The organism is Endozoicomonas sp. (assembly GCF_031844845.1).
Classification (GTDB): domain Bacteria; phylum Pseudomonadota; class Gammaproteobacteria; order Pseudomonadales; family Endozoicomonadaceae; genus Endozoicomonas.
Genome location: NZ_JAVRMB020000318.1, coordinates 1 through 42,224, shown reverse-complemented (window position 1 = coordinate 42,224; position 42,224 = coordinate 1). Strand labels below are relative to the sequence as shown.

Annotated in this window: 35 protein-coding genes, 1 other RNA gene and 1 pseudogene; 33 read left to right on the top strand and 4 right to left on the bottom strand. The window is 46.8% G+C overall.

From position 1 onward, the window contains the following. Positions 1-238 precede the first annotated feature (238 nt). The 4 genes from RM811_RS17805 to RM811_RS17790 form a co-directional block, all read right to left on the bottom strand. Positions 239-811, bottom strand: coding sequence for a BON domain-containing protein (locus tag RM811_RS17805; RefSeq protein ID WP_402527009.1), 573 nt, complete (start codon positions 809-811; stop codon positions 239-241). Positions 812-890: 79 nt separating this feature from the next. Beyond that, on the bottom strand, positions 891-1,475 hold the full coding sequence (locus RM811_RS17800) for a phosphoheptose isomerase (protein ID WP_402527007.1): 585 nt from the start codon (positions 1,473-1,475) through the stop codon (positions 891-893). Positions 1,476-1,586: 111 nt separating this feature from the next. After that, positions 1,587-1,961 (bottom strand): YraN family protein, encoded by a 375-nt coding sequence (locus RM811_RS17795; protein ID WP_402527005.1) that lies wholly within the window; start codon positions 1,959-1,961, stop codon positions 1,587-1,589. After that, the gene (locus tag RM811_RS17790; RefSeq protein WP_402527003.1) at positions 1,933-3,915 is read right to left on the bottom strand and encodes a penicillin-binding protein activator; all 1,983 of its coding nucleotides are present in this window, start codon (positions 3,913-3,915) and stop codon (positions 1,933-1,935) included. The genes RM811_RS17795 and RM811_RS17790 overlap by 29 nt, the downstream gene beginning before the upstream one ends. Positions 3,916-4,200: 285 nt before the next feature. On the opposite strand from RM811_RS17790, the gene RM811_RS17785 reads away from it, so the two are divergent. The 33 genes and pseudogenes from RM811_RS17785 to RM811_RS17625 form a co-directional block, all read left to right on the top strand. Continuing rightward, complete coding sequence (locus RM811_RS17785) at positions 4,201-4,998, top strand: hypothetical protein (RefSeq protein WP_402527001.1); 798 nt, start codon at positions 4,201-4,203, stop codon at positions 4,996-4,998. A gap of 568 nt (positions 4,999-5,566) precedes the next feature. Next, positions 5,567-7,879, top strand: a complete 2,313-nt coding sequence (locus RM811_RS17780) for a dynamin family protein (RefSeq protein WP_402526999.1) — start codon at positions 5,567-5,569, stop codon at positions 7,877-7,879. Next, on the top strand, positions 7,857-10,217 hold the full coding sequence (locus RM811_RS17775) for a dynamin family protein (RefSeq protein WP_402526997.1): 2,361 nt from the start codon (positions 7,857-7,859) through the stop codon (positions 10,215-10,217). Before RM811_RS17780 ends, RM811_RS17775 begins: the two co-directional genes overlap by 23 nt. Before the next feature lie 3 nt (positions 10,218-10,220). Continuing rightward, positions 10,221-12,668 carry a dynamin family protein gene (locus RM811_RS17770; protein WP_402526995.1) on the top strand — a complete coding sequence of 816 codons (2,448 nt, stop codon included), beginning with the start codon at positions 10,221-10,223 and terminating at the stop codon, positions 12,666-12,668. Continuing rightward, positions 12,658-13,905: a hypothetical protein gene (locus RM811_RS17765; protein WP_402526993.1), complete on the top strand. Its 1,248-nt coding sequence runs from the start codon at positions 12,658-12,660 to the stop codon at positions 13,903-13,905. Before RM811_RS17770 ends, RM811_RS17765 begins: the two co-directional genes overlap by 11 nt. A 14-nt stretch (positions 13,906-13,919) precedes the next feature. Next, on the top strand, positions 13,920-14,888 hold the full coding sequence (locus RM811_RS17760; protein ID WP_402526991.1) for a hypothetical protein: 969 nt from the start codon (positions 13,920-13,922) through the stop codon (positions 14,886-14,888). 520 nt (positions 14,889-15,408) lie between these two features. Then, positions 15,409-15,861: an IS200/IS605 family transposase gene (tnpA, locus tag RM811_RS17755; protein ID WP_402526989.1), complete on the top strand. Its 453-nt coding sequence runs from the start codon at positions 15,409-15,411 to the stop codon at positions 15,859-15,861. Positions 15,862-15,958: 97 nt separating this feature from the next. Beyond that, on the top strand, positions 15,959-16,267 hold the full coding sequence (gene tnpA, locus RM811_RS17750) for an IS66 family insertion sequence element accessory protein TnpA (protein ID WP_402526987.1): 309 nt from the start codon (positions 15,959-15,961) through the stop codon (positions 16,265-16,267). A gap of 18 nt (positions 16,268-16,285) precedes the next feature. After that, complete coding sequence (gene tnpB / locus RM811_RS17745) at positions 16,286-16,525, top strand: IS66 family insertion sequence element accessory protein TnpB (protein WP_402526985.1); 240 nt, start codon at positions 16,286-16,288, stop codon at positions 16,523-16,525. 154 nt (positions 16,526-16,679) lie between these two features. Next, positions 16,680-16,964: a transcriptional regulator gene (locus tag RM811_RS17740; RefSeq protein WP_402526983.1), complete on the top strand. Its 285-nt coding sequence runs from the start codon at positions 16,680-16,682 to the stop codon at positions 16,962-16,964. Next, positions 16,961-18,265, top strand: coding sequence for a type II toxin-antitoxin system HipA family toxin (locus RM811_RS17735; RefSeq protein WP_402526981.1), 1,305 nt, complete (start codon positions 16,961-16,963; stop codon positions 18,263-18,265). The genes RM811_RS17740 and RM811_RS17735 overlap by 4 nt, the downstream gene beginning before the upstream one ends. Positions 18,266-18,381: 116 nt before the next feature. Then, positions 18,382-19,227, top strand: a complete 846-nt coding sequence (gene rsmI, locus RM811_RS17730) for a 16S rRNA (cytidine(1402)-2'-O)-methyltransferase (protein WP_402526979.1) — start codon at positions 18,382-18,384, stop codon at positions 19,225-19,227. 62 nt (positions 19,228-19,289) lie between these two features. Continuing rightward, positions 19,290-19,699: RNase P RNA component class A (gene rnpB / locus RM811_RS17725), an RNA gene on the top strand. Positions 19,700-20,284: 585 nt separating this feature from the next. Further along, the gene (mraZ, locus tag RM811_RS17720) at positions 20,285-20,740 is read left to right on the top strand and encodes a division/cell wall cluster transcriptional repressor MraZ (protein ID WP_402526978.1); all 456 of its coding nucleotides are present in this window, start codon (positions 20,285-20,287) and stop codon (positions 20,738-20,740) included. A 57-nt stretch (positions 20,741-20,797) separates the two neighbouring features. Further along, positions 20,798-21,790, top strand: a complete 993-nt coding sequence (gene rsmH / locus RM811_RS17715) for a 16S rRNA (cytosine(1402)-N(4))-methyltransferase RsmH (protein WP_402526976.1) — start codon at positions 20,798-20,800, stop codon at positions 21,788-21,790. After that, complete coding sequence (gene ftsL, locus RM811_RS17710) at positions 21,787-22,110, top strand: cell division protein FtsL (RefSeq protein ID WP_402526974.1); 324 nt, start codon at positions 21,787-21,789, stop codon at positions 22,108-22,110. The genes rsmH and ftsL overlap by 4 nt, the downstream gene beginning before the upstream one ends. 17 nt (positions 22,111-22,127) lie before the next feature. Beyond that, the gene (locus tag RM811_RS17705) at positions 22,128-23,960 is read left to right on the top strand and encodes a peptidoglycan D,D-transpeptidase FtsI family protein (protein ID WP_402526972.1); all 1,833 of its coding nucleotides are present in this window, start codon (positions 22,128-22,130) and stop codon (positions 23,958-23,960) included. A gap of 11 nt (positions 23,961-23,971) precedes the next feature. Beyond that, on the top strand, positions 23,972-25,501 hold the full coding sequence (locus RM811_RS17700) for a UDP-N-acetylmuramoyl-L-alanyl-D-glutamate--2,6-diaminopimelate ligase (RefSeq protein ID WP_402526970.1): 1,530 nt from the start codon (positions 23,972-23,974) through the stop codon (positions 25,499-25,501). After that, the gene (murF, locus tag RM811_RS17695; RefSeq protein ID WP_402526968.1) at positions 25,498-26,922 is read left to right on the top strand and encodes a UDP-N-acetylmuramoyl-tripeptide--D-alanyl-D-alanine ligase; all 1,425 of its coding nucleotides are present in this window, start codon (positions 25,498-25,500) and stop codon (positions 26,920-26,922) included. Before RM811_RS17700 ends, murF begins: the two co-directional genes overlap by 4 nt. Beyond that, on the top strand, positions 26,922-28,004 hold the full coding sequence (gene mraY / locus RM811_RS17690; protein WP_402526966.1) for a phospho-N-acetylmuramoyl-pentapeptide-transferase: 1,083 nt from the start codon (positions 26,922-26,924) through the stop codon (positions 28,002-28,004). Before murF ends, mraY begins: the two co-directional genes overlap by 1 nt. Positions 28,005-28,063: 59 nt before the next feature. Then, complete coding sequence (gene murD, locus RM811_RS17685) at positions 28,064-29,455, top strand: UDP-N-acetylmuramoyl-L-alanine--D-glutamate ligase (RefSeq protein WP_402526964.1); 1,392 nt, start codon at positions 28,064-28,066, stop codon at positions 29,453-29,455. Beyond that, positions 29,449-30,735, top strand: coding sequence for a putative lipid II flippase FtsW (gene ftsW, locus RM811_RS17680; protein ID WP_402526962.1), 1,287 nt, complete (start codon positions 29,449-29,451; stop codon positions 30,733-30,735). Before murD ends, ftsW begins: the two co-directional genes overlap by 7 nt. Then, entirely contained in the window at positions 30,728-31,837 is a 1,110-nt protein-coding gene (gene murG, locus RM811_RS17675; protein ID WP_402526961.1) for an undecaprenyldiphospho-muramoylpentapeptide beta-N-acetylglucosaminyltransferase, read from the top strand. The genes ftsW and murG overlap by 8 nt, the downstream gene beginning before the upstream one ends. Then, positions 31,830-33,296 (top strand): UDP-N-acetylmuramate--L-alanine ligase, encoded by a 1,467-nt coding sequence (gene murC / locus RM811_RS17670; RefSeq protein WP_402526959.1) that lies wholly within the window; start codon positions 31,830-31,832, stop codon positions 33,294-33,296. Before murG ends, murC begins: the two co-directional genes overlap by 8 nt. Positions 33,297-33,334: 38 nt before the next feature. Continuing rightward, entirely contained in the window at positions 33,335-34,273 is a 939-nt protein-coding gene (locus RM811_RS17665; protein ID WP_402526957.1) for a D-alanine--D-alanine ligase, read from the top strand. Beyond that, the gene (locus tag RM811_RS17660) at positions 34,263-35,102 is read left to right on the top strand and encodes a cell division protein FtsQ/DivIB (RefSeq protein WP_402526955.1); all 840 of its coding nucleotides are present in this window, start codon (positions 34,263-34,265) and stop codon (positions 35,100-35,102) included. Before RM811_RS17665 ends, RM811_RS17660 begins: the two co-directional genes overlap by 11 nt. Positions 35,103-35,132: 30 nt before the next feature. After that, the gene (gene ftsA, locus RM811_RS17655) at positions 35,133-36,368 is read left to right on the top strand and encodes a cell division protein FtsA (protein ID WP_402526954.1); all 1,236 of its coding nucleotides are present in this window, start codon (positions 35,133-35,135) and stop codon (positions 36,366-36,368) included. 124 nt (positions 36,369-36,492) lie between these two features. Further along, a complete protein-coding gene (gene ftsZ, locus RM811_RS17650; RefSeq protein WP_402526952.1) occupies positions 36,493-37,677 on the top strand; it encodes a cell division protein FtsZ in 1,185 nt (394 codons plus the stop codon). A 102-nt stretch (positions 37,678-37,779) separates the two neighbouring features. Then, complete coding sequence (gene lpxC / locus RM811_RS17645; RefSeq protein ID WP_402526950.1) at positions 37,780-38,694, top strand: UDP-3-O-acyl-N-acetylglucosamine deacetylase; 915 nt, start codon at positions 37,780-37,782, stop codon at positions 38,692-38,694. A gap of 394 nt (positions 38,695-39,088) precedes the next feature. After that, positions 39,089-40,024 (top strand): M23 family metallopeptidase, encoded by a 936-nt coding sequence (locus RM811_RS17640; RefSeq protein ID WP_402526948.1) that lies wholly within the window; start codon positions 39,089-39,091, stop codon positions 40,022-40,024. A gap of 498 nt (positions 40,025-40,522) precedes the next feature. Then, positions 40,523-40,648 (top strand): annotated as a pseudogene (locus tag RM811_RS17635) (hypothetical protein); the annotation flags it as partial. A gap of 251 nt (positions 40,649-40,899) precedes the next feature. Then, positions 40,900-41,580: a hypothetical protein gene (locus RM811_RS17630; protein WP_402526946.1), complete on the top strand. Its 681-nt coding sequence runs from the start codon at positions 40,900-40,902 to the stop codon at positions 41,578-41,580. Between the two features lie 11 nt (positions 41,581-41,591). Next, the coding region (locus RM811_RS17625) for a hypothetical protein (RefSeq protein WP_402526944.1) at positions 41,592-42,224 on the top strand (633 nt) is incomplete at its 3' end.

The window sequence follows — 42,224 nt, the reverse complement described above, 5'->3', positions numbered from 1 at the left end:
GTTCAGGGGGACCCGAGGACTCGAGAGCCTAAAGGCCTAAAAGCCGACAACCGAACCCGCCGAAACCTCTAAACCTTGATAAGTGCGTGGCGATTGGGTCACGAGTTGGCTTCCTTCGGAAACTGACCTGCGTCGAAACATGAGCAGGCCAACGAATACATCCTTAATGTCCACACTAAGCAGGAATTATAGGTTCCTGCTATCAATAGGAGCAGGGATTTCATGGGGGCCTGTCTGTTTATTGTATGTACTCAAAAACCTTAACGACTCTTTGTACTCCATGGGTGTTGGCCGCGATAGATACCGCTTCCTGAGCCATTCTTGGGCTAGCGAGGCCCATTAAATAAACCGTTCCCTGCTCGGTGACTATTTTGATTCTGTCTGCTACTACGGCTTCATTGGTTACCATGGAGGTTTTGATTTTAGTGGTCAGCCAGCTATCGTTGCTTTGTACCAGAACGTCTGCGTTTGGACCGATTTCCAGCTCATTGTAAACCTGGCGGACTTTCTCTACGTTCTGTGCGGTATCCCCAGCCAGATTTTTCAGGCCTTTATCGGGTACCTGGCCGATTAGCAAGACAATGCCGTTGAAGCTGATCACTTTGACCCGGGACTCTCTCAGAGCCGGGTCTGCCTTGTTGATATTGACAGCGGTTATGGTTTCAATAGTCTGATCATCCATCCAGGATCCCCAGGTCCGCTGGCTGTTGTCAATGTTGAGGGGCTCTTCGTTAACGGAGTCAACTAATGCTGCGCAGCCGCTGAGCAGGGTCAGTAAGCCGGTTAGAAGTATAATGCCGATGGGTTTCATGATTCCCCCTTTGGTCATGCGTTATTTATAAAAGTTATGTGACGAAATGATTTGACAAAAATTCATGAGAGATTCCCGTTTATTCGGGGGAAAACAGGAACTCATCAATCAGATCACAAAGGCAGTGAATCACCAGTGTATGGACTTCCTGTACACGCTGAGGGCTGTTATCAGGCACTCTTATCTCGACCTCTTCAGGGTGCAGGAGCCGGGCCATATCACCGCCATCTTTTCCGGTCAGGGCAATCACATGAATGTTTCGGTCATGGGCTGCCTGAATGGCCTGAACCATATTTGCGCAATTGCCGTGAGGGGAAATAGCCAGCAGTATATCGCCTTCCTGGCCCAGTGCCCGTATCTGCTTGGAAAACACTTCGTTATAACTTGAGTCGTTGGCAATAGAGCTCATGGTCAGGCTGTCTGCACAAAGAGACAGGGCTGGCAGAGCCGGGCGTTCACGATCAAAACGATTGAGCATCTCAGAAACAAAGTGCTGGGCATCGCCGGCAGCGCCTCCATTTCCACAGGCCATGATCTTTCCTTCGTTCAGCAAGGATTGAACCATCATCTCTGCAGCTTCGGCAATCAATGGCGGGAGTGTCTCAGCCGAGCGGATCTTGGCGTCGATGCTGTCGGAAAAGTGTTGTGTTATACGTTCGTGCATGCGTGAAACCTGAAACCCTGAAATGAAAACCGTTGGCGGGCTTTCATTAATCTTCTGAATCGGTCTTCTGAATCATGACCAGAAGATTTGCTGTAGCTCCATAAGAACCGCTTAAAAGGCACTTTTAATCCATTCTAAGCTGTTTTGCCCGTTGGCGTCATGATTATCAATGGATATTGCATCAAATCGACAAATTCTGTGGTTGTGCTGACGATGATTTTGCAAATAAACGGCAGCAGTATTTCGAATTTTTTTCTGTTTGTGTCCGTTGATAGAGCTGGCGGCATTGCCGTATTTAGAGCGGTTTCGGAATCGAACTTCAATAAATACCAGGGTGGATTGATCCAGCATGATCAGATCTACTTCACCGGTCTTGCAGGCAAAATTGGTATGCAGAAGTGTTAACCCCTGCTGCTTTAAAAACAGCAGGGCTCTTTTTTCCGCCTGAACTCCTTTTCTATTGCTGAGATTGAGCTTCCAGGGCATAGAGGGCCAGGTTGTCAGTGGATGTTGGTTTTATCGCTCTTTTTCTGGAGAGCTGACCTTCAGGGGTCTTTGGCTTAACAATAGGCAGCGGTTTTAATCGGCCATTTCTGAATATTTGCCAGGATAGTTCCCGATGGACTTTGCCGTTTGGAGTAATGCTCAGTGAGCCGGTCAGCCCCTGTAGCTGGCTTCCCTGAAGGCTTGAAAGCTGCTGAAGTCTTGGGTAGAGCTTATAGGCATCAGCACCCAGGGCATAAAGGCTGCCAAGTTGAGTTCTGGACTGCTGCCACAGGGCGAGTATCTGTTGTTCCAGTTGGCTTGAGGCTCCGGGAATCAGCCAGGGCATAATGGGCACACGTATGCCGTCCATGTCCCGGTCCTGGCTGGTGTTAGTGATACCGGAAAAGGCACTGGATGTGGCGTAAACCGGAATATTACCGGCGTACTGGTAGGCCAGTGCGGGTTTGAGTTGTCTGGCCTCCTGGGTATTGGCGCCAATAAATACCATATCAATATCCTGACGGCGGCGAGCCTGGAACCCAAGTCTCTCACCCAGCAGCCGATTGAGCTGTTTGGCTCTTGCTTCACTTTGATCGGTGTGCAGCAACCAGCCAGTCAGGCTACTGAACTGGGTTTTTGCATCAAATGTAGCGGAGCCGACAATTTCACCGCCCAGTTCCTTCCACCTGGCTTTGAAGGAGGTGTTGATTTTTTTACCCCACTCGGTATCGGGCGTAATGATTATTGCGGTTCTGTGTCCATCAAGCCGTCCTCGCTCGGCCGCCATGACGGCTTCGTCTTCTGCAGACAGGCCGAATTGGAAAAGACCGGTTCGGTCATTAGCTTGCTGTGCTGCTGTTCCGGGAACTGAAAGCTGATCAGTGATGTCATCAAGGTAGTTCAGCGCCAAAACCGGGATACGATGGGTAATGTCACTGTTTAACTCTTTTACCCGGCTTTTATTCAGTGGGCCAATAATGAGCTGTGCGCCATCCTCGATGGCTTTTGACGCCAGATCATTAATCTTGCTGTTCTGGGTGTTGTAAAATTGCAGTTCAGGGAGCAGCTCGCCTTTACTCATGGCCTCATAATGGGAGGCCAGCATACCATCGCGAACCGCTTCCCCAATTTTGGCAAGTCTTCCTGACAGTGGCAGTAGTACGGCGATTTTGTCAGGTCGCTCTGTGGAGCTGCTTTTGAGTGTTTCAAAATTTCCGGGCAGGTATTTGTGCGCCGGATGGTATGCCCAGTCCCGCTTCCACTGCTCAAGTCCGGTAAGCTGCTGATCAAGGCTCTGGCCGGTCTGGTAAATCAATGCCAGGGTCAGCCACCCTTTGAGGCTTTGTGACTTCTCTTGTTGATAAAGGCTGTTCAGTCGCTCGGCAGGAACATGCAGGAGAGTCTGCCAGAAACTGTCGTAATGAGGCTCCCGCTCAGTTTCTGTAAGATAAGGGCCGGCCAGCAGCCACTCATCCAGAGCCGCCTGATATTCACCAAAGCGTGAGTAAGCGAGCGCTTTGAGTATGTGTGCCTGGGCGTTGATTTCGGTGTTGCTGCTGATAATGACCGCTTCACGATCAAGCCACTCGAAGACAGCCCAGTCCTGATGATTGATCTGGGCGATTCGGGCCTGTTGAACCGCCAGTTCAGCCTGAATCCGCTTCGGTAGTTGCTCGTAGGGCAGCTGATCCAGAATTTTCCGGGTGCGAGCTGGATCCTTTTGAAGCAATTTCCTGGTGATTTCCAGGGTAAGGCTGGCCCGTTCCGGATAATTGAGCCTTTGTGCCCCGGCCAGTTGTTGATCAATGTTCTTAATGGAAGAGACCGTTGGTGGCAGGGTCGTCTTTGGCTGTGATGAGCAGGCAGTAATAAAAACAGGAATAAACGCAGCCATGGCGATGGCTGGCAGCTTTTTAGACAGGTTTTTTCGCAGAGCGGTTATATGGGTCATCATCTGAAGTCGTGGGCCAGCTCTTCTGGAGGTACTGTTTATGCGCTATTGGCATCCGTTAATTGCTTCGATTGTACACAGGGCTTGGAATCGACACTATAGGTTATGGCGGTTGTATTTTCGAATGCGGCGCTAATTTACTGTGTACTGGTGTGATTTTCAGCGGGTGAACGGTGGGTTTGCCATGCACGATGGAAGGTTTTGTCCGTACTGCTTGCTGGTTGGTTAGTTTGTTGATTTTCATAACTGTTTAAGATGATGTCCATTCATCTGACAGGAGTGGGGCTTATGAATGATGCCAGTATGGGAGGGGTTAAACTTTCAGGACTTGATGCCTTGTCTTTTTTTTACAATACAAAAAAAGGGGGGGCAAAGTTAACGGGAGCTATTTACTGGTGCTTTCACCGGCAGGTAACGGTTGCTGAAACCGAACTGAATAAACGGGTCTGGTCCATGAGGGACACCATTTTCATAAAGTCATTTCTGCGAAACAGAAAAATAACAAATATATCAACGAACGAGGTGCTTCCCGGCACGGCGCATGAAAACGGTTGTGGTGCTCAATCGTTGAGGCAGGCGGCTGATGAACTGGGTGTGAAGCATCTGCCTAAGCACGGGGTATTTCATGGGGAGTCCATAAAAGACAAGAGTGCAGAGCTGGCCATCCACAAGGCTACCATGGAACCGTTGGCTACTGGGCGAGGAGATACTATAAAGCTGGATATGGGCTATGCCAGTGTTGCTCAGATCCTGGCAGCGGCCAGGGCAATGGGGCTGAAAGGCAGGCTATATTCATCCCGCAGGAACTGGGCAGAAATGCATTTGCTAAGACCTGAGGCTGAGGTATGGCGGAAAATTAATGGTTACTCGTCCATTAAGCTGGGCTCAGTGCCATTTTTATGTGATCAAGAAAGGTTGCTTTTGCACTGCAAGGCCGGAGAAGAAGGACATATTGTTATGCTGCGGCCTGATGGTGGTTGTTATGATCCGGGCACCGGCAAACAGTATTCAACCCGGGCTGAATTCATGGAGCAGACTCAATGGAAGTTTTCAGGGTGGTCAATTTTGATTCACGCGTCTGAATAGCAAGTGTAATAATTTCTAAAGGGTTTTTCGGGAGCCTGCGGAAAAATTACCTCGATTTTTTCGGTTATGTCAGTACGGGGTGGCAGTGGGTTAGGGGGTTACTGTTCAAAAATTTTACGTAAATACAGGAAGCGGCTTTACAACATCTACAGAGTACTAATACCTCTAGCTGCTGATCATGCTTTTTAGTAATGTGAGTTACTTTTTAAAAATTCTCTTTGAGCTATCTGGACCCATGCTCCCCAACGTCAATAAAAGGCGATGGAACAATCCATGGGCGGTAGCGTGCTTTTTGGTTAGCTGGTAACTTTGATTCACATAATGCACAAAGAAAGACCTGACCCGGTTTTCGTTATTGCGATCATTTGAGGCGAATAGCGAGCTATTCAATGAAAAGGATCGTGAAAAAAGGCCAAATCCGGCTTTTTCGCAGTAGGTCAGTAGTAAGTCCGACAAGGTCCTAGAAAGAAGATGAAAGTGACCACCTGCTGTTCGAATTCACTAGGATTTATATTGTTTTTTATACTTCAATTGCTTTTTTACAGAAAAGCCATGGCATCTTGTTTTTATGTACAACGAAAGATTACGAAAAGAAGTCAGTACACTGCTCTTTGATATAGAACGAAACTGTCAAGAAGTTTATGGTTCGTCACCTTTTCAAATACGTCTGGAGAGTATTAAGGCGTTGTTGGCTGCCGATGAATTTCGTATTGCCGTTGTGGGTGAATTTAGTTCTGGTAAGTCAACTTTTATCAATGCTTTGATTGGATATGACATTTTACCTCACGCGAGGTCTGAGACGACGGCCACTATCACTCATGTCCACAATGTGAGTCAAGGCGATGCTCGTTGCGGCAGTGTCGAGATTGAGTTTGTCGATGATGAGCGCGACAACCTGATACTTGATATTGCCTCTAATCCTGATGCATTAAAGAATTATGTCACCACGTTTTCAAAAGCTCACCGAGTTGTGGATGAAATTAAACTTGTCCATATCTATGTACATTTTTTGAATGTTGAAGATCCTGTCGTACTTATCGATACCCCAGGCCTCAATGGTACCGCTGAGGGGCACCGCTCCGTCACCTTGCGTGAAGTGGAGAAGGCTCATGCCAGTATTTTTCTTTTTCATTTGCGGGCATTAACTGAATCAGATCTTGATTTTCTGAAAGATTTAGCACGGCATCAAAGTTCTATTCTCTATGTCATTAATCATATTGATGAGATTAAGGAATCTGAAGGCGAGACGGTAGCGGAAGTACTGCAGGATTTTCATCAACAGATCACCACCCTATTCGCTGATGTACATTTTGAGGGGAAAGCATGCCGGACTTTCGGAATCTCGGCACTGAAAGCCCTGGTGCATAAAGACAACACTATTCCTAAATTATATAGCTCAGATCTGGCTGAACTCACTGAACTGGAGCGGGCTAAGTTATGGGATGAATCTCTATTTGGCATATTTGAACATGCCTTACAAGATTACCTTGTAACAAGCCGGGAGCAGGACTTTAAAAGTACCGTTATCAAAGCAATTGAAAGTGTTATTGCTGAAATTTCTAACAACCTCCAGCAAGAAATAGATTGTATTGAGCTGCAAATTAGTCAAGGCGACAATCATCGTGTTAGTACGTATATTTCTGAGCTTACCAGCCGTCGAGAAAATAGTTGGGGCAAGATCGAAAGCTACTTGAAAAATCGTTCAGCTGTGTTGAAGGCTGATGCAACCGCGCATACTCAAGACAGGCTACTGGAAATCAGCGAAATATTAAAAGCACAGATCAACGAGTCGGATTTGGATACGTTGCAGGCTGCTGTAGAAGGCAATCGATACGGGAAGGAAATTAACCAAGAGGTGAATACGCTGCTTAGAAGTTTACAGCGTTTACTGAAGATTAGTTTTGAAGATATTTATGAAATAGGTATTATTGAAACGGATCGTTTTACCTCTGAGGTCGTAATTAAATATGATAAAAAGCATCAAGTACAGGGGCTGAAATTTCACATCGATGAAAACATCCTGAGCAAAGACAAAGTAAAGCTAGCCGAAGAAAAAGGGAGCCTGTCTGATCTGCGGGTGGATTTACATTCTACAGAAATAAAAAATCAATTAAGCCTAAACCAACGTAAAGAATTTCTAGCTGAATATAACCGGCATGAATCACGTATTGAAATGACGAATACTGCGCATTCAAAAGCTGAACGCGGTTTAGGTAAGCGCCCAGGTGTGAGCTACAAAACAAAAACAAGGTCTGTATCAAGAGACGGTTTGTTTGGCAGTTTTTTAGATGTATTTACAACTAAAACAGAAAGTTATCAAGTCGAAGATTCCAGTCAGAGAAAGGCTTATGACCGAGAGATGGATAATATCAAGCAGCAGTATTCATCACAATTAAATACGCTTTATCTCAAAAAGAGTAGCCTTGAAGAACAATTAGATGCGTTGAAGAGCACTGCACGTATCACGGATGCAAAGCAGCAACAGCTCAAAGATAAAATCCGCCGCCAAGATCAACGTGTTAGTGAAATGGACAATCACTTGCAAAATAAACTCAAAAATCATCGCCTACAAGTAACCAGAGAAAAGCGCGAAGAACTTTGTGGAAAAGTTGAGCACAGTCTCTGCAATCAAGTGTTAAAAGCACTTGATAAATCGCTTGGCGAAAGCATCAAAAATGAATCCATTAAAATAAATGATAAATTAAAACAATATCATCAACGTAAATTCGAACAGTATTTTAAAAAGTTAACAGCACTTAATGGGAGTAGTAAAACAATCGACCTACCATCGTTGAATGCTGCGTTATTAGAGTTCAATAAATTATCCGTAGCAGTAAGAAATTTAAAGGAAAGTGAAAATGCATTACAAAACGCAATATGATGAACGCAAAAACAGTGTATTGACGCTTCTGAACCAAGCGCGCGAATTTTACCAAAGTACAGATAAGATTGAAAATGAACAAGCATTTGAAGCGCTGCATACTCAGGTTGAAAATGGTGAATTTACCATTGTTGTTGTCGGTGAATTCAGTGCCGGTAAATCGACATTTCTCAATGCCTTAATGGGAGATAAATACCTGCCTTCTTTTAGCGGTGAAACAACGGCAACAGTTAATTTTCTGGCACATAAAGATAAAGCGCCAGAAGGTAATGGATTACGTGTTGTTTATAATGACGGGAGCACGAAAAGTTTTGCAGAAGCATCATTTGAAAATGTGGAAAAATTTTCCACCACGAAAGGAGAGGAAGATGTTGCGCAAAACATTTCTCACGTCGATCTATTTTTAGAGTCAGATTTTTTAAAAAATGATGTTATTTTAGTCGATAGTCCAGGCTTAAATGGAGTGCGAGAAGGGCATCGTAAAATAACTGAAGACCAAATAAAAAAATCCCACGCTTGTATCTTTCTTTTTAATGCGCAACAACCAGGAAAAAATTCTGACTTTGATTTTTTAGAGCAGTTAAAAAGTGAGGTAAGTACTGTTCTTTTAGTGCTGAACAAAATTGATACTATCAATCAGGAAGAAGAAAGTATTGATTCGGTGATGGGGGTGCTGGGTAACAGTTATCAGACCAAATTTCCTGAAGTCACAACCATGCCTGAAATTTGGCCGTTAGCTGCATTTAATGCGATGGTTGCGCGAAGTGACAAAACATTAGGTGCCAAAGACTACACCGCAGACGAAAAGAAAGTGTTACTGCAGAACTCTCAGTTTGAGGCGTTTGAACAACGCTTATGGCGTTTTCTAACACAGGGTGAAAAGGCACGGACAGAATTGCTTGAGCCAGTAAATAGGGTTGTCAGCCTTTTAAATCGCAGTTTTAAAGATAATGAACTGTTAATCATCGAGTTGCAGGATAGTAAAAATAAAGCGGAAGTACACGAACAGATCACAGCACTTGAAGCGCAGTTAGAGAAGCTGAATGTAACGGTGCAGGACAAGAAAAGAACCATTAAAAAGAAAGTGAGACAATGTCGTTCGAGTGCCGAAAACACACTGTCTGGTAACCTGGAAAATGTACGAGAGAATTTTTTAGCCAAATTTGACCGTGATTTTATCAAAAATAGTGACCGGTTATTAATGGATGATGCCTTGAATAAAACGCTCGTTCGTTTCTTAAAACGAGTGGATGAGGAAATAAATCGCAATATTTCATCGGTTTCCCGTTCTTTTCAAGCCGAACTTGAGTGCAGTATTCAGTCTGTGATCGATGGCGAAGTTGCAGATTTGAATGAAGAGTTTGCCAAATTGACTAAGCCTATTGAACTGGCTCATAGCTGTGAGTTGGATCAATATAACTTTTCGCTTGATTTCAGCGAATTGGAAAAAAGGCGAGTGGCTCTAGAAGGGGAAATAGCCATAATAGAAGAGCGGCTTTCGGAGGCTGAAAAGGAAGAGATCAACGCAATCAAGCTTGAAGAAAAAATGGCAAGCTTGCAAAGCAGGCTGGTGTCGCTTGAAAATCAAAAAATCAATACCTTGATAGGCAAAGGTACTGCGCCTGGTGTAGAACGCCACACCAGTTATAAAGATGTAAAAGAATCAAGAGATGGGGTATTAGGCTGGGTAGCAGAGAAATTGGTGGGGAAAAAAAGGATTAAGGTAGACGTTATTGTTGAGCATGATCATCGGCAGAAACAGTATGAAAAAGACATAGAGTCGATAAATGCTGACTTTAGTGAGAAAATCTCTGCGGTAGCTAACGAACTTAAACATTGTGATAAACAAGACTCTATTTCATCAGGACAGGATCAAAAACGCCTTTCTAAGCAATTATCTGTACTTGAGGATAACAAAAAGCGAGAGACCGAAGTATTTAACCAAAAGCAACAAAAACATTTCACTAGCCAGCTTTCAAAACTGCAGGAAGAGATTGAAGAGCAGATTGATTTTATTCGTCGTGAAGCAGCCAGTGAAGTCAGTGTAAGGTTGAAAGATCAGGAGAGTGCATTGGTGCCGCTATTGCTGGCTAATCTCGAGGCACACCTGTCTGATAAGTTAATACGCAAGAACGAAGACCTTAAATTTAAAAAAATAGAGTTAGAGAGTTCTGTTTCTGAGCGAGAAGAAAAAGTGGATTATTATCAGCAGCAAAATAGAAAAATTAAGGAGATCTTAATGCAGGCTATAGAACTTGAAGCTGATCTTAACGCGATTGAAGCGGATCAGGTAAAACAGCACAGTATTATACCCTCCCTTGAGTTGGTAGCGAGCTAAACCATGATAATAGATATCCAGCATGCGCTTGAAAATTTAAAAGCCGTTACGCAGAGCCTTGATACTGCAGAGCAAGATTATAAACAGATTGAATTGCTGCAATCTAACATCCGCGATAAACAGTTTTACTTACCTATTGTCGGTCAGTTTTCGGCAGGGAAATCTCATTTTATCAATAATTTGCTTGGGAGGATGATACTGCCGTATAAGACCACGGAAACGACGTCTTTTTTAACGACAATTCGTTACAGTGAGACCGAAAAGTTTGTCGTGAAAAAAATTAACGGAAAATCACTTTCATTGGATGTATCTGCGGCAAGTGCTTTTAATCAACAAAATATAGCAAGTGGTGCTTTGCAAGATGAAATAAGTGGCGTTGCAATCGATGACATTGAAAGTCTTGAAATTCATATTAATCATCAGCTTCTTGCTGATGGGTTAGTGTTAGTTGATACCCCCGGCATTAATACGCTAAACAAAGCCCATGAGGCCTTTACTCATAATTATTTGCCCGCTGCGCAAGCTTTCCTTTATGTGAGTAGTGGTTCACCGTCAGCGTCAGATATTAACTTCTTACAGCAGATATCTGACTATGGTTTGGACATTATTTTTGTCAGAACCAGAATGGATGAAATTAAACAAAGTGAGGAGTCTTATGACATCGCCGTGATTGGCGATAAGATTATCCTTAAAGATGTGCTTGATACTAACAAGTATTATTTCGCTATTTCAAATCTTCTCACTGATGGTGACTGGGCGATGAAATTTGCTGAGGTGCGCAGTTATATTAATGATTATTTTTCGATTGGTGTACAACAGGCACTTGAACGCAGTGTGGCATCCAAAATTAACCGATATACCTGTGCTTATCGAAAAACGCTTGAGGGACAGTTACGACTGCTTGAGCGAAACTTTGAAGTCTGCCCGGAAACTTTTAAAGAAAGCGTCGATGCCATTAATAATGAAATAGATCTACTGACGACAGATCATGCTAATTTGAAGTCAGCCTTAGAAAGTGAATTTACACTGGTTAAAAGGGAAGTGATACGTGAAATTGAGCAGCATAAAACGAACTATTTAAATGCCTACCGTAGCGAGCTTGTCGCTGGTGATTTTGCTAACACGGCTATGCAGGCTCAGCAATTTGGCAATGAGTTTCTGCGCCGGTTTTCTCTAGAGCTTAACCTAAGTATATCCTCGCGTCTCATGCGCTCTATCGAGCTAATCTATAAAAAGCGTAATGAGCAATTTGCTTATCTTGAATCGATTGGTGCTGATATTTTAATTGAAGATTATGTTTGTCAGATGGTGGCCCCAGATTTTAATGAAATGACCAGTAAGAGTAATGAGTTTCTCAGCTCCATTGCGCTTCAATTACAGCAGATCAGTAATGATGTTGAACGCTCAGAAATAGAGATGTCAAAATTATCTCATCAGGCACAAGTGCTAAGTGAAGACGTTAGCATAATTAATGATGATGTTTATGAATCAAAATCAACGTGTCATGAATTAGAATATGTACCACAGTATATCTGTGAATCAGGTGATCAGACTGTATCAAAATTTTTTGGCACTGTAGGAAAAATTGCCGATGTGGCGTTGATGTTCATACCAACGCCAGTAGGGCCAGCAAAGGCTGTGCATAATACCACAAAGGTCGCCAAAGCAGCCAAGAAAACCAAACAAGCGTTAAATATTATTAAATCCACCAAGCAAGTGATCGATGAATATAAACCTAAAATAAAGCAAGCAGCCTATGATTTAAAAGAATTTAAGACATCAGCAAATAACATAGTAGGAGAAATGGCAGGCTCGGATAACGCTAAAGATAACAGTATTGGCGATATGGCCTTTAAATCACTTGAATTGCTGGATGTTGAGTTCTGGATGCGAAAGATGGGTGAACAGTTTGATACCCCGCCATCAACTATGGTGGATGAAGAGCATCGTCGACGTTTTGAAAGAAAACGTACTGAGGCCGAGCAACAGATGTTGCAGAAAGTGCAGCAGCAGCTGCAGAAGATGAACGAGCTTGGCCTTCTTAAAGAAAAAGCGGAATATGAAAAGAAAAATCAAGATCTGTTAGATAAACGCAAGCTTGGATTACAGCAAGAGCTGCAGCTAATTGAAGCGGATTATATGCAGGAGAAACGACAGCTGGAACTGACCAATAAATGTAATTTTTATTGCCAGCGTATGGATGAATCGTTGGCTGATTATGTATCTGGAATTAAGTCTAAAATTGATAATATCATTGAAGACTTCACAATAAAGCTGTTGCTTTCTGTGATGGTGGATGGCGAAGCGCGTCTAAATAGCTTCAAATCTCAGCTTAATACTGTACAGGAAAGCCAGCGTTTATCTGCAGTAGATAAATCATCTAAAGTGAATGAGATTGAGCAGTTGCTTGTTATGTTGGACGGTATATCGGAAGGCATAAATGGCAATTGATCTTAAGCTTGATCTGCAGAACTATCAGAGTGTATTTGTACTTGGTTTGCCAGAGCACCAGAGATATAGCTTGTTTCAAGATCTTTTAGGTGAAAGCTTAAAAGAGTATATGCCGGTGAATTACCTGCATAGCGGCAACAATAAAACCTTCATCTTATTTAACCATCCAGAAGAGATCGGTTTTGTTGATACGGAGCAGGGCTTGGCAGTGCTAGGATCAGAGCTCGGTGCGAATAGTGATGCAGAGGTTTATTATCTTGCCGTTCCTAGCGGTAGCCTTCCGCTAGGCTTTGTGTTTATTGTACCTCCACCATTTCAGACCAAAAACTTTTTGCCAGAGCATAAGAGCAACCCTTTTTTGTTAGATAAAAATGGCTGGGTAGATAACTTATACGGAATTATCTGGTGTGATGCATTTCCTTACGCTGAAATGACCAATAAATACATTTTAGATGGTATCGATGAGTGGTTTACACATAGAGGCAAGGCTGTAAACATTTATTTGAGCTTGTTTGAATCGAACAGGAATGCAGTCACTGACTTAGCAGATGAAGGGAATGATCTTCAGCATGCTTACTCACAGGCTATTTTAGCGAGAAGGTTGGCAGATATTGGCCCGAATACGCAACCTGCTAGCTACTTTAGGCAGTTGCTTGTTCCGCATGATTCTTTCATCAGTGGACAACGAAAAATATTCTTATCTCAAGTTGATAAGTTTAGTTATTTCTTTGCAGACAAAGTGCTGTTTTCAACAAATTATGAGTTTTTTTGTGAAGATTATATCGAAGAATATTTGCAGCCGAATCGATTTGATACGCTGTTTTCCTTTGATGCCTGGCTACGTATTAGTCATCATGACGCTGGAAGAGTTCATTTAATGAATTTTATTTATACCTGCCATGAAAAATTTCTTTGTAGCTTGAGCGAAGATTTTTTTGATAGCGTGAATATGCCTTTTTTGACAGTGATGGAGGACAAAGGTTATCAGCTTCCTTTTGATGAACTATCAAAGGCGATGGCGAAGGAACTGAAGATCACAGCAGATAAGTTGATGAGACAGTTTAAAGTACCTCTTAATAAGGAATTAAAAGCACTTTCACGGTTAGAGTTTACTGAGAAAGTAAAAAACGGAAAAAAAATGTTCACAGAAAATGTGATTAATTTTTATAAAGAACAATGTGCAGCATTAATTTATCGCTTTTTAAAAAAGCAAGTAAATTCCCTTAAATTTAATTGAAGGAAATAGTTAATATGCTCGATATCCTTAAAGCTATATCCGTTGCATCTGTATTGGCTTTTTTACTTATTATCACGCAATTACCAGGTTATTTGGTGTTTGCTTATGTGTTATTAGCATTATGCACTTTGACAGTATATGCACAGGGAATGCTCAATAGAAAAGAAACCTATCAGCGTGAAAAAGCGAACATTGAAAAATTGATGGCTCCTTTCCAGCAACAACATAATGACTCACTCAATCATCACCTGATAATGACGGATGCGATTGAAGAGTTAAAAACTTATACAATCGAAAACAAGCAACACTTTGAAAAAGCTTGTCTTAAGCTTGAAAGTCATACGGCCCAAATAGCCGATACTCTAGAGCAAAAAATGCAGAAGTTTGTTGCTGCGTTGGAAGCAGTGAACGAAAGACAGCTGCAAAAACAAACAGAGAACTTGGCTAAGACAAATGAGAGATTTTTGGTCATGTCACAATCCTTAAGCAATGAATTGGCTCTTCACAGCCAAGCCAGCTGTGACAAACAGGCTAGTCATCTTGAGCAAACGATTGTCCAGTTGCAACCGGTTGTTGAGGCGGTAGAGGCGATGCGTGAACATACAAGAAAAATCACCAAGACGTTTGAAGCGAGTAGTGCTGAACTGCAAACCACGATTGGTCAGCATACCGTGGCATTGGGCGCGATTGTTGATAAAACAATGAAAGAGCTTGTGGAAGTGTCTGATGATAATGCACAAGAAGTTCAGGATAAAATAGCCAGATTGGTTAATGAGCTGCAGGACGTTATGAGAAACTCGCAAAAAGCGCAGAATCGTACGCTTGATTCTCTTCGTGATGATATTCAGACCATGGTTAACAGTCAGCAGCAGACTCAGGAGCAGAGCCATAAAACACTGACTTGCCTAGAAGCGTTTAAAGATGAGCTTACAGCATTAAATCAGAAGGATCTGCATTTGCTAGAGAGCATTCTGCATGGATAACTCAGCGGCACTTCTGCTTAAATGTTTTGAGCAACTTGAACGTCAGGTCAGTGCTGACGGAGCATATATTTATAAAATTATGCGGTCTGAGGATTCACATCTTATCCAATTGATCGAGACATTTGATAGTCTGTTACACAGGGCAAGGCACTATGTTTTTATTGGACTTTTAAGGCAGTCTATAAGATTGCTCATTGCGTTAAATACATTAAGTATGAAAATACTTGAAATACTTAGTAACTGACTTCTTCTTGTAGTTGTCTAATGAACCCGGACACCATTTTAGGTGGTAAAGTTACCACCTTGATTTAGAGGTGTTTGGCTCAGTTCCAGATAAGTGTTGGTGTTTTAGCGTAAGTTGCTGAAACCTGATGTAGGTATGCGTCAGGCAAAACCCGTCTACACAAAATAATTAATCATTAGGTAAACCCCCGGCTATGCCGGGGTGACTCGCATAGGTTTTACCGAGGCTTCGGTAGCTAACCTTGATGATTCCACCAAGAATCAAGAGGTTTAACTTATGCCAGACTATAAAAGTCTGACCCATACTCGTTGGGATTGTAAGTACCATATCGTGTTCATTCCCAAGAAAAGGCAAAAAGTCACCTGCGGAAGTTTGAGAAAATTTCTCGGCTCAATTTTCCATGAGCTTGCCAGGAGAAAGGGGTGCGAAATTGTTGAGAGACACCTGATGAGAGATCATGTCCATATCTGCATAAGCATTCCACCAAGATACTCTGTTTCTAATGTCGTGGGATATATAAAAGGCAAGTGTGCGATTGCTATAGCAAGGCATTTTAAAGGACGGCAAAGGAATTTTAACGGCGAGAATTTCTGGGCAAGAGGGTATTTTGTGAGTACGGTCGGATTGGATGAAGAAACGGTTCGAAGATATATCCGAAATCAAGAAAAGAACGACGAAAACGATCAATTGAAGTTTGGTTTTGACTCGCGCCCATGGGCGCAACGATAGCCCTTTGAGGGCGTCCCAATATAAGCTTCCGGCTATGCCTGAAGTCATTTAACTCATCACCGGGATACTGAGTCTAACCATCATTCCCGGAAGTAACATGTCAAGCAAACGCATGTTCTGGTTTCAGCACATTGAAGCCTGGCACACAAGTGACCTTTCTCAGGCTGAATACGCTCGGCAGCATCAGCTGTCCATCAAATCATTTGGCTATTATCGACGTCGTTATGTTGGTGAACATGAACAGCCACAGTCCAATACGGTTAAAGCTACTTTGCTGTCCGTTCATATTGAACCAGAAGTGTCATCGAAGCCTCAACCATCAGCAACCGGTATTTCCCTGACCTACCCGGAGGTTTTCGCATTGAGCTGGCCCCCGGATTCGACCCGCTGGTTTTACGACAAGTGATCAATATGATGTAGGCCCATGATTGCTGCTTCCTCTTCCCTTAATGTCTACCTGGCACCAGGTGTAACCAATATTCGCAAATCCATTGATGGTCTGTCCCTGATGGTTAGCGAACTGCTGGAACTTGATCCTTTTTCAGAGAGCCTGTTTGTCTTCTGCAACCGAGGGCGCAACAAGCTTAAGATTCTGCACTGGCAAACCAACGGCTTCTGGCTTTACTACCGTCGTCTGGAAAAAGGCTGCTTTAACTGGCCCTGACAGGAGGCAGGGAATCAGGCGATTACATTGACCCGTCGTGAATTGAGCTGGCTTCTGGATGGTTTGCCCATAGAGCAGATAAAAAGACATAATCGTATCTGATGTCGCTTTTATTGTACTAATATAGATACAGGTGTGTCTTTATTGGGGTTTTATGAGCAAATTATCATTACTGTCAGTCACGGAGGTTCAGGAGTCAATGTGTCAATGGCTGATTTCACAAAGGAAGGCCGCTAAACTCTCCAGGGATGCATTAGCTGAACGCAGTACCGTACCCTCATCGACCATTAAAAAATTCGAAACCACGGGGCAGATATCATTCCGGCAATTTCTGCTTTTATGGCAAAGTCTGGATGAGTTGGCACGGTTAAATAACCTGACTAAAGAAACGCTGAATTCCAGACCGCCATTATCTATCAGGCAGGTGCTCAGAGGATGAATGACGAGCAAGTCCATACGCTGGAAGTATGCCGAACACTATCTGATGGTTCTTCTGTCACCGTTGGTAATTTAGCCCAAAACAGGCAGGGCGTATATTTTCAATATCGTGAGGGTTATTTAGACAGGTATAACAATTTATCCCCCTTTAACCTCAGTTTTGACGCATCTTTGCAATTAGCGCCGAAGACACCTCATAACGGATTGCATGGTGCGTTTTCAGATTCTCTTCCTGATGGTTGGGGCTTGTTGCTTATGGATAGAGTGTTTCGTCAGGCCGGGATCATGCCATCACAGATTACCGCGATGGACCGGCTTTCGTTTGTTGGTCGCCGGGGAATGGGGGCTTTGTATTACCAGCCTGCTTCCGGGTTGCTACACAATGAGCAGTCAGAGCAGCTGACGGTTGCAGAATTGGGTTTGCAGGCCCAGGCGGTTTTTGATGGCCAAACGTCTGATATTCTGCAGGCACTGGTTAATGCTGGGAGTTCAGGGGGAGCCAGACCAAAAGCGCAATTGTATTTAAAAGAAGAATCAGTCAGTTTTTGCAGTCCCATTTTTTGCAGTACAAGCCGGGTAAAAGGCAGTGATGCCTATCTTGTGAAATTCACTTCATCTCAACTCCCGCTGGGCCATCAAGAAGGCCTGTGTGAAGCCACCTATTTATCAATGGCAGCACAAGCGGGTATCGAGGTTCCGTGTTGGCAGTTAGTCGATGCGCCTGAACGTTCTGGTGCGAAACAGTGGCTGGCCTTAAAGCGGTTTGATACCGTCAGCAATTCAGATGGTTCTGAAGGTCGGTTACATTTGCACAGTGCCAGTGGTTTACTGGATGCTGACTATCGAATGCCTGGTCTGGATTATGAAACGTTAATCAAAGTGAGCAGTATGCTTTGTAAAAGCCCGGCGGCCGGGCAGGCTATGTTTCGGCGTATGCTGTTCAATCTGTTTGCTTTAAATCAGGATGATCACAGTAAAAACTGGGCCTTTTTACAGCATGACGATGGGCAATGGCAGCTTGCTCCTTTTTATGATGTCACTTTTAGCCCTTCACCCTACGGTGAGCATGCAACCGCTTTTGCCGGGTATGGTAAGCAGCCAGGTTTACAGACCATGCAAAAGCTGGCAGGTCTGGCTAATTTTGCCAGCTGGAAGCAGGCGCAGCAGGTGGTTGCAGAAGTGGTGGCGGCAATACAGTCTTTCGATGACACGGCTCGTGAATTACAGGTTGATCAGGCAACAAGGAAATTGATCAGTAAACAGCTTAATGATGTTTATCTGGAAAATAAGCGATTATTGTAGGCTTTTTCCGTTGTCCGCTGTGAATAAATTTTGGTTTATTGTGTCTGGCTGGTGGTCTGAAACTGGCCATAAAGTGTTAGGATGTGTGCTGAAAATTGCAGCGGTTTCTCCCAGTCATGTCAGACTCTCTTCTTTATATTGTTTCTACGCCTATCGGTAACCTGGGGGATTTGACCCCAAGGGCTATTGAGGTGCTCCGTCAGGTTGACGTTATTGCGGCAGAAGATACCCGGCACAGTAAGCGGTTGATGAACCACTTTGGGATAGATACGCCATTGATTCCCTGCCATGACCATAATGAGCGTCACCAGGCGGAGATGATTGTTCAGCGAATGGGTTCCGGGCAATCGGTGGCTTTGATCAGTGATGCGGGTACGCCTTTGATTTCTGATCCGGGCTTTCATCTGGTCCGAACGGTCAGGGCCGCAGGCTTCAGGGTGGTGCCGGTGCCAGGTGCCTGTGCATTTATTGCGGCGCTGTCGGTCAGTGGTTTGCCCACCGACAGGTTCTACTTTGAGGGGTTCCTGCCGGCCAAAGGGACGGCCCGTCGCAAGCGCATAGATTCTCTGGCGACTTTTCCCAATACCTGGGGTGTTTATGAGTCCCCCCATCGCATTATGGACTTGATGGATGATCTGGTTACTGTGCTTGGCGGCGAAAAATACATTACCCTGGCCCGGGAAATTACCAAAACATTTGAGACGGTCCTGGCAGGCACTGTTGCTGAGGTTCAGGCTATTCTGAAGGCTGATTCCAATCAGCAGCGAGGAGAGTTTGTTGTTCTTGTTGAAGGCTATAAAGAGCCGGAAAATTCTGAGATTAGTCCGGAAGTTGAAAAGATGCTGCAGCGATTAATGGAAGAATTACCCATTAAGAAAGCGGCTTCTGTGGTGGCTGATCTGACCGGATTGAGAAAAAAAGAGCTTTATGATCTGGGTTTGGTGATGAGGTCCGGCGAATAATTTTCCGAATAGTGTTGATTAAGCTTGATTATCAGAAGGTGCACAAGTAGCATTCGCCACCGCGAGCTGGCCGGGCAGTCGCTGTTTGTCCTGATTCTTACCAATTGGGATGGATGGAGGAAAGTCCGGGCTCCAGAGGGTAGGGCGCCAGGTAACGCCTGGGGGGCGAAAGCCTACGGAAAGTGCAGCAGAGAGTAGACCGCCCAAGTTGGTTTTCTTGTTGGTTAAACGACAGGAATTCTGACCGGTAAGGGTGAAAGGGTGCGGTAAGAGCGCACCGCATGGCTGGTAACAGTCCATGGCATGGTAAACCCCGCCTGGAGCAAGACCAAATAGGAATCCTATAGGTGTGACCCACACTGGATTCGGGTAGGTTGCTTGAGGTGTCTGGTGACAGACATCCCAGATGAATGACTGCACAGGCCTGCTTTGGCAGGCTGGACAGAACCCGGCTTATAGGCCGGCTCGCTTCTTTTTTTAAAGCTGCTTTTAAGTAGTACGTTTGCTTTCAGTTTTCTGATACTCCGATTATCTGCCAGTGATCAGGCGCACTTTTTTTCCGTGAAGGAAAAGCGCTGAACCACAAAGGCACAAAAACACAAAGTTTTTAAAAGTGTTTTTTTCATAGCCTGAGAGTGGCGAACTACCGTCGTGAGTGTTTGTGCTTCAGATTATTGCCTCCCCGTTTCATTTCTCTAAATTCATTTTCAGTGAGCTTTCTTTGCGATAAAGCCTGTCTGCCTTGAAGTGCTTATTTTTTAATTCGCCCGTGTATCTGCTTTATTGTTACTGCCCCTGTTTTGAATACAGTCTGTATATATAGCGTTTATTGACTTTGATTTGGCAGCGGTACGTTAATTTCATTTTAAGTGTCAGGCAGATGAGGTAGATCCCCGCTTGACGTGGGTTTTCCAGATTCCTATAGTGTGCTTTAGTGGTGTAAAGTGGGTTGTAGTGGGGTGAAGGTGGAACTGGATGGAGTCAGTTCGCAGAGGGTTGTTATAAGTGACGGGTGCCGTAAGGTTTTCCGGGGTCAGGAAACCAGGGAGAAGGTGACGTGTTTCGCGGTGTAAATGCCATTAATCTGGACGCCAAAGGGCGTCTTGCTATACCTGCCCGTTACCGGCAAGTGTTGCGGGATCGCTGTGACGGTGCCCTGGTGGCCACCATTGATACCGATGAGCGCTGTTTGTTGATCTACCCACTGGATGAGTGGGAACTGATTCAGCAGAAAATTGAAGCACTGCCCAGCTTTCATCCAATGACCCGCCGCATTCAGAGACTGTTGATTGGCCATGCCACCGATCTTGAACTGGACGGCAATGGACGTATTCTTATCCCCCCACTGTTGCGTGATTACGCCGGTCTTGAGAAGCGCAGTATTTTGCTGGGCCAGGGCAAGAAGTTCGAGCTTTGGGATGAAAATTGCTGGAACGAGTGTCGCGACCAATATCTGAAAGAAGCCAGTGAATCGGAAGATATACCGGTGGAGTTGCAGTCGCTTTCTTTATAGGCGGCTTTATAAGTAGCTTTATAAAAAGCTACTTTAAACAGTATTTGTGAAAGTTATATGAAATCGTCAGATTGTATTGATAGCCAGAAAACAGACCCTTTGAAAGAGCAGGCTTTTGATCAGCTCAAGGCTGAGCATGTCCATAAAACAGTGCTGCTTCATGAGGCTGTCGATGCGTTGCTGACGGACCCTGCCGGTGTTTACGTCGATGGTACTTTTGGCCGGGGCGGGCACAGCCGTTTGATATTGAGTCTTCTGGAAGAGCAGGGACAACTGATCGGCATTGATAAGGATCCTGCAGCCATTGCCACAGGGCTTGAGCTGGAGAGGGATGATCCGAGGTTCTCGATTTACCACGGTTCTTTTACCGATGTTGATTCGGTCAATGGTGATCAGCCGGTGGATGGTATTTTGCTGGATCTGGGCGTTTCTTCTCCTCAGCTGGATGACCCGGAAAGAGGCTTCAGCTTTATGAAGGAAGGGCCTCTGGATATGCGCATGAATCATCATCAGGGTGAAAGTGCCGCCGAGTGGCTGGCCCGGGCAGAAGAACAAGAGATCAGTCGTGTGATCTGGGAATACGGAGAAGATCGGTTTTCCCGGAGAATGGCCAGGGTCATTGTCAAAGAAAGAGAGATTGAGCCGATTCTGACTACAAAACGTCTGGCAAGTATTATTGCTGCAGCCTGCCCAAGTAGAGAGAAGGGCAAGCATCCTGCTACCCGTGCGTTTCAGGCCATCAGGATTCACATCAACCGGGAGTTGGATGATCTGGTGCTTTGTCTCGATAACGCCCTGGAGAAGCTTAAGCCCGGTGGGCGACTGGTGGTGATCAGTTTTCATTCTCTGGAAGACCGGATTGCTAAACGCTTTATCCGTAAACATCAGAAAGGTGATGAGCTGCCCAGCTGGTTGCCTGTTAGGGACGATCAGCTGAATCGTCGTATGAAAAGTCTGAGCAAGGCGATTAAACCTTCGAAGCAGGAGGTGGATGATAATCCCCGGTCCCGAAGTGCGGTGATGCGTGTGGCAGAAAAGCTGGGCTCTTGATTACGGGAGTAGTGGCGTCGTTTATGGACAGTAGCCTGCTCAGGATGAAGGTTGTCCATTCTTATGGATTAACCCTCCTGTTGTTGGTTTTGGTGGTGTTGTCCGGTTTATCGGTTGGCTATGTGTCCTACGAGAACCGGCGCCTCCATAATCGGATTCAGCAGGAGCTTGAAAACCGGAACAGTGCCCAGGTTGAGTGGGGCAAGCTGCTACTGGAGCACAGTACGCTGACAGCTCCGGGAAGGATTGAAAAGATTGCCAGGGAGAAATTGGGCATGGATGTGCCAAAAACTGACCAGATAGAAATGGTTCTGCCATGAGGCAGGGGCGAAGAGTATTGCAGAATAGTCGGTCTGCATCAGAGAAAAAAACAGGCGGGCTGCGTGGACTGGTTAACGCCGTGACCGGCTTCCTGACCAGAAGGTGGCGCCTGAAAGTACTGCAGAGTATTTTGCTGATTGCCGGATTGGCAATTGGTTACCGTATTGTTGATTTGCAACTGCTGGACCGACACTTTTTACAAAATGAAGGTGATAAACGCTCAGTTCGTTATGAGCCTGTGGCCGCTCATAGAGGGGTTATTTTTGATCGCAATGGTGACCCCCTGGCGGTCAGTACGCCCGTCGTTACCATCTGGGCGGATCCGGAAGACCTTTATGAGGCCGGTGACCGCTGGCAGGAATTGGCCCGTGAGCTTGGCGTTTCTCTTAAATGGCTATCCGATCGTGTTGAGGTGGCCAGAAAACGAGACTTTATTTATCTCAAACGGCAGCTGACACCCGAGCAGGGTGCCAAGGTGATGGCATTAAGAGTGCCGGGAGTGGGGGCTATTAATGAGCAGCGGCGTTATTACCCGGCGGCTGAAGTAGCAGCCCATTTGGTCGGCTTTACCGATATTGATGAGTCCGGGCAGGAGGGGATGGAGTTAGCCTACAATGAATGGCTGACCGGTGAGCCAGGTAAACGCAGGGTTCTAAAGGATCGCAAAGGCCGACTTGCCCGTCAGGCAGAGCTGATGAAAAGTGCCAGCCCCGGCAAAGAGTTGATGCTCAGTATTGATCTGAGACTGCAATATATGGCCTACCGCGAGTTGAAAAAAGCGGTTGAGCTCCATAAAGCCAAGGCCGGTTCTCTGGTCATGCTTGATGTCAAGACCGGTGAAGTGCTGGCAATGGTCAATCAGCCTGCCTACAACCCTAACAACCGTGCAGGCATGCAGGCGTATAAAATGCGTAATCGGGTGGTTACCGATATGTTTGAGCCCGGGTCAACGCTGAAGCCTTTTGCCGTTGCAGCCGCTTTGGAGTCTGGCCAGTTTCACAAAAATTCGGTGATTAATACGGCGCCGGGTTATATGCGCCTTGGTAGAGATCAGGTAAAGGATATCAGGAATTACGGTGCCATTGACGTGACCACAGTGCTGAGAAAGTCCAGTAATGTGGGGGTGTCAAAAATGGCGCTGGCGATCGGGCCGGACAAGGTTCTTGATCTGCTGCAGAGAGTTGGACTCGGCCAAAGTTCCGGGACAGGGTTTCCTGGCGAGAGTCCCGGGTATCTGCCTTACCGGGATCGCTGGAGTGATATTGAAATAGCCACCCTGTCATTTGGCTACGGTTTGACGGTGACGCCTTTGCAGTTGGCCCAGGCCTACATGGTGATCGGTGCCGGTGGGATTATGCGCCCGGTTTCCCTGATCAAGCGTGATGTGGTTCCCGATGGCGTTCGGGTGATGGATCAGCGGATTGCTGATGAAATGAGAAAAATGCTTCGTGAGGTGGTGCATGGCGGAACTGGTAGTCGAGCCATGATTGATGCGTTTGAGGTCGGCGGGAAAACAGGAACTTCCCGAAAGGTTGGGCCTAACGGTTATATCAAAGATCGTTATATTGGCATGTTTGCCGGTTTGGTGCCCATTGATAACCCCCGCCTGGCAATGGTTGTAGTTATTGATGACCCGTCTGGAAAAGCATACTACGGTGGTCTTACGGCTGCGCCGGTATTTTCCAGTGTGGCTGCCGGAGCACTTCGATTGCTGGGTGTTGAACCGGTTAATTCGGGAAATATGAATTCAGGCCAGCGTATGGCATTTGTTCCTTATGCACTGCGATTGGTCAAAATAGATGAAGAAGTGGGCGATTCTTCGGTTTCTGCATCGTTTAAAGAAGGTTGAAGCAAAAAGCAATGACAGCTGAGAAAGAGAATACTCTGAATGGCGTGCTCGCCGGGCTGCAGTTACCCGCTGTTGCGGTTGACAAGGAGTTGAATCATCTGACCCTCGATAGTCGCAAGATTACCGGGGGCGAGTTGTTTGTTGCGATGCCTGGCGTTCAGTCTGATGGCCGGAAATATATTGCGGATGCTTTGGCAAAAGGCGCTGCTGCTGTGCTGGTAGAAGAAGGTGACGGTTTTGACCCACTTTCTATTGCCGGTCATGAGTCCGTTTTTATGGTTCCCAATTTGCGGGAAAAAATTGGACCCCTGGCTAATCGTTTTTATCGACACCCTTCTGAACAGCTTAAGGTCATTGGGGTGACTGGAACTAATGGCAAAACGTCCTGCTGCTGGTTTATCTCTGAAATTCTTAAGCAGCAGGGTGAGCAATGTGCGTTGATGGGGACGGTTGGCCGGGGTTTGCCTGGCCAGATGGAGGCCTCATTAAATACCACCAGTGATGTGGTTTCCCTGCATCAATATCTCGGTCAGCTGGTTGCTGATGGGATTCCTGCACTGGCGATGGAAGTTTCCTCCCATGGGCTTGACCAGGGGCGGGTGTCCGGCGTTGCTTTTGATGTGGCTCTTTTTACCCATATCAGCTGGGACCATCTGGATTATCACGGTTCTCTGGAAGCGTACGCGGCAGCCAAAGCCAAATTATTCTCGGAATGCAGTTATCGCTACGCCGTCATTGGTAAGGACGATGCTTTCTCAGAGCTGATGCTCTCATCCTGTCATCAGGGGACGAATGTAACCACCTGGTCATTGGAAGATGCCTCTGCAGATGTTTATCTCAGTGATATTCAAGCGTTTTCTCAGGGGTTCAGGGCAAGAGTCCATTCACCTTGGGGGAGTGGTGATCTGAACACATCCCTGTTAGGACGTTTTAATCTTGAAAACCTGCTGGCAGTTATCGCCGGTCTGGGGGTTCAGGGCTACCCTCTCGATAGCGTTTTGGCGGCAATTCCTGTTATTTCTACGCCTCCTGGCAGAATGCAGCAGTTCGGCGGAGGCGGTCAGCCCCTTGTTCTCGTGGATTATGCTCATACGCCGGATGCCATTAAGAGTGTGCTTTCAGCACTAAGAGAGCATTCCCGTTCCAGCGAACAAGGCGCCAGTAAAATTGTCTGTGTATATGGTTGCGGTGGTGACAGGGATCGGGGTAAGCGTTCATTGATGACTGCCGCTGCAGTTTGTGGTGCAGATCAGGTAGTGCTCACCAGTGATAACCCGAGAACGGAAGATCCAGAGCAGATTTTTGCTGATGCGCTGGAAGGTGTTTCGGATCAGGATCGTCAGCGAATGAATGTTATTGCTGATCGGTCGGAAGCTATTCGTTCAGCAATCACTGCCGCCAGCGCTGGTGACATCATCGTGATTGCTGGTAAGGGTCATGAGAATTATCAGGAAATCAATGGTGTTCGACATCACTTTGATGATGCAGAGCAGGTGCGGTCAGTGCTGCGCAACCGTGTTCCAGAAGGGAGACAGTCATGATTGAACCAATGTCTCTTGCCATGATTGCTGAAATAGTTAATGGGCAATTGTCTGATCATCTATCCGGTCAGCCATCGGTAACGGGTGTCAGTATTGATACCCGCACTCTCAAACACGGCGATCTTTTTATTGCGATTAAAGGTCCCCGTTTTGATGGCCATGAGTATTTGAAACAGGCGCATTCTGTTGGCGCTGTTGCTGCGTTGACCGAGCATTATGTTGCTGATGCGCCATTACCCCAGATCGTTGTTGAGAATACAGAGAAAGCACTGGGACTGCTGGGGGCAGCTAATCGCAATCGCTTTAGTGGTTGCCTGGTTGGCGTTACCGGTTCCTGTGGCAAAACGTCGGTTAAAGAAATGCTGATGGCTATTTTTTCTGAGGCAGGTTCAACGCTGGCAACAGAAGGTAATTTTAATAATGCGTTGGGCACCCCTTTAACGTTATTAAAAATAAATGCTGATCATCAGTTTGCGGTGGTTGAAATGGGCACCAGCTCGCCGGGTGAAATTAAGTACATTGCTGATATGGGGCGCCCGGATATTTCGCTGATCACCAATGCCGCTGAAACCCATCTGGCTGATCTGAAAAGTGTCGAGGGTGTCGCCTGGGAGAAAGGCTTTATTCTGGACGCACTTCCTTCTAACGGTATCGCTGTATTGAATCTGGATGACCGTTTCTACAGTGAGTGGTTTGACCGTGTGCTTAAGGAATCAAATCGACGGGTTGTCAGTTTCAGTGGAAAAAACGCTGAGGCAGAATGCTTTGCCAGTGGTATCGAACCCAATGAGGATGGCACAGGATTTACCCTTCATATCCGTGAAAAAAATAAGCAGCCTGAGCCGGAAAGAGCTGAGCAGAAGTCGGTGCAGCTCTCATTCTGGGGGCGCTATCAGGTGAACAATGCCTGCTGTGCTGCTGCTGTTGCAGCAGCCTGTGGTCTGTCACTGGACATGATTGTCCGTGGGCTGGAAAATGCCCGGCCTTATGAACGGCGTGGTCAGCGCTTTACTCATGTCACTGGTGCTGTCCTGATTGATGAAACCTATAACGCCAACCCGGAAGCAACTCTGGCGGCGATTGATCAGTTAGTGGACTGTGGTGGAAAAACCATTATGGTCTTTGGCGATATGCTGGAATTGGGTGATATTGCCGATCAGCGTCATCGTGCTATTGGGCACTATGCCAGAGAGCAGGGCGTCGACCAGTTGTTAAGTTATGGTCCTTTTGCCCGCTTGGCAAGTGACGCTTTTGGTGGACTGCATTTTGAAGAAAAGAAAGAACTGATTACCTGGCTGGATGCTCAGCTTAAGAACAGCCTTAATGAAAAGGTTGCAGTAATGGTGAAAGGATCAAAGGGGATGAAGATGTTTGATATTATCCAGGCTCTGGTTGAGCCTGACTATAAGGGAGACGCCTGATGCTGGTGTGGCTGGCAGATTTTCTATCCCAGTATTACCACGGATTTCTGGTTTTTAAATACCTGACACTGAGAGGTATTTTGGGGGTTTTAACCGCTCTTTCCATGATGTTATGGCTAGGGCCTCATTTTATTCGCAAACTGAGCTTCTATCAGATTGGTCAGTCAGTGCGTGACGATGGCCCTAAAAGTCATTTAAGCAAGGCGGGCACGCCGACCATGGGGGGAGCCCTGATTCTGGTCTGTATTGCTATCAGTACTCTGCTTTGGGCGGACCTGACTAACCGTTATGTCTGGGTAGTATTGGTGGTTACCGGTGTTTTTGGTGCCGTTGGCTGGGTGGATGACTATCGGAAAGTGGTTGAGAAAAACTCCCGGGGGCTGCCGGCTCGCTGGAAGCTTTTCTGGCAATCTGTTGCCGGGCTTGGCGCCGCATTTTTTCTTTTTTATACCGCGCCTTCAGTCACAGAAACTACTCTGATTTTCCCATTCCTGAAAAATGTTTCTCTGCAGCTGGGACCGTTTTTTATTGTGCTTACCTATCTCACCATCGTGGGTTGCAGTAACGCGGTTAACCTGACTGATGGTCTGGATGGGCTGGCGATTTTGCCAACGGTGATGGTGGCTTCCGCCCTGGGTATTTTTGCTTATCTCAGCGGACATGCGTCATTTGCCCAGTACCTGTTGATCCCTTCGGTACCGGGTGCCGGTGAACTGGTGGTGTTCTGTGCTGCTATTGCCGGCGCAGGGTTGGGATTCCTCTGGTTCAACACTTATCCGGCCCAGGTCTTTATGGGCGATGTGGGTGCCCTGGCCCTTGGCGCTGCGCTGGGTGTGGTTGCGGTTATCGTTCGGCAGGAAATCGTGCTGATTATTATGGGCGGCGTTTTTGTGATGGAAACCGTGTCGGTCATTCTGCAGGTTGGTTCTTATAAAATGACCGGTCGTCGTATATTCCGCATGGCGCCACTGCATCATCACTTTGAGTTGAAAGGGTGGCCAGAGCCTCGGATTATTGTCCGTTTCTGGATTATTACTATTGTGCTGGTGCTGATTGGACTGGCATCACTGAAAATACGCTAAAGAGTGCTCGCAAAAGAGGGTTCTTTGGTTTTTTTGAACAATGAGTGGGTAACGGGGTTGTGAATAACAGCGTTAATAGTCAGGAGCTGATTGGCTCCAGCTGTAATCGGGTGATTATCGGTCTTGGTAAGACTGGGTTATCCTGTGCCCGTTATCTTTATAGTCAGGGCTTGCCTTTCAAAATTATTGATACAAGGGAGAATCCTCCCGGCGAAGAAGAGTGCCGCCAGAAATTTCCGGATGTGCCCTTACATACGGGTGGCTTCAATGAGTCCTGGTTAATGGCGGCTGATGAACTGGTGGTTAGCCCGGGTATTGCCCTGGCAGAACCGGTGATTGCCAATGCCATTGAAAACGGTGCAACAGCGATTGGTGATATTGAGCTGTTTTGCCGGGCGGTTAATAGGGAATCACCGCAGAAACCAGTGGTTGCCATTACCGGATCTAATGGCAAAAGCACCGTTACCACGCTGGTGGGTGAAATGGTCGCCCGGGCCGGTTTAATCCCGGGAGTCGGGGGGAATATCGGTACCCCGGTTCTGGAGTTGTTGGGTGATGACACTATTGATGTCTACGTTCTGGAGCTGTCCAGCTTTCAACTGGAAACTACGTATAGTTTACGAGCAACGGCAGCCACTGTGCTGAACCTCAGTCCGGACCATATGGATCGATATCCGACACTGGCTGACTATCACCAGGCTAAACAAGGTATTTACCGGGGCTGTGCGACGGCTGTCTTTAACCGGGACGATCCGCTTACCTCGCCTTTATTACCGGTGACTGCCGGAGCGATTACTTTTACCAGCGGGTTTCCGGATCTGGGGCAGATGGGATTGCTTTCTGATGATGATGGTATCTGGCTGAGCAAGGGGCTGGAAAAACAGATTAATACCCGTCAGATGAAGCTGAGAGGGCGTCATAATTATTTGAATGCACTGGCAGCATTGGCTCTTGGTGAAGCGATTGGACTTGATGTGGAAGCCATGCATGATGCAATCAAAGATTTCCCCGGACTGAAGCACCGTTGTCAGTGGCTGGGTGAGTATGAAGGTGTTGCCTGGTTTAACGACTCCAAGGCGACCAACGTTGGCGCTGCGATCGCTGCCATTGAAGGTCTTGGAGAAGGGCTTGAAGGCCGCATTGTTTTAATCGCCGGTGGCGATGGCAAGGGTGCTGATTTTACCGATTTAAAACCGGCAATAGACCGATATGTCAGCCATCTGGTGTTGATTGGAAGAGATGGGCCTGCCATCGAACAGGCGGTAGAAGGAAGTGCGGAGATTCATAAAGCCAGTAGTCTGGAAGACGCGGTAAGTCTGGCTGCTGAGTTGGCGGAAAAAGGTGATGTTGTGTTGCTGGCACCGGCCTGTGCCAGCTTTGATATGTTCAACAGCTTTGAGCATCGGGGTGACCGATTTGCTGAGCTGGTCAATGGTTTGATTTTATGCTGAAACGGGTCCGCCAAGGCTTTCTTCACAGAACTCGTAGTGAGAGCGAGCCATCAGAACAGGATGCATCGACAGTGTACCGTGTCGATATGGTTCTGCTGGGTGCCGTGCTGGCTCTGCTGGCCATTGGTCTGGTCATGGTAGGTTCGGCATCCATGGATGTTTCCAGCGCGACATTTGGTGATCCGTTGAGAGTGGTTCTTAAACAGTTTCTGTTTATGGGGGCTGGGCTGTTTGTCATGGGGCTGATGATGCTTTTGCCCATCAGTCGGATTCAGCAAATGAGCTGGGTTGGACTACTGGTTGCATTTTTCCTGCTGATTGTTGTTCTGGTGGTAGGCCGGGAAATCAATGGCAGTGTCCGCTGGATTCCACTGGGCTTCTTCAATCTTCAGGCTTCGGAAGTTGCCAAGCTTTGTGTTGTGATATATCTGGCGGGATACCTGGTTCGTCACCTGGAAGAGGTGCGTACCCAATGGAGTGGCTTTATCAAACCGATGTTGGTGATGACAGGGTTAGCCTTGCTCCTTCTTGCAGAGCCTGACCTTGGAGCACTGGTCGTGCTGACCGTTGCAGTAATGGGCATGATTTTTATGGCCGGTGCCCGGTTTCATCAGTTTCTCGTTATGATTTCCGGGGTCATTATCCTGATTGGTCTGATGATTTGGATGGAACCTTATCGGATGGCCCGTATTACATCGTATATGGATCCCTGGGCTAATGCTTTTGGCAGTGGTTATCAATTGACTCAGGCATTGATTGCCTTTGGCCGTGGAGCCTGGTTTGGAGAAGGTTTGGGAAACAGTATCCAGAAACTTTTTTACCTGCCTGAGGCTCATACGGATTTCGTTTTTGCTGTTTTGGCGGAAGAATTCGGTCTTGTGGGTTCGCTGTTAATACTCGGATTGTTTCTGTTTGTTGCCTGGCGATCTTTGCAGCTGGGTTCGAGATCTGAAGACAAAGGGTTGCTGTTTCATGGATTTGTTGCCTACGGGATAGCGTTGTTGTTTGCCAGTCAGGCGTTGATCAATATTGGCGTGAATACCGGCCTGCTGCCCACTAAGGGTTTGGCTTTACCACTGATCAGTTATGGTGGCAGTAGTTTGATTGTTAACTGTCTGGCTTTTGGTATTTTGCTGCGAATTGATTTTGAGCGGCGGCAGGCCGTGGCTGTTGAAGTTAAGCCGGTGGCAGGGCGCAAGGCTGTTTCCGGGCTCAAGGCTACAGAGAATACTGTTGAAAAAAAATTTAGTGGATCTGCCGGAGGTAGTAATCATGGCTGAACAGACAGCTACTCAAGCGCCTTTGGTGGTTATAATGGCGGGCGGAACCGGCGGGCATATTTTCCCCGGTCTGGCTACTGCACAGGGTTTGATAAAACAGGGTTACCGTGTTCATTGGCTGGGTACTCCCGGAAGTATGGAGGCTGAGCTGGTTCCTAAACACGGTATTGATATCAGCTTTATCCCGGTCACCGGATTGCGGGGAAAAGGGCTGGGTTTTCTGTTGAAAGCACCCTGGCGCCTGATGGTTTCACTGGTTAAAGCCATTCGGGTATTGAGAACCCATAAACCGGTGTGTGTTGTCGGTATGGGCGGATATGTGACAGGTCCCGGTGGTGTTGCTGCGCGGTTGCTGGGTATTCCATTGGTGGTTCATGAGCAGAACGCCATTGCGGGTTTGACCAATAAACTGCTGGCCAGGATTGCTACCCGGGTGCTTGAAGCGTTTCCGGGGACTTTTGTCAGAGTCTCGGCCAGTGTAGCTAAAAAAGCCCTGTTAACCGGGAATCCGGTGCGGCCGGATATCGTGGCTGTTCCCGCCTGTAAGCCCCGCTCACCTTTGCGCTTGCTAGTGGTTGGTGGGAGTCGTGGTGCTTTGGCAATCAACGAATTGACTCCGCAGGTGTTGAAGAAATGTGGTGGCCGGGTGGAAGTCTGGCATCAAACAGGCAAGGGAACCCTGGATCAGAGCAAAGATATTTATCAGCAGCTTGGGGTTTCTGGTCGGGTAGAACCTTTTATTGATGATATGGCCCGGGCTTATGAGTGGGCTGACCTGGTACTCTGCCGGTCGGGCGCATTAACCATCGCCGAGCTGGCAGCGGCAGGAAAGCCAGGAATCCTGATACCATTTCCCCATGCGGTGGATGATCATCAGACCGTTAACGGGCATTACCTGGTGGACAGAGGTGCTGCCCTGATGGTTCAGCAAAAAGATTTGGACGTAGACAGTTTGACAAACATGATTCTGGAGCTGGCGGATAATCCGGACCGGCTTGAAGTAATGGCCTTATCAGCAAAATCTGCCAGCCTGCCACAGGCCACAGATGATGTGGTTCGATACTGCCTTGACGCGGCTGGACAGGAGGCCTCCTATGCCTGATTTAAAGAGTCGTATACCTGTTGTGGCAGTGCCAGAGATGAGGCGAATCCGCAAAATTCATTTTGTCGGTATCGGTGGTTCTGGCATGTGTGGTATTGCCGAGGTGCTGCTGAACCAGGGTTATGAGATTTCCGGCTCAGATATTCGGGCGTCGGCAGTAACCGAGCGTCTGGAACAGATGGGTGCTGAGGTCTTTATCGGGCATCAGGCTGAGAACGTAACCAATGCGGATGTGGTTGTTACTTCCACGGCGGTAGCTGGTAATAACCCTGAAGTTGTTGCTGCCGAGAGTCGTCGTTTACCTATTGTACCTCGTGCCCAGATGCTGGCAGAGTTGATGCGTTATCGGCATGGTATTGCGGTGGCTGGAACTCATGGTAAAACCACCACGACCAGCCTGCTTGCATCGGTACTGGGATTCAGTGGTATGGATCCAACGTTTGTTATTGGTGGACGGCTCAACTCTGCTGGCACCAATGCAAAACTGGGTGGGAGTCGTTACCTGGTGGCTGAAGCGGATGAGTCGGATGCCTCTTTTCTTCACTTGCAACCGATGGTCTCAATTGTCACCAATATCGATGCAGACCATATGTCCACCTATGACGGTGACTTTGGCAAGCTGAAAAAGACGTTTATCGAGTTTTTACATAATCTGCCTTTTTATGGTGTTGCTATTGTCTGTATTGACTGCCCTGTGGTCCGGGAACTGTTGCCGGAAATTAAGCGACAGGTGATCACTTATGGCTTCAGTGAAGATGCGGACTATCAGGCTGTGAATGTTCGCCAGCAGGGTATGAAAACCACATTTGGCATGGTTCGTCGTGTCCCGGTGGATGCTGAAAAAGGCCCTGTTACCGTCGAACTTGCGATTCCTGGTCGTCATAACGTATTGAATGCGCTTGCAGCCTTTGCCACTGCTTCAGATGAGGGTGTGCCGGATCAGGTGGTTGCTGAAGGTTTGAGCCGTTTCGATGGTGTGGGTCGTCGCTTCCAGGTGCTGGGAGATTTCAATACGGGTGTCGGTGAAGTGATGCTGGTGGATGACTATGGCCACCATCCAACGGAAGTGGATGCAACGATTAAAGCGGTTCGTGATGGCTGGGGTGATAAACGACTGGTGATGATTTATCAGCCCCATCGTTTTTCAAGAACCCGTGACTTGTATGAAGACTTTGTCGATGTTCTCTCCAGGGTTGATGTCCTCCTGTTGATGGAAGTCTACCCTGCTGGCGAGGAACCCATTGCCGGAGCAGACAGCCGGTCCCTGTGTCGAAGTATTCGTCAGCGGGGGGTGGTTGACCCGATTTTTATTGCCCGGCCTGAAGAAGTGGAGTCGGTGCTGGCGGATGTACTTCAGAATGGCGACCTGCTTTTGACCCAGGGCGCTGGAGATATTGCTGCCCTGACGCTCAGGCTTGCCCAGAGTGAGCTGGCACTGGTTGCTGATGCCAGGCGGTAAAAAATGGCTACGAAATTAATAGAAAAGGGATACAGTGCATGAAGTACGACCGGAGTTGTGATCATTTTGATCCAAAGACTTTTGGAAAGGTCGCTGTACTTTTTGGTGGTAACTCCGCAGAAAGGGAAGTGAGTTTGACCAGTGGCGAGCGAATTTATGCTTCGCTGACCCGGCAGGGCGTAAAATGCCAGTTAATTGATACCTGCGAAAATGTGGTTGAGCAGCTTCAGGCGTACCGTCCGGATTATGCCTTTATTGCCCTGCATGGTCGGGGTGGTGAAGATGGCACCATGCAGGGACTGTTGGAAACCATAGGGATTCCATACTCCGGTAGTGGTGTGATGGCATCGGCACTGGCAATGGATAAGTATCGTTGTAAGCTGTTGTGGCAATCCATTGGTTTGCCAACTCCAGAGTTTGCCCTGGTGATGGGGTCGGATAACCTTGAGCATGCCGAGTCCTTGCTGCCTGCCTTTGTTAAGCCGAGTCTGGAAGGTTCCAGCGTCGGTGTGGCGCGGGTAGATCGCAGAGAAGATCTGGAGGCTGCCTGTGAACGTGCCGGTGAGCATAATGGTCCGGTACTGGTTGAGTCCTTCATTGATGGTCCTGAGTTCACCGTAGGTGTGCTCAATGGGCAGGCGCTTCCGGTTATTAAAATTGAGGCGGAAGGTGAGTTCTATGATTACCAGGCCAAGTATTTGTCTGATAATACCCGCTACACAATTCCCTGTGGGCTTGCTGCAGTGAAAGAGCAGGAACTTCAGGCGCTGGCCTTGACGGCATTTGAAGCTCTGGATTGCTCTGGCTGGGGACGTGTTGATTTTATGCAGGACCAGCAGGGTCGGTTCTGGTTGCTGGAAGTCAATACAATTCCAGGCATGACAGATCATAGTCTGGTGCCAATGGCTGCTGCGGATGCCGGGCTTTCTTTCGATGAGCTGGTGGTTGAAATACTGAAGACGGCGGATGTCAGATAAAGCAGGGTTTTCAGTTTCTGCGAGTCGCCCCGGAGCTTTGCGTGGAGCGTCTCGAAGGGATTCTCTAATAGAGAGTCGAATAGGGAGTGGAAAAAGTAGAAGACTGCCGCCCTGGAAAAGCGTATTACAGATAGTGATTTCTCTTTTCCTGTTGGCAGCGTTGGTGGTTTCAGCCCCCTGGCTGATGAACTGGATTAACCAGCCGATATCACGGGTGGAAGTTCATTCGGCTTTTGAGTATTTGTCCAGGGAGCAGGTTGAGAAAGAGTTGCAGCCGCTTTTGCAGGCGCGTTTTTTTTCTCTGGACCTGAAACAGATGCAGGCAGTGCTTCTGGAGATGCCATGGGTAAAGGAAGCTTCTGTTCGACGACACTGGCCTGATAGTGTTCAGGTGAGCCTGGAAGAGCAGGAGCCGGTAGCCAGATGGGGACGTACTCACCTTATCAGTAATGAGGGTGAGGTGTTTACTCCGGAAGATATTGCTGATTTTTCAGCAATGCCGGTTCTTGCCGGTGCTGAAGAGTCAGCCACTGAAGTTATGCAGCAGTATCTGGCCATTAGCCAGTTGCTGAGGCCCATGGGGCTCAGGCTGAAAACGTTGAAACGAAGTGGAAGTAGCTCATGGCGCTTTACCGTCGGGCATGTTGAGGTCAATATTGGCCGGGACCGACGGATGGAAAGGTTGCAGCGCTTTGTGCGGCTATACCATGCCAGACTTGAGTCTCGCTGGCAGGAGGTAGAGCGTGTGGATTTACGATATTTAAACGGTGCTTCGGTTGCCTGGAGTCAGACTTCTGGCAAAAAAAACCAGGCAGGCTCAGATTTATGATGGATAGAGAAGTTTGGGAAGATTGATGCCATGACAGCGGCAGATAATGGAAGATTGATCGTTGGGTTGGATATAGGCACTTCAAAAGTAGTGGCTGTTGTTGGAGAACTCAACGCTGAAGGTGACATTGAGGTTATCGGCATTGGCTCGCATATTTCCCGTGGGCTCAAGCGTGGCGTCGTGGTCAATATAGACTCTACCGTCCATGCCATTAAGAGGGCTGTTGAAGAGGCCGAGCTTATGGCTGGCTGCCAGATCCATTCGGTCTATGCAGGTATTGCCGGCAACCATATCAAGAGTCTTAACTCCCATGGTATCGTCGCGATACGTGAGCGAGAAGTGAATGGTGCCGATATGGATCGCGTGATTGATGCAGCCCAGGCGGTTGCTATTCCCGCAGATCAGCGCATTCTTCATATCCTCCCGCAGGAATATGCCATTGATAATCAGGAGGGGATAAAAGAACCTCATGGTATGTCTGGCGTCAGGCTTGAGGCGAAAGTACATTTGGTGACCTGTGCCGTGAACGCCGCGCAGAATATCGAAAACTGCATCCGCCGCTGTGGCCTGGAGGTGGATGATATTATTCTTGAGCAATTGGCCTCCAGCTATTCGGTTCTTTCAGAAGATGAGAAGGAACTGGGTGTCTGCATGGTTGATATTGGTGGAGGTACTACCGATATCGCCATCTTTACCGATGGGGCTATACGTCATACGGCGGTTATTCCTATTGCCGGAGACCAGGTGACCAATGATATCGCCATGGCATTACGGACGCCTACGCAGAATGCGGAAGATATAAAGATTAAGTACGCCTGTGCCCTGACGCAGCTGGCGGGTGCTGATGAAACCATTAAGGTTCCCAGTGTTGGTGACCGGCCAGCCAGGGAGCTTTCCAGACAGGCGCTGGCAGAGGTTGTTGAACCTCGTTATGACGAGCTGTTTACGTTGATTAATGCAGAGATCAGACGCAGTGGTTTTGAGGACCTGATTCCGGCAGGGATTGTGCTGACCGGAGGTACCTCCAAAATTGAGGGCGCGATAGAGTTGGCGGAAGAGATTTTCCATATGCCTGTCCGTCTTGGCCTGCCTCAGGCAGTAAAAGGGCTAAGTGATATTGTTAGTGACCCTATCTATTCGACAGGGGTTGGCCTGCTTCATTACGGCCAGAAGATGCAGAAAGAAGGGTTGAAGAGAACGATTGCCAGTAAGTCTCAGGATATGGGGCTGATTGACAGGATGAAGAGCTGGTTTCAGAATTTTTGATGCTTTTGTTGATGCTTTTGTTGATGCTTTTTTTGATGCTTTTGTTGTCAAAAGTGGCAGGAAAAATTCAGTAACGGTATTGGTAACAATTTGTTAGATTAAGAGTGATAAAAAGGAGATGGCCATGTTTGAACTGGTGGATAACGTACCGCAGGAAGCGGTCATCAAAGTCATCGGCGTCGGTGGCGGCGGTGGTAATGCAGTGTGTCATATGCTGAAAAGTCAGCTGGAAGGTGTTGAGTTTGTTTGTGCCAATACCGATGCCCAGGCGCTGAAAAAGCAGCATATACAGGCTCACACTCATCTGCAGCTGGGTGCATCGATCACCCGGGGGCTGGGTGCAGGAGCTAATCCGGATGTTGGCCGCGAGGCCGCCATGGAAGACCGTGAGCGTATTGCTGAACTGCTCAAGGGTGCGGATATGGTTTTCATTGCTGCCGGTATGGGTGGAGGAACCGGAACCGGCGCTGCGCCTGTTGTAGCTCAGGTGGCTCGTGAACTGGGAGCACTGACGGTAGCGGTGGTAACCAAACCGTTCGGGTTTGAAGGCAAGCGCAGAATGATGATTGCTGAAGAAGGTCTGAAAGAACTTCAGGAACACGTTGACTCGCTGATCACCATCCCTAACGAAAAATTATTGCCAGTGTTAGGCAGTGATGTCAGCCTGCTGAATGCTTTTGGTGCTGCCAATGATGTCCTGCTGGGTGCTGTTCAGGGAATTTCTGAGCTGATTACCCGCGATGGTCTTATCAACGTTGACTTTGCCGATGTTCGTACAGTGATGTCAGAAATGGGTATGGCAATGATGGGTACGGGTGTTGCCTCGGGTACCGGTCGTGCAGCAGAAGCCGCCGAAAAAGCGATTCGAAGCCCGCTGCTGGAAGATGTGGATCTTCAGGGCGCTAAAGGTGTTCTGGTTAACATCACTGCAGGCCTTGACTTTACCGTTGGTGAATACAATCAGGTCGGTGAAGTTGTTAGTCAGTTTGCGTCCAATGATGCTACGGTTGTCATTGGTACCGTTATTGATCCGGAGCTGACCGATGAACTTCGGGTTACTGTGGTTGCTACTGGTATTGGTGCCGGCATGGCTCCGAGAGAGCAACTCAAAGTGGTTGAAAAGTCAACCACAAAGAACAGCGATGGTTCTCTGAATCTTGCGGAACTTGATGTTTCACCCGTTATACGTAATGCGCGTCGGAGTGAAGGTGAAGCAGAGCAGAAACCAGAATCCAGAAGGTCTGTAGCTTCCAGTGATAATGTGGATTATCTTGATATTCCAGCATTCCTGAGGCGTCAGGCGGACTAATCAGAGCGTAAAAATGCGAACTTGTCTCATTTGTTACTTTTGTTACAATGTGGCGTTGCATCCAAATAATAGGGACCGTAAAGGTCGCGGAACAGCGTTATCATGATCAGACAGCGTACACTGAAAAATATTATTCGTGCTACGGGTGTGGGCCTTCACTCCGGTGAAAAGGTCTATCTCACCCTCAAGCCCGCTCCCGTAGATACCGGCATCATTTTCTGTCGAACAGATCTTGATCCGGTGGTAGAAATTCCTGCCCATGCATTGAATGTTGGGCAAACGACACTGTGCACCTCTCTGTATAAAGATGGGACCCGTATCGATACCGTTGAGCACTTGCTCTCAGCCATGGCTGGGTTGGGTATTGATAATGCTTATGTTGAAGTCAGTGCCCATGAAGTTCCCATTATGGATGGCAGTGCCGGTCCATTTGTATTCCTGTTGCAGTCGGCAGGTATTCAGGAGCAGAATGCGCCTAAAAAATTCATCCGCATCAAAGAGGAGATAACGGTTACTGATGGCGATAAGACGGCGACTTTCAAACCCTATGAAGGGTTTAAAGTAAGCTTTACTATCGACTTTGATCACCCTGTGTTCACAAGTCGTTCCCAGACAGCATCCATTGATTTCTCCAGTACCTCTTTTGTAAAGGAAGTCAGTCGGGCACGTACTTTCGGCTTCATGCGTGATGTAGAGTATCTTCGTTCCCAGAATCTTGCCCTGGGTGGCAGTGTTGACAACGTTATTGTGGTTGATGATTACCGTATTCTTAATGAAGATGGTCTTCGCTATCATGATGAGTTCGTCAAGCATAAAATGCTGGACGCCATTGGTGATCTTTACTTGCTGGGGCACAGTTTGATTGGCCAGTTTATCGGTCATAAATCTGGTCACGAGCTTAACAATAAGCTGGTTAGAACCTTACTGGCTAATGAGAAACTGTGGGAGACAGTCACTTTCGAAAATACAGAGGTTTCGCCAATTTCCTATCAGAAGCCTGTTGCGGTTATCGCTTGATCACTGATTTTTGAGTAAATGCTGATCTGAGACGTGATTTTTTGCGAGGCTGAGTGTTTTTAGTCTTGATTCAGGCCACTTTGTAGTGGCCTTTTTTGTGCCTGGAAGAAAGTGAGTCGTCTCTATTTTCGATTTTCTGTAGCCTGTAAATAATTCTGTACTCGAACCTTTGTCCTGTAGTGTTTTTTGACGTCATGTTGGATAGCGTTGTTAGTATTCAAAAATAGTGTTTTATAACGATATAATTAGCAATAGGGTTTCTCTCTTTATTGCGGGCAGGATGTAGCTGAGTGTGACTCTGAAGGGCTACAATCCGGCCTCGGCTTCTGTGTTTTGCAAGCTCCGGTAATAAAATAGTGGAGATGTGCTGTTGGTTTAGCGTTAAGGGCTGCTAATGAAAATCATTGTTGTTAACCAGAATCATTCTCGAACCCGAGCCTATTCCAGTAGTGGGAAGGGCGTGGGAATTATATTGTGCTGTGCTTTTTTGCTATCCATGGCAATGGGTGGAGGCGCTACCTATGCCTGGCTTACCAATAGTCAGCAACAGATGCTGACGCAGGAAGGGCTGAAGAACTGGAAGCAGGTGCTGGATGCCCAGCAACAGGATCTTGGGCTGGTCCGGCAGCAGGCAGAGGACCAGCTTGATGCCGTGATGCTCAGGCTGGCGGAGCTTCAGGGGCGTATGACCCGGCTTGATGCTCTTGGAGAACGCCTGACGGTCAAAGGAAAACTGGATGATGGAGAGTTTGACTTCAGTGAGGTGCCAGCATTAGGTGGCCCTCAGGAACTGTCCGAAGTCGATACTGCTTACCGTAAAGTGGGCCTTCTTGATGCCATAGATCAGTTGGCTGCCCAGATTGACAATCGTGAGCAGCAACTGGATTTGCTGGATAATCTTATCTCTAACAGAACCCTTCATGATGATGCATTTCTAGCCGGCTTGCCGGTCAGGAAAGGCTGGCTTTCTTCACGATATGGTCGTCGCACAGACCCTTTTACTGGCAAAGGGGCCTGGCATAATGGTGTCGATTTTGCCGGTAAACGCAGTTCAGACATTATATCTGTTGCTGCCGGTGTTGTTGTCTGGTCGGGTCCTCGCTCTGGCTTTGGACTTCTGGTTGAAGTAAACCATGGAAATAGTTATCTCACTCGGTATGCTCATAACGAAGAAAGTCTGGTTAAAGTGGGCGATATTGTTTCCAGAGGGCAGGCTATTGCAAAAATGGGTAGCTCAGGGCGCTCAACCGGGCCTCATGTGCATTTTGAGGTTTTGAAAAATGGAAAGCCTCAAGATCCATCGAGATACATTTATAGGGCCAGTAAATAAGAGGCTGTTTTTTCTTTATCTGATATTTTACTGATGTTACGTGCTACTACCACATGCAGTATTTTGTCTGAATGATCAATTTTTGTGTCTGATAGTAAACGACAATGATAGAGTGAGTTATGTTGTTGGTACTTAGGATTTGTCCGTTAATAATTTCCCTGTTTTTCTCATCACAGAGGACACAGAGAAAAGATTTGCTTTATTCTTCCGTGTCCTTTGTGGTGAAAGAGGACGTTATTTCGGAGCAGTGCCTATAGGCAAAATGTGGAAATTATTTCAGGAGAAAATTCCTTAGGGTCGACATAAAGCTACCTCAAATCGGCTGACAATAGATATCAACGCACTCTGGCAAGAGAGGAGGGGAGAGGTTTATAAACCGTAGGTCGGGTATCCTTCGAAATAGATATTGTAGCTTGTCTTTTTAGCTATAAGCTTTAGCGTGGATAAAAAGTTCCGTGTGTCGTCTCTTAAACTTTATTCGAATCTAACACCGGCACCGAGACGGTAGATGATCTGTTACCTGAAGCGTTTGCCGTGGTTCGCGAAGCGGACAAGCATATTATGGGTATGTCCCATTTTGATGTTCAGATGATTGGTGGCATGACCTTGTACGAAGATCATATTCATTTTTATGGATGCCATTGCTTTAATTCTCCTTGTTTTTATTTCCTTTATTTCTCAACTTCTTATTGATTTGTATTAATAAAATATTTTTTATAGGAAAAAAAATATTTTATGGGAACTTATCTCTCATTTTTTTCTCTAAGACCATTGTTCAATTTCTAAAATATAAATAAAACAGTCAAGGGAATATCATGTCAGGCTTGATTACTAATACTTTTGTTAACCGGTCAACTGCTCAGGAACAACCGGCTATGAGTCATTCACCAAGTCTCGGGGATGCTGTAGTCAAGGGAGCCAAACATATTCACCAAACCACTAAAAAGGCGGTAGATGACCAAGCCTTCGGGATGCTCAGCATTATCCGCTGGGGAAAGCGGATTGTCAGTAAATGCGGTTTCCTGGGTTATCCTCTCGTACTCCTGGTCAGTCCGTTTTTAGTTCCAGCCTCCATTATTTATGATGGTTGCAGAGGTATCACTCTACTTTGCAGAAAGATTGCCAAAATTGAAACGACGGTAGAAAAACTCCTGCCCAGAACTGATCAGCACGTAACGGATGTTGAGCTGCTGCTGAAAGAAAAGACAGCATCAGACTACGCATTTCAGGCTCAGGATGAGCAGTTCAGGGCCGGGAAAGAGCAGTCAGATCAGCTGGTGAACCAGCTACAGTGGAAAAATGACCAGTTAGGCCAGCAGAACGATCAGCTGCAGCAGGAGTGGGTTGACTACCATCACTATCACCAAAACCGCTGGCAACAAGATAAAGCGGATTTAAGAACGCGCGCCGAAAATTCTGAACAGAGGGTATCTGAACTGACCCTGAAACTGGGGCAGCTTAAGAGCACCAGGGATAAAGAAGTCCAGGAGTATCAATTAGAAAAAGATCGTTTATTAGCTGATCTGGATAAAAAAGATGATGATGCAAACAGTTAGGGCGCAAGGTTGTGGAAGCTGAAAATGCGTTCCGTAAAGAGAAATTACAGCAACACTCAAAAGGAGTAGTGCTGCTACGTAGCATTCAAGAGCTGGAGCTGGCGGTAAAGAATGGTCAGCAGGAAAAAACAGAGCTTCAAGAAGAAAAAGATAAATTAATCGAAAGATTAAGTGCTCTTGAGGAGGGTTATGCAGCAAGGTCTCAAGAATACTTGAACACCATTAATAATTACCAAACTCAATGGAAAAATCTGCAAAAAAGTGACCTGGATCAAAAGGTCCAATTAATAAGGATGTTTGATCAAACTCAGCTTGGGGGTATCCAGGGTCAAGAGACAGTTTTAACACTGAAGGAGATCTTTGGACAGCTGAAAGATCAATTTTCCCGGGATAGGCAATATTTTGATAATCATACAAAGGATCTTAAAACTGAACAGAAACAGCTTGAAATCCGTATAAATAATCTGAACCAGGAATATCAGGGTCTTCAGCAAGAAAAAAAGGACATTGAAGAAGAACTTCATAAGCAGGAAGAAGTTGCACGTGCGGTATTGCAAAAAAAGGATCAACAATACCTGGGTACTGAAAATGAGTACAAAAAAAAATTGGCAGAGCTGAAAAGAATATCCGGAAAAACTGAAAGC

Bases quoted from the DNA above. Each gene is read 5' to 3' on its own strand.
- RM811_RS17805 (WP_402527009.1), bottom strand. From the start codon at position 811: ATGAAACCCATCGGCATTATACTTCTAACCGGCTTACTGACCCTGCTC.
- RM811_RS17800 (WP_402527007.1), bottom strand. From the start codon at position 1,475: ATGCACGAACGTATAACACAACACTTTTCCGACAGCATCGACGCCAAG.
- RM811_RS17795 (WP_402527005.1), bottom strand. From the start codon at position 1,961: ATGCCCTGGAAGCTCAATCTCAGCAATAGAAAAGGAGTTCAGGCGGAA.
- RM811_RS17790 (WP_402527003.1), bottom strand. From the start codon at position 3,915: ATGATGACCCATATAACCGCTCTGCGAAAAAACCTGTCTAAAAAGCTG.
- RM811_RS17785 (WP_402527001.1), top strand. From the start codon at position 4,201: ATGAATGATGCCAGTATGGGAGGGGTTAAACTTTCAGGACTTGATGCC.
- RM811_RS17780 (WP_402526999.1), top strand. From the start codon at position 5,567: ATGTACAACGAAAGATTACGAAAAGAAGTCAGTACACTGCTCTTTGAT.
- RM811_RS17775 (WP_402526997.1), top strand. From the start codon at position 7,857: ATGCATTACAAAACGCAATATGATGAACGCAAAAACAGTGTATTGACG.
- RM811_RS17770 (WP_402526995.1), top strand. From the start codon at position 10,221: ATGATAATAGATATCCAGCATGCGCTTGAAAATTTAAAAGCCGTTACG.
- RM811_RS17765 (WP_402526993.1), top strand. From the start codon at position 12,658: ATGGCAATTGATCTTAAGCTTGATCTGCAGAACTATCAGAGTGTATTT.
- RM811_RS17760 (WP_402526991.1), top strand. From the start codon at position 13,920: ATGCTCGATATCCTTAAAGCTATATCCGTTGCATCTGTATTGGCTTTT.
- tnpA (WP_402526989.1), top strand. From the start codon at position 15,409: ATGCCAGACTATAAAAGTCTGACCCATACTCGTTGGGATTGTAAGTAC.
- tnpA (WP_402526987.1), top strand. From the start codon at position 15,959: ATGTCAAGCAAACGCATGTTCTGGTTTCAGCACATTGAAGCCTGGCAC.
- tnpB (WP_402526985.1), top strand. From the start codon at position 16,286: ATGATTGCTGCTTCCTCTTCCCTTAATGTCTACCTGGCACCAGGTGTA.
- RM811_RS17740 (WP_402526983.1), top strand. From the start codon at position 16,680: ATGAGCAAATTATCATTACTGTCAGTCACGGAGGTTCAGGAGTCAATG.
- RM811_RS17735 (WP_402526981.1), top strand. From the start codon at position 16,961: ATGAATGACGAGCAAGTCCATACGCTGGAAGTATGCCGAACACTATCT.
- rsmI (WP_402526979.1), top strand. From the start codon at position 18,382: ATGTCAGACTCTCTTCTTTATATTGTTTCTACGCCTATCGGTAACCTG.
- rsmH (WP_402526976.1), top strand. From the start codon at position 20,798: ATGAAATCGTCAGATTGTATTGATAGCCAGAAAACAGACCCTTTGAAA.
- RM811_RS17700 (WP_402526970.1), top strand. From the start codon at position 23,972: ATGACAGCTGAGAAAGAGAATACTCTGAATGGCGTGCTCGCCGGGCTG.
- murF (WP_402526968.1), top strand. From the start codon at position 25,498: ATGATTGAACCAATGTCTCTTGCCATGATTGCTGAAATAGTTAATGGG.
- mraY (WP_402526966.1), top strand. From the start codon at position 26,922: ATGCTGGTGTGGCTGGCAGATTTTCTATCCCAGTATTACCACGGATTT.
- ftsW (WP_402526962.1), top strand. From the start codon at position 29,449: ATGCTGAAACGGGTCCGCCAAGGCTTTCTTCACAGAACTCGTAGTGAG.
- murG (WP_402526961.1), top strand. From the start codon at position 30,728: ATGGCTGAACAGACAGCTACTCAAGCGCCTTTGGTGGTTATAATGGCG.
- murC (WP_402526959.1), top strand. From the start codon at position 31,830: ATGCCTGATTTAAAGAGTCGTATACCTGTTGTGGCAGTGCCAGAGATG.
- RM811_RS17665 (WP_402526957.1), top strand. From the start codon at position 33,335: ATGAAGTACGACCGGAGTTGTGATCATTTTGATCCAAAGACTTTTGGA.
- RM811_RS17660 (WP_402526955.1), top strand. From the start codon at position 34,263: ATGTCAGATAAAGCAGGGTTTTCAGTTTCTGCGAGTCGCCCCGGAGCT.
- ftsA (WP_402526954.1), top strand. From the start codon at position 35,133: ATGACAGCGGCAGATAATGGAAGATTGATCGTTGGGTTGGATATAGGC.
- ftsZ (WP_402526952.1), top strand. From the start codon at position 36,493: ATGTTTGAACTGGTGGATAACGTACCGCAGGAAGCGGTCATCAAAGTC.
- lpxC (WP_402526950.1), top strand. From the start codon at position 37,780: ATGATCAGACAGCGTACACTGAAAAATATTATTCGTGCTACGGGTGTG.
- RM811_RS17640 (WP_402526948.1), top strand. From the start codon at position 39,089: ATGAAAATCATTGTTGTTAACCAGAATCATTCTCGAACCCGAGCCTAT.
- RM811_RS17630 (WP_402526946.1), top strand. From the start codon at position 40,900: ATGAGTCATTCACCAAGTCTCGGGGATGCTGTAGTCAAGGGAGCCAAA.